Source organism: Methylobacterium oryzae (assembly GCF_036441375.1).
Lineage (GTDB): Bacteria > Pseudomonadota > Alphaproteobacteria > Rhizobiales > Beijerinckiaceae > Methylobacterium > Methylobacterium oryzae_A.
On sequence record NZ_MLCA01000007.1, the window covers coordinates 168,377 to 224,427 of the forward strand.

The window sequence follows — 56,051 nt, forward strand, 5'->3', positions numbered from 1 at the left end:
CCCGATTTCCTGCGCCGCGCCCCGCGGCGGGCCTGAGCCGGTGGCGGGAGGATTGACCGTGATCGTCTTCCCGGAGATCCGCAGCGCGGCGGGCCGCCGGAGCCGGGTGTGCTCCCGGGGCGCCGAGGCTACCGCTCTCGGGCGGGCGGCATCCCCGCGCGGTCGATCCCGAGGGCGGCCATCCCAGTCCCGTCCCCGATCCGGATGCTCCGCATGACCGACACCGCTCCCCGCGGCCTCGCCTTCGTGGGCTGCTTCACCACCGAGCGGCGCCGGGCGCGCGGCCGGGGCATCGACATCTACCGGACCGGCCACGGTCTCGGCGACTGGACGCATCTCGGCCGGGTCGAGAACCTGACGAACCCGTCCTTCCTGGTGACCGATCCGGGGCGCGCGATCCTCTACACGGTCCAGGGCGACGGCGAGGCGGCGAGCGCCTTCGCGGTCGAGCCCGACGGCACCCTCCGCGGCCTCGGCAGCGCAGCCACCGGCGGCACCAACAGCGTACACCAGGCCCTCGGGCCCGACGGCCGGTTCCTGATCGTCGCCAACTACGCCAGCGGCTCGGTCGCCCTCATGCCGGTGCGCGCCGATGGCGGCCTGGAGCCCGCTTGCCACGTCCTGCCGTTCCCGGGCGAGCCGGGCCCGCACCGGACCGAGCAGGCCTGCGCCCACCCGCACCACGTGGTCCTGTCGCCGGACGGTCGCCACGTCATCGTCCCCGACAAAGGTCTCGACCGCGTCTTCGTCCTCAGACGCGAGGGTGAGCAACTCGCCATCGTCTCGCAGACCGCGATGCGTCCCGGCGCCGGCCCGCGCCACATCGCGTTCCACCCGCACCTGCCCCTCGCCTTCCTGGTCAACGAGCTCGACTCGAGCGTCGCCACCTGCCGGTGGGACGCGGAGGCCGGGACGCTGACGCCCCTGCACCTCGCCTCGACCCTGCCGCCGGACTTCTTCGGGGCGAGCACCGCCGCGGCCATCGCGGTCACGCCCGACGGACAGTTCGTCTACGCGTCGAACCGCGGGCAAGACGGGATCGCGCGGTTCCGGGCGGACACGGCCGGGCGCCTCGAGCCGTCGGGCTGGACCCCCTCGGGCGGTCGCGACCCGCGCTTCATGGTGCTGGCGCCGGACGGAGACCACCTGCTCGTCGCCAACGAGCAGGGCGACAGCCTCGTCGCCCTCGCCATCGATCCCGAGACCGGAGACCTGACTCGGACGGGTTCGCGCCCGAGCCTCAGCCCCTGCACGATCGCGTTCCTGTAGGAGGCGCCTACACGCAGCGCGGCCGGCGCGAAGAGCAAGATGCGGAACCGGCAGCGGTCGAATCGTGACCCCTCGCATTGGGACCGCGACAAGCAATCAAGAAAATAAACACATCGATATTTTGGAGGAAACGCCATGTTCGCCAAGCGCTACAGGTTCCTTATCGCGTTCCTATTGTTCATTGCCGGTATCATCAACTACATGGACCGGGCGGCGCTCGGCGTCGCCGCGCCCTTCGTCAAGCAGGACCTGAACCTGTCGCCCTCGGAACTGGGCGTGATCTTCAGCACGTTCTTTTTCGGCTACGCGCTGTTCGCCTTCGTGGGCGGCCAGCTCGCCGACCGTTACGGGCCGCGCAGCGTCTACAGCTGGGCCGCCGCCTCGTGGTCGATCCTGTGCATGCTCACCGGCGCGGTGACCGGCTTCGCCCAGATGTTCGTGGTCCGCGCCCTGTTCGGCTTCGCCGAGGGCCCGATGAACTCGACCACGAACCGCACCATCACCACGTGGTTCCCACGCGAGGAGACCGCCCGGACCATCGGCTTCACCTTCTCGGGCCAGACCGTGGGCAGCGCCGTCGCGGCGCCGGTCGTCGGCCTGCTGGCGATCCAGTACGGCTGGCGGGTGGCGTTCGTGGCCATCGGCGCCCTCGGCCTGCTCTGGGTCGTGGCGTGGCGGCTGCTCATGACCGACCGGCCGCAGGACAATCCCCGGGTCGATCCGGAGGAGATCGCCCTCGTGGAGCGCAGCCGGGCGGTCACGCACCTCGCGCCCTCCGACCATGCCCGGTCGCTGAAGGAGTACCTGTTCCTGCCGAGCACCCTGTCGCTGGGGCTCGGCATGTTCGCGGTGAACTACACCCTCTACATCTTCCTCTCGTGGCTCCCGAGCTACCTCACCGACGCGCTGCACATGCCGGTGAAGGAGATGGCGCTGGTGGCGTCGATCCCCTGGGCCTGCGGCTTCGTCGGCTATGTCGGCGGGGGCGTGGTGGCCGACTTCGTCTACACGCGCATGGGCGACAAGCTGGCCGCGCGGAAGATCACCACGATCGTGCCGCTGGCCGTCGCGGGCGTCGCCCTGCTCGCCGTCAACGCCGCGACCAGCACCGCCATGGCGGTCTCGCTCATCGCGCTGGCCGTGCTGATGCTGACCAGCTCGGTGCAGTCCTGCTGGGCGACGATCCACGAGCTGGTACCCGAGGCGCGTGTCGGCGGCGTCAGCGGCTTCATCCACCTCCTGAGCAACATCTCGGGCATCATCGGGCCGACCGCCACGGGGCTGGCCGTGCAGTATCTCGGGGGCTACGCCAGCGCCTTCGTGATCGCCGCCCTGATCGCGGCGGCCGGCGTGGTCGCGATGGCGATCTTCGTGCGGCGGCCGCGCAACCCGGCGGAAGCCGGCCCCCTCACCGCGGCAAAGGCCGTCTGATCAAGGCCGCCGGAATCTGGAGCAGCGTCCCATGAGCGCCGAGACCGTCCCGCCCAAACCCGTCCTCCTGACCGGGGCCTCAGGCGCCCTCGGGCGCGTCCTGACCCGCGCGCTCGGCGCGCAGGGTTGGACGCTCCGGCTCACGGACCGCGTCCCCTTCCCCGACCCGCTGCCGGAAGGGGCGCGCTTTCAGATCGCCGACCTGGAGGACGGGCCGGCGATCCTGCGGCTCGCGGAGGGCTGCGGCACGATCCTCCATCTCGGGGGGATCTCGGTGGAGCACCCGTTCGAGACGGTGATCGGCCCGAACATCCGCGGTCTCTACCACGCCTACGAGGCGGCCCGGCGCGAGGGCGCCCGGATGATCTTCGCCTCGTCGAACCACGCGATCGGCTTCCACGCGCGCACGGAGGTGCTGGACGACGATTGCGGCCTCGCACCCGACGGGTACTACGGCCTGTCCAAGGCCTACGGCGAGTTGATGGGCGGGCTCTACCGCGACAAGCACGGGGTCGAGAGCGTCTTCCTGCGGATCGGCTCGTGCTTCCCGGAGCCCACGGACGCGCGGATGCTGGCGACGTGGCTGTCCTACGCCGACCTGACCCGGCTGGTCACCCGCGCCACGCTGGCGCCGGACCTCGGCCCGACGGGCTCGGTCGTGATCTGGGGCGCCTCGAACAACAGCCGCATGAGATGGTGGCGGAAAGACGGGCGCGCCGTCATCGGCTGGACGCCTCAGGACAGCGCCGATTCCTACGCCCCGTCGCTGGAGGGGAAGACCAGCGGCAACCCGGTGGTGGAGCGCTATCAGGGCGGCGGGTTCACGGTGATCGACTATTCCCGCGCCGAGCCGCCGCGGTGACGGTCCGGCTGTCGGGCGCACGGTCGCCCAACCGCTCCTCCTGAGGCGAGAGACTGGACATACCATGCCGAACGAGCGACCCGAGACACGCCTGAAATGCGCCCTGGTGGTGCGCGGCGCCTTCGACGCGCACGTGGTCCCGGCCTTCGAGGCCGCGGGCGGCCGGGCGGCGATCCACTGGGCGCCGACCACCGTGATCATGAAGACCCTCGCCGAGGGCGAGACCGCCGACGCGGTGCTCGTCCTGTCGGACGCCATGGACCGGCTCGTCGCCGAGGGACGCGTCGAGCCCGAGAGCCGGGTCGACATCGTGCGCTCGCGCTACGGCATCGCGGTCAAGGCGGGAGCTCCGCATCCGGACATCGCGAACGTGGAGGCGCTGAAGCGCACCCTCGTGGCGGCGCGGTCGGTGGCCTACTCGCGGACCGGCGCCAGCGGGATCTACTTCGCCGGGCTGCTGCCGCGGCTCGGCCTCGCCGAGGCGGTGAACGCCCGGGCGACGATCATCCCTCAGGGCTTCACGGCCGAGAAGCTGGTCTCCGGGGAGGCGGACATCGCCGTCCAGCAGATCAGCGAGCTGATGGTCGTGCCCGGCATCGAGGTGGTCGGCCCCCTCCCCGACCCGGTGCAGGAGATGACGACCTTCGCGGCGGCGATCCTGCGCGGCGCGACGGATCGGGACGGCGCGGCCCGGTTCCTCGCGGGGCTGACGACGCCGCAGGCGGCCGAGGCCTATCGGACCAGCGGGCTGGAGCCGGCCTACTGACGGCCCAGTCGTCTGGCCGTACCGTCGCGCTTGCAACGAGGCCGCCGATCTTTGACAATCTCTGCCAAAGTTCGTCATCCAGCGGGCGGAGGTGTCCCGTGGCCAGCATGAACGTCTCGCTGCCCGAAGCCATGAAGGCCTGGGTCGAGGCGCAGGCCGATACCGGCCGCTACGCCAATGCCAGCGACTACGTGCGCGACCTGATCCGGCGCGACCAGGAGCGCTTGGCCAAGCTCGGCGATCTGCAGCGGCTGATCGACGAGGGGCTGGCGAGCGGCGTCAGCGACCGGTCGGAGCAGGATATCCGCCAGCTCGGGCGGACCCGATTGGCGGCCCGTCCGGAACCATGACCTTCCGGACGACGCCTCGGGCCGATGAGGACATCGCCGAGGCCTATGTGACGGGGGCGCTGCGCTTCGGCGTGACCCAGGCCGAGCGTTACCAGGACGGCCTGTTCGACGCCTTCCGCATGCTGGCCGCAACGCCGCAGATGGCGCGCGAGCGGCGCGAATTCACGCCACCCGTGCGGCTACATCCCTCTCGAGCCCACGTGATCGTCTACGTCGTGGACGGATCCGCCATTCTCATCCTGCGCGTGCTGCACGGGCGACAGGACTGGGAGCGGGCGCTGACGTAGGAGTCGAGCTCGCCTCGATACTGGTGGCCGAAGGGCTCTGCGGCGGTCTTGTTGCCACCGCCTCCGCGAAACCGGGGTTCGCGACCGCAAAAAAGTCCTTATGCTCGTGCTGTCCGGACGCCCAATCCCGTCCGACCGGATCGCTCCATTCATGCTGAAGACAGCCTTCGTTGCCGCCCGCGACCGCCAGCGGCTGTCGGAGATCGCGACGATCCTCATCGGCTTCGGCGTCACCCGCGTCGTGGACCGGCTCGGCCTGCGCTACCTCCCGCTTCTGCCGCGCCGCCAGCCCCGGGTCGACGTCACGCGCCTGTCCGAGCCGGAGCGGCTGCGCCGGGCGATCGAGGCGCTCGGCCCGACCTTCATCAAGTTCGGGCAGGTGCTGGCGAGCCGGCCGGACCTCCTGTCGCCGGCCTGGACCGAGGAGTTGCAGAAGCTCCACAGCCAGGTCGTGCCGGTGACGTGGGAGCAGATCGGCCCGCAGCTCGAGCTCGATCTCGGCGCCTCGCCCATGGAGATCTTCGCCGAGTTCGACACCAACCCGATCGCCTCGGCGTCGATCGCCCAGGTCTACCGCGCCCGGCTGCACTCGGGCGAGGACGTCATCGTCAAGGTGCTGCGGCCGAACCTGCGCAAGATCATCGAGGCGGATCTGCGCCTGATGGCGCACGGCGCCCGCATCGTCGAGAACGAGTGGCCCGACATGGCCCGCTACCAGCCGCGGGAGCAGATGCGCCACCTCGCGGAGGGTCTCAACGGCGAGCTCGACCTGCTCAACGAGGCGCGCAACTGCGAGCTGCTGGCCCAGATCTTCGAGGACCGCGACGACATCGTCTTCCCGAAGATCCACTGGGAGTACTGCTCCGAGCGGGTGCTGGTGCAGGACTTCATCCACGGCATCCCGCCCAACGACGAGGCGGCCCTCCGCGCGGCGGGCATCGACAAGAAGCTGCTCGCCCAGAAGGGGACCGACGCGTTCCTGCAGATGGCGCTGATCGAGGGCGTGTTCCACGCCGACCCGCATCCCGGCAACATGCTGGCCCTGCCCGGCAACAAGATCGGCTTCATCGATTTCGGCATCATCGGCCGGCTGTCGCAGCGGCGGCGCTCGCAGCTGCTCGTGCTGATCGGCGCCATGCTCAAGCAGGATGCCGACGGCCTGATGGCCGTGCTCCTCGACTGGACCGGCACCAGCAACCCGGACCTCACCCGCCTCCAGGTCTCGGCCCAGTCCTTCGTGGAGAGCCACTCGTCGATCCCGCTGAATCTCGGGCTGGTGCTGACCGACTTCATGAACATGGCCCGCGAGAACGATCTTGCGATGCCGACCGACCTCGCCATCCTGTTCAAGGGTCTGGTCACCGCCGACGGCGTGATGCGCCACCTCGACCCGAATTTCGACCTGTTCGCCGCCGCCGGCCCCACGGTCCGGGCGAGCATGCAGACGCAGTTCTCGCTCTCCGCCCTCAAGCAGAAGGCCGAGGCCCTGGGTGTCGGCCTCTACGGCGCGGCCTCGGAGCTGCCCACCCTGATCCACCTGATGCTGGTGCGGCTGAAGCAGGGTCGCGTCACCGTCGAGATCGAGGTGAAGGGCCTCGACAAGGTCACCCGCGGCATCGAGCGTGCGGCCGCGCGGGTCGCCGTGGCCCTGGTGGTGGCGGCCTTCGCCACCCAGCTCGCGCCCCGCCTCATCGATCTCGGCACGCCCGTCTTCGTCTCGATCGGGTTGATAATTTTCATCCTCGGGATCGGCTGGCTCGTGCTGCTGATGCGAAACAAGTAGCCGTCTTCGCATCCGCACATGGCGCTAACATAAGTTCTCACCCAAGATCGAATACCGGACTGATTTGATTATCCCGCACGTCATGCTAGCGTGACACATCCAACGATTCGCTCGGCTGCGGGCGGGGAACCGGTACCAGAAGCGGTCTGAACCGCCGGTGCGGCCCTGCCTCCGACATCCGTCGCCGCACCGCGCGGTCGGGGGTCTCCGGCGGCGCGCCGCGCATGGCGCTTCGTCGCGACGTCGAGGGGGGCGGGCGATGGATGTGGACATCGTGCGGCCGCGGACTGACGGGGCGGAGCGCCGCGTCGAGACGCTGGAGACGGAGAACATCCGCCTGCGCAGTCTGCTGGCGCAAGTGACCGCGCAGGCCGACTGGGAGCGGCAGCGAAGCCGGCGGCTCGGCCGCATCATCGAAGCTGCGAGCCGCGCGGAGGCCGGGCGCATGGACGCCGAGCGGGTCGAGCCGCCCCGTGGACGGTCCGGGTCAGGTCCGGAGGCAAGGCCGAGGGCCCCCGGCCGGACTGGCCCGGCCAGCCCGCCGCAGGCCCCCAACGACTACCTGGAACTGCTGGACCGCGAAGGCTGCCTGATCACCGCCAGCGAGGATGGTCCGGCCCTGTCCGCCGCCGAGGACGAGGCGGAGGCGATCGGTCGGCCATGGATCGACGCCTGGACGCGTGCCGAGGACCGGGAGGCCGTGGCCGCGGCGCTCGATCGTGCGCGTCTCGGGCGGCCGAGCCGGTTCCAGGCCCAGTCGGAGGCCGGCGGCGCGGTCCGCTGGTGGGACGTGGCCATCACGCCAATCGGTGCGGCACCCGACCGGCCCGAGCGGATCCTGGCGGTGTCGCGCGACATCACCGAGCAGAAGCTGACCGAGGCGCGCCAGACGCTGTTGATGCAGGAACTCGCTCATCGGATGAAGAACACCATGGCCATGGTCCAGGCCGTCGCGGCGCAGACCATGCGCAACGCGCCGTCGCTGGAGGCGGCCGGGGCGGCCCTGGCCGCGCGGCTGCTGGCACTCGCCAAGGCCCACGATATCCTTCTGCAGGGCTCCTTCGCCCGGGCTTCCCTGAGCGGATTGGTCGAGGGGGCCGTGTCCCTCCACGGGGACGGCGTCGCCGGTCGCTTCCGCATCGACGGTCCCGACCTGACGCTGGGTCCGCGGCACGGCATGACCCTGGCGCTGATGCTGCACGAGCTCGGAACCAACGCGGCCAAGTACGGCGCGTTGTCGGTGGCCGCCGGCTGGGTTTGCATCACGTGGAACGTGGCCGAGGCGGAGGGCGGCCAGACACTCCGGTTCCGCTGGGAGGAGAGCGGCGGACCGCCCGTCTCGCCCCCGACCCGCACGGGTTTCGGCACCCGCCTGATCGCGCGCAGCCTCGCGCACAGCTTCGGCGGGACAGCCCACCTCAGCTATCCCCGCGAGGGCGCGGTGCTGACCTTCGAGGCGCCCCTCGACGTCGTGCTGGTGGCCTGATCCGGATGCCGATGCTCGGCGCTAGGCGCTCAGCCGGGTCTCCGCCCGCAGGTCCCGCAGGGCCGCGATCGTCCTGTCGCGCAGGGTCCTGAGGTCGACCAGCGATCCGGTCAGATCGTCGCCCGCCTTCGCCGATTCCTCGAGGCCGCGGCAGGCCCGGGACAGGTCGGCGCAGCCGAGCATGCCGGACATCGAGACCAGCGTATGCGCCTCGCGGCCGTAATCGTCGTTCGCCCGATCCGGCCCTTCGAAGGCCGTGGTGAGGCTGACGACGAACCGGTCGAGGATGCGGACGAGCTTCTCCGTGCCGATCACGGCCGTGAGTTCCTCAAGCGCGTCCCGGTTCACGAGGGAGTGCGACACCGTCGGTCTCCAAGTACGGATCCGCGACAGAGATCCGAGAGAGGCGCGCAACCGAGGCGCGGCCCACCGGCCAGGTTTGCATCGAAGTGTTTACACCGTCTTGCGTCAGCTTTTCAACAAAGCGCGACGGTCTCCCGATCCCCACAGGATTGACTCGGGCGCATGGATCGGCCGTCACGCCCAGGAAGACGGGCCAGGGCACATCGCATTCTGAAGGCTCGAAGCGTCGCACTGGACGTTGCGACCCAGTCCGGGCTTCCCCGCCTCGCATTTCCCTCGGCTCCGCATCAGGGAGGGAGCCGCGTGATCGTCTTATTCGCAACCCTCCGAGCAGGATCCTTCGGCAGCCGCGCGCGGATCGGCAAGCCGCTTCCCGCTCGCGCCCGGCCCTGCCGCCCGGCGCTTCTGAACCCAAGCCCGTCCGATCCTGCCGCCGCACGTCGGCGCAAGCTGATGCGCCGCTTCGGGGCCGCCCCGCGTGAGACCCGCCTCGTCTGCCTCGCCATCCCCGACGCGCTCGATGGCATGGCGCCGGCGCTGCTGAACGCGCGCCGGCCGCTTCCTGCCGCGCAGAGCCCGCCCCGCCGAGCCCCGTCGCGGCCGTCATGCGCCGCGGTCGACAGCCGTCCCGGCCCACGTTCCGGAACCCTGCTCCGCCGCCCGCGGCATTGCCGTTTTTTAATCCTTCGGTCATGCGACCAAATGGCGGCTGATTTATTATCTGAACACGGAATGAATGAGGCCAATGCAGATGAAGGCCTTATCTCCGGCATCAGAGGGAGATGTTAGAATGTCCTATCGCAAATCTATGGCTGCGGCCCTCGTGCTCACCACAATCCTCGGTGGAACTGCCTTCGCGGCCGAGCAGGCCGCCCAGCACAACGGCGCCCAGATCAGCGCGAGCCAGGCCGCGGTCGACAAGGATGTCGGCAAGCTCTCGAAGGACGGCGCGCAGGGCTTCCGGGATCTTCAGCTCACCCGCCTCGCGATCTTCGAGGCCAATCCCGGCCAGGCCAAGGACATGATCGCCAAGGCACAGGCGGCCTTCGCGAAGGCCAAGACCGACGACGCGGTGTTCACCAAGGCCGAGGCCGACCTCAAGTCGCCCGCCGACATGGCCACCCACAAGGCGACCGCGCCGAGCGACAAGGCCGACGCCAAGGCCGACGCCAAGGTCGACGCCAAGCCGGCCTCCAAGGAGCAGGTGGCCTGGGTTCCGGTCGACGCGCAGCTGACCCTCGGCGACGACTTCGTGGCCACGCCCGCCAAGGCCTCCGCGGTGACCGAGGCGAACAAGAACCTCGCTCAGGGCGACCAGAAGGGCGCCTTGGAGAAGCTCAAGCTCGCCCATGTCGACGTCAACTTCACCATGGCGGTCCTGCCCCTGAACAAGACCATCACCGATGTCGACCAAGCGGCGACGCTGATCAACCAGGGCAAGTATTACGAGGCCAACGCCGCCTTGAAGTCGGCCCAGGACAACATGCGCTTCGACGTCATCGACGCGGTCGCGGTGCCCCAGAAGGCGACCGCCTCCACGGCCGACAAGGGCGCACCGCAGGCCACCGGCACGACCGCGGGTGCCAAGACCAGCAAGTGACCGACCGCTGAGACCGGCCGCGCCTGACGGATCTCAGGCACGGTCCGGTCGCCCGGTCCGCACGTACACGGGAGGGTCACGTGGGGCATTTCTGGATCTCGACCGCCTTGGGACTTGAACTGCTCCTCGGCGGCAGCCTGGCGGCCTCCGCCCGGACGGCGGCAATCCCGAACCTCGATATCCGGGCGATATGCGCACCGGAGCACCGGGCGGGTTCCAACGCCGTCGATCGGGCGAGCTTCCGCGGTTGCCTGTCCGACGAAGCCGCCGCGCGGCGCAGTTTGATCAAGCGCTGGGCGACGTTCGACGCGGCGGAGCGCCGGACCTGCGCGGTGGAGAGCCAGATCGGTGGCGCCCCCTCCTACGTGGCGATGCTCACCTGCGTACAGCTCGGAAGCGGCGCGCTGCCGGTCAACCCGTCAGGCCCACCGTGAGACGACAGCATCCGCGCCTCGCGTTCACCTGCAGGCGCCGCGCGGATGCTGCAACGGATCGCACGTCCGTGATCCGCGCATGAGGAACCGGCGACATCTCCAAGACGTCTGGCAATGTCCATCGAGTGGAGAAGGCATCATGTTCAAGAATACGGCGCGCGCTGCTCTTTGCTTGGCCTGTCTCGGGTCGGTCACGCCCGCCCTGGCGGCACCGAAGGAGATGCCGCAGGGCAAGCGCGATGAGATGTCGATGAAGGACACCAAGCACGAGGTGGCGATGCAGCGGAAGGAGAACAAGGAAGCCAACAAGAACGTCGACAGCCTCATCACGAACCGCAAGTGAGCGCCTGCCTCAAGGCTGACGACTGACTTCCTGCCCGATCGGAACACCGGACGCGGCTCCCCTCTCCTGGCGGCCCCGGGCTACCCCTGGGACCGCGTGCGCGCGCAGCGCTTCGTCACCGTTCGTCACCTCGGCCCTCCGCGCGGTCTTCGAGTGGTCACGGGGCCGGGCTTTGGCTTAGGGACAGGGTCCGGGCGCGCACGACGCCGCAGGAGCCAGGGCCATGCCGGGTCGGACATCGCCGTGACGGCCTACAGCCTGCGCACCCGGCTGCTCGCGCTGTGGGTCCTGCTGCTCGCCTCCGCGGTCGCGACCGCCTACCTGATGCTGGGCGTCTACGACCAGTCGACGGGCGTCCAGGTGGCGCAGGCCGATCTCGCGGTCGGGCGGGCCTGTCGCGAGATCATCGACCGGTACTCTGCCCTGGTCCGCGCCCGCGGCCCGGGGATCGCGGAGGCGGACCTCGCCGGCACCGTGTCGACCGCGCTGGCGCGCTTCCCTGGTATCGAGGGTGGGATCTGGAGCGCGGCGCGCGAATCCCTGGCCTATGCCTACCCCACCTACGAAGGATCGGGACCGAAGACCGACTTTCCGGCGGCCGAGCGCGACGCCGTCGCGGCACTGAACGCTCAGGCGCTCCGGGTCGATCACGCGGTCTCGGAGCACCGGCCGCGCCGGACTCAGGTGCTGATGCTCCAGGCCTGCCCGCTGCACGGTCCGGAAGCCGGCCTGACCGCGTGGTCGATGACGCGCGCGCACGTCAACGACGGCCCGACCTACACGCGCTTCCTGGCGGGCCTCGGCTTCCTCGCCGCCACGGTACTGGGATCGGCCGCGTTCCTGAGCTGGTTCCTGTACGGGTTCTCGGGGCGGATCGCCCGGCTCGAGGCCGCGCTCGCGGCGCCGCGCCCGGACGGCCAGGACCTGCCCCATCTCGACCGCACCGGCGAGCGCGAACTCGACCGGCTGGTGGACGCCCTCAACGCCGCCGGCGGGCGGCTGAGGGAAGCCCAGGCCCGCATCGTGGCGACCGAGCGCCTGGCCGCGGTCGGCCGGCTGGCGGCGAGCATCGCCCACGAGATCCGCAATCCCATCGCGGCGATGCGGCTGAAGGCCGAGAATGCCCTGGTCAGCGGCGAACCGCACCGCGCCGCCGCCGCCCTCGAGGCCGTGCTCGGCCAGATCGCCCGGGTCGACACGCTGCTGCGCGACCTCCTCAACCTGACCCAGGCGCGGCCGCTCAACCGGATGCCCACGCCGGTGGCGCCGCTCCTGGCCGAGTGCGCGCGCCTGCACGAGGATCTGGCGAGCGCGCGGTCGGTCCGAATCGCGATCGCGGCCGACGGGCTTCCCGCCGCGGATCATCCGCATCTCGACCGGGCGCAGATCGCCCGGGCCCTCGACAACCTGCTGCTGAACGCCCTGCAGCACGCGCCGCCGGGCGGCCGGATCTGCCTCGGCGCCGAGCGGGTGACTGTCGACGGCGCGCTGCGACTTCGCCTCAGCGTCGCCGATACCGGCGCCGGGATCGACCCGGCGATCCGCGCCGCCCTGTTCGAGCCCTTCGTCACCGGCCGGCCCGACGGCACCGGCCTCGGGCTCGCGATCGTGCGCGAGATCGCCCTGGCGCATCGGGGCGAGGCCAGACTGGTCGAGGACGCGCCGGAGACCACCTTCGTCCTGGATCTGCCATGGCAACCATCCTGATCGTCGACGACGACAGAGCCCTGCGCGAAGGGCTCGCCGAGACGGTGACCGATCTCGGGCACACCGCGCTCCCGGTCGCCTCCGGCTCGGAGGCGCTGGCGCGGCTGGGCGAGGGCCCGGTGGCGGCGGTGCTCCTCGACCTGCGCATGCCCGGCGCCCTCGACGGCATGGCCACGCTGGAGCGGATCCGGGCCCTGCCGGAGCCGCCGCCCGTCACGGTCCTGACGGCCTTCGCGAGCCCGGCCAACACCATCGAGGCGATGCGCCTCGGGGCGCACGACCACCTGACCAAGCCGATCGGCCGGGCCGACCTCGCCGCCGTGCTCGAGGCGATGCTGCGCGAGGCCCGCGCCGATCCGGGCAGCGCAGCGCCGCCGCCCGGCCACCCGGTCCTGATCGGGTCGAGCGCGGGCATGCGCAAGGTCCAGAAGACCATCGGCCTCGTCGCCGACAGCGCGTCCACGATCCTGATCCAGGGCGAGACCGGCACCGGCAAGGAGGAGGTCGCCCGGGCCCTGCACGCCTTCTCGCGGCGCCGCGCGCGGCCATTCATTCCGGTGAACTGCGCGGCGATCCCCGCCGAGGCGCTGGAGAGCCTGCTCTTCGGCCATGTCCGGGGCGCCTTCGCCGGAGCGGCCTCGGACCGGGCCGGCGCCTTCCACGAGGCCGAGGGCGGCACCCTGTTCCTGGACGAGATCGGCGACATGCCCGCGGCGATGCAGGCCAAGATCCTGCGGGTGATCCAGGATTGCATCGTGACCCCGCTGGGGGGCCGGCCCGCGCGGGTCGATGTCCGCCTCGTGGCGGCGACGCATCGCGACCTGCCGGCGCTCGTCGCCGAGGGCCGGTTCCGCGCCGACTTGTACTATCGACTGAACGTCGTGCCGATCGCCCTGCCGCCCCTGCGCGAGCGCTTGGCCGACATCGTGCCGCTCGCCGAGCACTTCCTCATTCCCTCCGGCAAGCGCCTGAGCGGCGGGGCCGCCGCGCGCCTGCTCGCCCACGGGTGGCCCGGCAACGTTCGCGAGCTGCGCAACGTCGTGGAGCGAGCCGCCGTGCTGGTGCGCGGCGGCGTGATCGGGGCCGAGGCCGTCGATCTGCCGGCCGAGCGGCCCGAGCGGCGCGGCGATGACGCGGTGGACGACTGGCTCGCCGGCGACCTTCCCGAGGCCGTGGCCCGCCTGGAGCGGACCATGATCGCGGCCGCGCTGCGCGAGGCCGACGGCAACCGCGCCCGGGCCGCGCGCCGGCTCGGCATCCAGCGGCAGCTCCTCTACGCCAAGATCGAGCGCTACGGCCTCGGCCCGCCGAACCCAGATCTGTCGGAAGAGACGACAGAAACTGTCGGAAATCCCGACGCTTCGGCGGGCATCGACCCGGCCTGAAGAAGGCACCGGCCGGAGAATCGTTCACATCCCGCGTGAGGCCCCGGCCGAGCGGGAACCGATGGCGCGCGCGGGCGTCGAGCCCCGCGTGCGACGACGCGGCCCGGATCGGGGCCGCGCCGTCCGTCGGTCGGGGGATCGCGGCAGGATGAACAGGATCGAGACGGGCGCCGGCGGCCGGGCGCCCTCGGCCAAGGCCCTGCGCGGCCTCGACGCGCTCAACTTCTTCCTCGCCGACGTGCGCGACGGCCTCGGCCCCTACCTCGCCATCTACCTGATCGCCGTGCGCGGTCCGGACCAGGGCTGGAACGAGGCCACGACCGGCCTCGTGATGACCATCGCGGGCATCCTCGGCCTCGTGGCGCAGACGCCCGCCGGCGCGCTGATCGACGCCACCAACCACAAGCGCGCGGTGGTGATCGGCGGCGCCATCGCGGTGACGGCGAGCTGCCTCGTCCTGCCGTTCATCTCGAATTTCTACCTCGTCACCGCCACCCAATCGATTGCCCACGTCGCCGGGACGATCTTCCCGCCGGCGCTCGCCGCGATCACGCTGGGCCTCGTCGGGCCGAGGATGTTCGCCAAGCGGATCGGCCGCAACGAGGGCTTCAACCACGCCGGCAACGCGGTCTCCGCCGCCCTGGCGGGCGGGCTCGCCTACTTCTTCGGGCCGGTGGTGGTGTTCTGGCTCATGGGCGTCCTGGCGGCTTTGTCGATCGGCGCCATGCTGCTGGTGCCGGCCGACGCCATCGACAACGACCTCGCCCGGGGCATGACCGAGGGCGAGGAGCAGGCTCAGGAGAGGCCGTCCGGCCTCGCGACCCTGCTGCAGAACCGGCCGCTCCTCGTCTTCGCGGTGCTCTGCGCGATCTTCCACCTCGCCAACGCGGCGATGCTGACCTCGGTGGGCCAGCTCCTGACGCATATCTCGGGCAAGGACCACGCGACCTCGCTGATCGCGGTCTGCATCGTGGCGGCGCAGTGCGTGATGGTGCCGGTGGCGATCTTCGTCGGCGCGAAGGCCGACGTGATCGGCCGCAAGCCGATCTTCCTCACGGCCTTCGGCATCCTGGCGCTGCGCGGCGTCCTCTACACCCTGTCGGACAACCCGTTCTGGTTGGTGGGCGTCCAGCTCCTCGACGGGATCGGCGCCGGCGTCTACGGCGCGCTGTTCCCGATCGTGGTCGCCGACCTCACCCGCGGCGGCGGGCGGTTCAACGCGGCCCAGGGCGCCGTGGCGACGGCCCAGGGGATCGGCGCCTCCCTGAGCGCGACGCTGGCCGGCGTGATCATCGTGTCGGCGGGTTACTCCACCGCCTTCCTGGCGCTGGCGGCCATCGCGGCGCTCGGCTTCGTCCTCTACTTCGCGCTGATGCCCGAGACCCGCGACGCGGTGCGCGCGGGCAGCGAGCCCGAGAGCGGCGCCGGCATGCCGCCGGCCGTGCCGGCGAGCGCCTGAGCGCCGCGATCGGATCCGGAGGCCGGGCTCAGGACGCGGCGGCCAGCTCCGGCGCGGCCTGACTCGCCACAGATTCGCCCGGCCCGAGTTGGCCCGGCAGGGTCGCCTCCGGCGGGGCCTTCCGCGAGACGTAGTAGATGTCGACGGCGCGCCAGAACGCGCCCTGCTCCTCCGTCGAGCGGCGCGCGAGGGAGTTCTCGAGGATCGACATCGCGGCCCGCGCGGGCTCGCTCCGCTCGAGTTCCTCGAGCAGGCCGGCGAGATGCAGCATGGGATCTATCTCCGAGCGGACAGCAACCCCCATCAACGCCCGAGCTTGCGTAACGATCCGTCGCGCCCTGCGCGTCGGCGCCCTGCATGATCCTTGCCTCGGGCCGAGGTGCGGCTACCATCCCCGCGTCGAGTCCCACTCGCTCTCCCGTCAACCATCGAGGATCTCCGATGTTCTCCTGCCGAAGCGGCGCGGCTCTTCCCCTGCGCGGAGCGGTCTTCGCCCTGGCCCTGGCCAGCGGTTTCGGGGCCTCGCCCCTCAGCGCCCGCGAGATGCCCGAGGCCGGCACGGCCGCCGCGGCGAAGAAGCCGAACGTCGTGATCCTCGCCACCGGCGGGACGATCGCGGGCGCCGGGGCGGACGCCGCCAACAGCGCCACCTACACGGCCGCCAAGGTGCCGGTCGACAAGCTGATCGCCGCCGTGCCGCAGGTGAACACCATCGCCAATGTGCGCGGCGAGCAGGTCTTCCAGATCGCCTCCGAGAGCTTCACCGACGCCCAGCTCGTCCAGCTCGGCAAGCGCGTATCCCAGCTCCTGAAGCAGGACGACGTCGACGGCGTCGTCGTCACGCACGGGACCGACACGCTGGAGGAGACCGCGTTCTTCCTCGATCTCGTGGTGAAGAGCGACAAGCCGATAGTCGTGGTCGGCTCGATGCGGCCGGGCACGGCGATCTCGGCCGACGGCGCCCTCAACCTGCTCGACGCCGTCACGGTCGCTGCCAGCAAGGAGGCGATCGGCCAGGGCGTCACCGTGACGATGAACGACTACATCCAGTGCGGCCGCGACGTGAACAAGCGGACCAACATCGTGCCCAGCGCCTTCTACAGCCAGTGGGGGCCGCTCGGCATGGTGGTCGAGGGCAAGACCTACTTCTTCCGCTCCCTGACGAAGCGGCACAACATGAGCTCCGAGTTCGACATCGACCAGATCGACAGCCTGCCGCTGGTCGGCATCGTCTACGGCTCGGGCAACATGATCCCGGGCGTGTACGACGCCGAGCTCCAGGCCGGCGCCAAGGCGATCGTCAACGCCGGCACCGGCAACGGCTCGGTGCCCGGCTACCTCGTCGACAAGCTCAAGGACATCCGCTCCAAGGGTGCCATCGTGATCCGCTCGTCGCGCGTGCCGGACGGATTCGTGCTGCGCAACGCCGAGCAGCCCGACGACAAGTACGACTGGGTGGTCGCCCACGACCTGAACCCCGCCAAGGCCAAGATCCTGGCGGCCGTGGCGCTCACCAAGACCAACGACACCAAGGAGCTGCAGCGCATCTTCTGGGAGTATTGAGGCCAGGGACGTGCTGGGTCTCTAAGGTTCGCCCCCATCCTGCAGCATGCCTCGAACGAGCGCTTCGAGGCGTGGCGACGTCGGGCGTCCGGGCAAAGGCGGGCGGTCACCGTCTTTGCGGGCGCGGCGAAGCACTCCAGGGTCGTGCTGCCCTGGGTCACTTCGCTCCGCTCGTGATGACGATGCGGGCGGCATCGGTCGAACGCGACAGCGACCGCGGCCTCGGACTTGGGGTTTCCTGAGCCGGCGGGCAGACCTCATGTCAGCGCCGGCGCCCGCCCCGGGTTACATCCCGCGGCGCACCCCTTAGATACCGGCCACCGACGCGGCCGCGCGGCCGATCCCGAACTGCGGCACCGGCCGCGCGCCCGTCGGCACCGAGCCTGGAGGAACGAGCATGACCGAGCTTCATCCCGAGGTCGCGGCGGTCACCGAGCGCGTCGTTTCGCGCTCCCGCGAGACCCGGCGCGCCTATCTCGACCTGATCGCCCGCGAGCGCGAGGCCGGAGTCCGGCGCGGCAAGCTCGCCTGCGGCAACCTCGCCCACGGCTTCGCGGCCTCCGGCGAGGACAAGGCGGCGATCCGCGACGAGCGGACGGTGATGAACATCGGCATCGTCACCGCCTACAACGACATGCTCTCGGCCCATCAGCCGTACGGGCGCTACCCGGAGCAGATCAAGCTGTTCGCCCGGGAGCGCGGCGCCACCGCGCAGGTCGCGGGCGGCACGCCGGCCATGTGCGACGGCGTCACGCAGGGGCAGAGCGGCATGGAGCTGTCGCTGTTCTCCCGGGACACGATCGCGCTCTCCACCGCGGTCGCGCTGAGCCACGGCATGTTCGACGGCGCGGCGCTGCTCGGCATCTGCGACAAGATCGTGCCGGGCCTGCTGATCGGGGCGCTGCGCTTCGGCCACCTGCCGACGATCCTGATCCCGGCCGGGCCCATGCCGTCGGGTCTCGCCAACAAGGAGAAGCAGCGGATCCGCCAGCTCTACGCCGAGGGCAAGGTCGGCCGGGCGGAGCTGCTCGAATCCGAGTCTGCCTCCTACCACGCGGCCGGGACCTGCACGTTCTACGGCACGGCCAACTCCAACCAGATGATGATGGACATGATGGGCCTGCACATGCCGGGCGCGTCCTTCATCAACCCCGGCACCAAGCTGCGCCAGGCCGTGACCCGGGCGGCGATCCACCGGCTCACCGAGATCGGCGGCGCCGGCAACGACTACCGGCCGCTCGGCCTGTGCGTCGACGAGAAGGCGATCGTGAACGCCGCGGTCGGCCTGCTCGCCACGGGCGGATCGACCAACCACGCGATTCACCTGCCGGCCATCGCGCGCGCGGCCGGCATCGTCATCGACTGGGAGGATATCGACCGCCTCTCCAGCGCCGTACCGCTGATCGCCCGCGTCTACCCGAACGGCGCCGGCGACGTGAACCACTTCCACGCCGCGGGCGGCATGAGCTTCGTGATGGCGGCGCTGCTCGACGCGGGCCTCCTGCACGACGACATCCTGACCGTGGCGGGCCAGTCGCTGCGCGACCACGCCCGCGACCCGAAGCTCGACGGCGAGGAGCTGGTCTTCGAGGACGCGGTGCCCGAGAGCCTCGACGACACGATGCTCCGCCGGCCCGGGAACCCGTTCCAGCCGGACGGCGGCATGCGGCTCGTGAAGGGCAATCTCGGCCGGGCGACGTTCAAGACCAGCGCCGTGGAGGAGCACCGCCGCACCATCGAGGCCCCGGCCCGGGTCTTCTCCGATCAGGACGAGGTGCTGAAGGCCTTCAAGGCCGGCGAGCTGGAGCGCGACGTCGTGGTCGTGGTCCGGTTCCAGGGCCCGAAGGCAAACGGCATGCCCGAGCTGCACAAGCTCACCCCGCCGCTCGGCGTGCTGCAGGATCGCGGCCACAAGGTCGCCCTGGTGACGGACGGGCGGATGTCGGGGGCGTCCGGCAAGGTCCCGGCCGCCATCCACCTGAGCCCCGAGGCGCTCGGCGGCGGCCCGATCGGGCGAATCCGCGACGGCGACGTCGTCCGCCTCAGCGCGGCCGACGGGCTGCTGCAGGTTCTGGTCGACGAGGCGGAATTCGCCGCCCGCCCCGAGGCCGAGGCGCCGGAGCCGGCGCAGGGCACCGGGCGGGAGCTGTTCGCGTTCATGCGCCAGGGGGCCGACACGGCGGAGCGGGGCGCCTCGGCGATGCTCGCCGCCGCCGGCCTCTGACCCTCGTACAGGAGTTGCCGACCATGAACGATCTGACCAGCATCGACGCGCTGATGCGCTCCGTGCCCGTCATTCCGGTCCTGGTGATCGACGACGTGGCCCAGGCGCGGCCCATAGCCGAGGCCCTGGTGAAGGGCGGGCTGACCGCCCTGGAGGTCACCCTGCGCACCCCGGCCGCCCTCGACGTGATCCGGGAGATGACCCGGGTCGAGGGCGCGGTCGTCGGTGCCGGGACGGTGCTCAACCCGCGCGATCTCGACAACGCCCTCGCGGCGGGCGCCGAATTCATCGTCTCGCCCGGCCTCACGGAGCCGCTGACCGACGCCGCCAAGGCCAACGGCGTGCCCTACCTGCCCGGCGTCGCCACGGCCGCCGACATCATGCGCGGCCTGGATCACGGGCTTGACCGGTTCAAGTTCTTCCCGGCCGAGGCCGCGGGCGGGATCAAGGCGCTGAAGGCCCACGCGGCGGTGTTCGGCGCGGTGCGGTTCTGCCCGACGGGCGGGATCACCGAGGCGACGGCCCCGGACTGGCTGGCGATCCCGTCGGTGCTGTGCGTCGGCGGCAGCTGGGTGGTGAAGCCCGGCGCTCCGGATCCGGCGGCCATCGAGCAGGCGGCCCGGGCCGCCGCGGGGCTGCGGAAGGCATCGTAAACCGCGTCGGCCGAGCGGCGAGGTTACGGGTACTGCTCCTCGGGGAGGCGATTCCCCCCGCGGGGCTACGACAGTCACGCATCGCCGGCGGACACCGCCGCCGGCCGCAAGTCGGGACGGGTCCCCTCTCCCGCACGGGAGAGGGGACCCGCGCTGCCGAGTGTGCCAGCCTGGATGAGTGATACGGGTTCCGCTCGAACGCTTCGATTGGGGCGTCCACCAGCGTCATCACGAGTGAAGCGACGTGAGCCAGGGCGGCGCGACCGCTGAGATCGGGGCGCCGACGGGTTTGCTTCGCTGCGCTCGCAATGACGCCGGTGGCGAACACATCGACCGGAACCGATAGAGGTGTCGCCCGCACAGCGGGAATCGGGAGAGGCGCGGGAAGTGGCTTGCCCTACTCCGCCGGAAGCGGCTGCCTCTGCACCCGCGGGACGAACACGCCGCTCTCCGGCTCGAGCGTGATGCGCCGGTCGTGGAAGGCGTGCAGCGTCGAGCGGTGGCCGATCGACACGATCGTCGTGCCGGGAAGCTGCTCGCGCAGCATCCGGTAGAGCGCCGCCTCGGAGGGCTCGTCGAGCGAGGCCGTCGCCTCGTCGAGGAACAGCCATTCGGGCTTCGCCAGCAGCGCGCGGGCAATGGCGAGCCGCTGCTGCTCGCCCCCCGACAGCCGCCGCTCCCAGGTGTCGCTCTCGTCGAGATGGTCGACCAAGTGGGCGAGCTGGGCAGACGTCAGGGCGGCCTTGATCGCCGCGTCCGAGAACTGGTCGGTGGTGTTCGGGTACACCACGGCGCCGCGCAGCGTGCCCTGCGGGATGTAGGGCCGCTGCGGCAGCAGCAGGGCAGATTGTCCGGCGGGCACGTCGACCCGGCCCTTGCCGAAGGGCCAGATCCCCGCGATCGCCCGGAACAGGGTCGACTTGCCCGAGCCGGAGGGACCGGTGACCAGGGTGGCGCCGCCGCGCGGCAGGGTCAGCGCGTCGGCGGTGACGATCGGCCGCCCGTTCGGCAGGGCGAGGACCAGATCGCGCGCGGTGACGTCGCCGGTGCTCTCGTTGCCCTGGACCAGCCCGTAGCCCGCCGCCTCCAGCGCCTCGGCCTTGGTCATGGCCCGGCGGAAGGAGCCGAGACGGATGGTGTTAGCCTTGTAGGCCGCCAGCGTCGTGTAGGAGTCGACGAAGAACGACAGCGAGCTCTGCACCTGCCCGAAGGCCTGGGAAGTCTGCTGGAGCGCGCCCAGCGTGATCTTCTTGGCGAAGAAGGACGGGGCCGCCAGCACCATCGGGAAGATCACGCTCGCCTGCCGGTAGCTGAACGTGAAGGCGATCAGCTTGATGCGCCGGAAGATGATCCCGACGTAGTTGTCGATGACGCTGTGGAACAGCGTCGCGAGCCGCGAGGCCTCCGCCCGCTCGCCGCGCAGCAGGGCGATCTGCTCCGAGTAGATGCGGTTCCGGGCCAGCGCGAAGCGGAAATTCGCCTCGACCTGCTCCTGCCGGAAGTCGAGCCCGATCAGCGGCCGGCCGATGAGGTGGGTGAGCCACGTGCCGACCACCGCGTAGGCGATCACCAGCCAGACCAGGAAGCCCGGGATGACCGTGTCGGTGAACGGCACCACGAAGTCGCGCGACAGGGTCCAGAGGATGACCATGAACGACACGAGCTGCGCGGCCTGGCTGAGGAGCCGGATCGACAGCGTCGTGGTCTGCACGATGAAGCTGTTGACGTCGGCCTGGATGCGCTGATCCGGGTTGTCCGCCTCCTCGTCGGTGAACGGGATCCGGTAATGCGTGCCGTTGCCGAGCCAGCGCTCGTACAGGCTGTGGGTCAGCCACGTGCGCCAACGGATCAGCAGCGAGGAATCCACGAACAGGTCGAACATGCCGATGGCGATGTTCAGCGTGGCTAGGGGGACGAACACCCAGAGGAGCTGGTACCAGAAAGCGCTCGCGTTGTATTCCTGGAGCGAGTTGTAGATGTCGCGGTAGAAGAAATTGAACCGCAGCGTCAGCGCCACATCGGCGAAGTTCACGAAGATCGAGAGCGCCACGAGGTTGCGGCCGATCCGTCCTTCGGTGGTGCCGAACCAGCGGAACAGGCCGATCTCCTTCGTCGGCTTGTCGCGATTGGCGAAATACGGGTCGGCGATGTTGGTGATCGCGCGGATCGGCTCGAGATACGAGATGCCGAGCACGATGGCGGCGAAAACCACCGCGCCGGTGGCGGCGAAGGCGGGCGGGAGCAGCGCCGCGATCACGGGCGGCAGCAGCCCCATGGCGGCGATCGTCTTCGATCCGGCGAGCAGCAGGTAGCCGACGCCGTAGACCGAGACGAAGACCTTCAGGTAGGCCGAGATGCCGTTCGCGGCGATCAGGATGCCCGCCATGGCGAAGCCGGCGAGGGAGACGTAGAGCGGCGGGCTCGGGATTCCGGGAAACGCCAGCAGGATCAGCGCGGCCAGGGCCGTGAGCACGGCCTGGATGCCCAGTCCGGTCCTGAGTGCTGCCACCGTCGATCCCCCATCCGTGCGCGCCCGCCCAGGACGCCGCCGGCGGCCTTGGCCCCGGCAGATGGCCAGATAGTGGCACTGTGCCCGCGCTGTCGCGTGAAACTTTGGTCACGTTCCGGCGGTGCGGCGATTTACGCGGGCGGTGCGGCTACCAGTTCCACTCCTCGAAGCCGGGTTCGCGGCAATGGTAGCCGATCGGGCATTGCGGGTTGTCCCGCGTCGGTGCGAAGCGCAGCTCGGCGATCTCCGAGCCGCTGCACTGACCGGGATTGCTGACGAAGCGCTCCGGTGCCCCCCCCGCGGCGATGATGACGTCGCCCTCGTTCTTCACCAGAGCCATCGCCTCCGAGCAGGTCATGCGGGCCGTCATCGAGCCGCGCGGCGGCCGAGACTGCGCACGGGCCTCCAGCCCGGCCGCGACGGCAGCGAGGTGGGTGAACAGCAAAGCGAGGGCCAACGGCCTCATCGGGCACGGATTCCGGTACGCACCCGGGAAGAAAGCCCGCGGGTCTGGCACCATCCTGCACAAGCAGGCCGTCCGAGACTGTCACCGGAATGCGCCACCAGGCTGCTTTCGCCGTCGGACCGCCGCAATCGGCGGATTAGGAGATTCCGGGATTGCCGAAAGCAGCTGTAGATTTGTGATCGTGGACGCCTGCGCGGGCGGCCCCGGCACGACGGCGCGACCGGCCCTCCGGCACGCGTCTCCGGCGCCCCGCGTGCCGGCCGACCGGCGCCGGAGCCAAGGGACCCAGCGATGTCCGCTCTCTCGATCCTCGACATCTCCGCCGTGCGCGCCGCGCCGGTATCCCGCGAGCCCTACGCGTACACGCTCGGCAGCAACGTCCTGAATCCCGACGCGATCGACGACATCCGGCGCGACTTCCCGGACATCGCCAAGCCCGGCTACCTCACCGTGGATGAGGTCGCCCTGAAGGGACGTTTCAAGGCGCTGATCGACGAGCTGGAGAGCGACGCCTTCTCCGAGATCCTCGGAGAGAAGTTCGGCATCGACCTCGTGTCCTGCCCGCGGCTGACCACGATCATGCGCCGCAGCCAGCTGAAATACGGCTCGATCCACACGGACGGCCCATCGAAGGTGCTCACCCTGCTCGTCTATATGAACGATGCCTGGGATGCCCCGGCCGCCGGCCGACTGCGGGTGCTCTACGACGGCCGCAACTACGAGCCGTTCGCGGTGGAGGTCCCGCCGACCATGGGCACGATGTTCGCGTTCCTGCGGGCCGACAATTCCTGGCACGGCCACGAGCCCTTCGAGGGCGAGCGCCGCGTGGTGCAGGTCGCGTGGCTCAAGGACGCCTCGGAGCTGGAGCGCAAGCGCAAGCGCAACCGCACGGCGCAGTTCCTGAAGGGCATCTTCGGCCGCTGATCGGACGAGAGGGGGGCGGACCATGGGGGCGGTGGTGCTGGCGGATCCGGGCGACGGGGCGCGTTCCGGCTCCTGGCGTCGCCTCGCCTTGCCGACGCTCCTCATCCTCGGCTGGGTGGGCCTGTTCGCCTACAGCGCCGCCTACCTGACCGAGGATCTGCCGTTCCGCCCGTCGATGCCGGAAGCGAGCCCCTCCGCGGCGGGGTCCGCCGGCCCCCGCGCCGCGCGCCGCGTCGTGACGCTCGACGAGCCCGACCCACTCGCGCTCCCGGCGGAGCCGCCCGGCCAGACCGCCATGGCGGCCCCGACGGCCCCGTCGCTGCCGCAGACGGCCGCCGTCACGGCGAATGCCCGGCCGGCGCCCGTCGCCGCCGCAACCGCGGCCGAGTATGTGGGTGTCTGGGGCCCGACACCCGAGGCCTGCGGGGCCCGGTCGCGGCGCCGGGGCTACATCCCGGCCACGATCACGCAGGACCGCGCCCGCGCGGGCCGCACGCTCTGCCTCTTCCACGACGTGCGGCGGAGCGGCACCGCCTGGGTCACCGCCGCCGAGTGCAGCGATCGCGGCCGCCGCTGGTCGTCGCAGGTCCGCCTGCAGGTGGACGGCGAGCGTCTGACCTGGTCGAGCAGCCGCGGGACGTCGACCTATATCCGCTGCGGCCGCCGCGCCGGCTGAGCGGCGCCGTCACGCCGCCGGATCCGGCCCCGCTCCCTCGGCCGCGCGCAGGACGATCCGCGCCGCGGCCCGGCTCGGCGTGTCCTCCGCGGCGAGCCGCATCCGCCCGTCGATCCGTCCGAGGGCGGCGAGCTGGACGTCGCGGCCGGCCCCGCCGGCCAGGAGCGGCCGCAGGGCGCTCGCGAGGCGCTCCGGAGTGCAATCGGCCTGGACGAATTCCGGCATCGCGTTCTCGGCGAGGATCAGGTTCGGCAGCACGATGCTCGGGACCTGGATCAGCCGGCGGGCGATGAGCTCTTCCGCCCGCGAGACCTTGTAGGCGACGACCATCGGGACGCCCGCGAGCGCCAGCTCCAGCGTGACCGTGCCGGAGGCGGCGAGCGCCGCCCGGGCCTCGCGGAAGGCGGCGTATTTCGGCGCCTCGCCGGTCACGATGCGGGCGGGCACCGCCCAGCCTCCGGCGAGCCGCTCGATCAAGGCCCTGTGACGGGTCACGGCGGGCAGCACCGCCTCCACCGGAATGCTCTCCGCCACGCGTGCAAGCGCCGCACCGAAGACCGGCATCAGCCGCTCAATCTCGGAGCGGCGGGAGCCGGGCAGGACCACAAGGCTGTAGGGAACGGCGTCGCGTCGCCCCTGCTCGGCCTCGGTGGGCCGCAATTCCGGGAGCCGCTCGATCAGCGGGTGCCCGACATAGGTGCAGGGGGGGCCGCCGAGTCGGAGATGCGCGTCGGGCTCGAAGGGGAGCAGGGCCAGAACGTGGTCGATGAACGGTCGCATGCCCTTCGCGCGCCAGGGCCGCCACGCCCAGACGCTCGGGGACACGTAGTCGATGATCGGGATGCCGGGGGCCGCCTTGCGCACCCGCCGCGCCACCGCGTGGGTGAAGCCCGGGCTGTCGATGATCACCAGCACGTCGGGACGGGCGCGGATCGCCGCCGCCACGGTCTCGCGGATGCGCCGAAGCAGGGTCCGGGCGCGGGCGAGGACCGGCAGGTAGCCCATCACCGCGACGTCATCGAGGGGGAACAGGGACGCGAACCCCGCCTCCGCCATGGCCTCACCGCCGACGCCGCCGAAGACGGTGTCGGGCGCGGCCTCGCGCAGGGCGCGCATCAGCTTGGCGCCGAGCTGATCGCCGGAATCCTCGCCGGCCACGAGCCAGATGGTCCGGGGCCGGCCGGTCACGGCGCTCCTCCGTAGCCGACCACGAAGAGGCCGAGGCGGTCGGCCTCGGCGGCCGTGGCCGTGCGGTCGATGACCAGGGTCCCGCCGGCCTCGAGGGCGAGGCCGACGCAGCCCGCCCGGGCCGCGTTGCGCACGGTCCGCGGACCGATGGCCGGGAGGTCGATGCGACGGTCCTGGCCGACTTTCGGGGCCTTCACCAGCACGGTGGCGGGCATCGCCCGGCCGAACCCGAACGGGCGGCGTCCCAGGGCCCGCGCCCGGGCGAGCATGCGGTCCGTGCCCTCCGGTCCCTCGACCGCGAGGATCCTGTCCCCGGCCAGAACCACCGCCTGCCCCAGGTCGTAGGGCGAGAGGGCGTCCAGGACGCCGCGCCCGGTGCGGATCGCGGCGACCGCCTCGGAGTCCGGGGCCCGGCGCCCGAGGGGACCGTGCGGGCAGAGCAGGTCCGGCGCGGCCTCGTGGACGCCGACGACCCGGTGGCCCTCCTCCTCGACCAGCGTGACGGCGGCCCGCAGGAGGCGGTCGTCCCCCCCGCCGGCGATCGCCCGCAGGGCCTCGCGGTTGCGCAGGGCGGCCCCGGCATTCAGGATCGCGGCCGGGCTCGGGCGGGAGACGCCGCCGGCCGGCACCACGACCGCCGGACCCCAGCGCCGCAGCAGTTTTAGAGTGGCGGCGAGATCGAGGAGGTCGACCGTGGCGTCGGCCCCGGCTCGCAGGGCCGGCCCGGTGAAGCCGCGCAGCGCGATCACCCGGAACGGCCGGCGTGCCCGGCGGAGCGACTCGGCGACGAGTTCCGGAAGGCGCCCTGCCCCGGCGATCAGGACCAGGGCGCCCTCGGGTGCGGGATCGACCTCGGTCACGGTCCGGCCGCTCAGGCGGCGCTGATCGGAGTCGGGATCTCGCGCGGCGTGCAGATCGAGCGCTTGCCGCCGAGGCGGATGAAGTCGAGGATCTCGCGGACCGCCGTGTGGGATTCGAAGGTCGCGGCCACGTCCTCCACCCGCTCCATCAGCGTGCCCTCGGGGGCGAAGAGCAGGCGGTAGGCGCGCCGCAGCGCGTGGATGTCCTCGCGGGCGAAGCCGCGGCGCTGCAGCCCGATGATGTTGAGGCCCGACAGGTAGGCCCGGTTTCCGAGCACCATGCCGTAGGGGATGCAGTCGTTCTCGAGGCCGGACAGGCCGCCCACGAAGGCGTGCGCACCGACCCGCGCGAACTGGATCACGGCGGCGCCGCCGCCCAGGATCGCGTAGTCGCCGACGCTGCAATGGCCCGCCAGCATGACGTTGTTGGAGAAGATCACGTGGGCGCCGACCCGGCAATCGTGCCCGACATGCGAGTTGGCCAGGAAGGTGCAGTGATCGCCGACCACGGTCTCCAGGCCGCCGCCACTGGTGCCGGGATTCATGGTGACGCCCTCGCGGATCAGGCAGTCGGCGCCGATCGTCAGGGTCGAGGGCTCGCCCCGGTACTTCAGGTCCTGCGGCTGGTGACCGATCGACGCGAAGGGGAAGATCCGGGTGCGGGGGCCGATCGTGGTGCGGCCGGCCAGCACCACGTGGCTGACGAGTTCGCAGTCCGGGCCGAGCACGACCTCGGGCCCGACATGGCAGAACGGGCCGATCCGGGCCCCGTCGCCGATCCGGGCGCCCGACTCGATCACGGCGCTCGGGTGGATGAAGGGCGCGGTCACTCCGTCACCAGCATGGCGCTGATCTCGGCCTCGGCGACCAGCGTGCCGTCGACCCGGGCCTCGCCGCGGAACCACCACATGGTCCGGCGCTGGTTCAGCTTCGTCATGTGGAAGCGCACCTGATCGCCCGGCGTGACGGGCTTGCGGAACTTGCACTTGTCGATGGTCATGAAGAACACCTGCTTGGTGTTCCGCCCATCCGCCCGGATGTGGCGGCAGCAGATGGCGCCCGCCGTCTGCGCCATGCCCTCGATCAGGAGCACGCCCGGGAAGACCGGCATGTCCGGGAAGTGGCCCATGAATTGCGGCTCGTTCGCCGTGACGTTCTTGATGCCGACGCAGGACTCGTCCCGGTCGATCTCGACGATGCGGTCCACCATCAGGAACGGGTAGCGGTGCGGCAGCAGCTCCAGCAGCGTCTGGATATCGGCTGTACCCAGCTCGGTGCCTGTCTCGCGCGCCGCCTCACTCATCGAAATCCGCACCTCGACTTGCCGCATTCGGCGGCCCGCAATCCGGCCGCCCTCGGCGCACCGACCGCCCTCTTCGGAAGAAATCGCCGGAAGCGCAAGGCCTTCCCGGTCAGGCGTCGTCGTCGGCGGTGTCCTTGACCGAGCGCTCGGCGAGGCGCGCGAGCGTCGTCAGCTCGCGGAACCACGCCCGCACCGGCTTGGCCGGCGTCCCGCCCCAGCGGCTGCCCGGCGGCACGTCGCGGTTGACGTTGGACGACCCGGCGATCTGCGCGCCGCGGCCGATGCGCAGGTGGCCGACGACGCCGACCTGCCCGCCGAGGACGACGTAATCCTCCAGCGTGGTCGAGCCCGAGATGCCGACCCCCGACACGATGACGCAGTGGCGCCCGATCACGACGTTGTGGGCGATCTGCACGAGGTTGTCGATCTTGGTGCCCTCCCCGATCACCGTGTCGCGCGAGGCGCCCCGGTCGACCGTGGTGTTGGCGCCGATCTCGACATCGTCCTGAACGATGACCCGCCCGACCTGGGGTACCTTGAGGTGGGTGACCCCCATGGCGAAGCCGAACCCGTCCTGGCCGAGCCGGGCACCGGGATGGAGGATCACCCGGTTCCCGAGGAGCGCGTGGCTCAGCGTCGTGCCGGCACCGATGGCGCAGTCACGCCCGATGCGGACGCCCGGGCCGATCACGGCGTTCGGCCCGATTACCGTGCCGGCGCCGATCTCGGCCCCCGGCCCGATCACCGCGCCGGGATCGACCGTGACGCCGTCCTCGAGCCGGGCCTCGGGGTGGACGTGGGCGCCGGAGGCGACGCCGCGGACGGCGAACTGGGAGCCGGGACGCAGGGCGTCCGGATGGAGTCGGCCGAGCAGGGCCGCGTAGGCGCGGTAGGGATCGCGGCTGACGAGGGCGACGGTCCCGGCGGGGCAGCGCGCCGCGAAGCGGGGGGAGACGAGGCACACCCCCGCCCGCGTCGCCGCGAGGGCGTCGCCGTAGCGGGCGTTGTCCATGTAGGCGAGATGGTCCGGACCGGCGCTCTCCAGGGAGGCCGCGCCGCCGAACCGGCGATCCGGATCCGCCCCCTCGGGGAGGCCGGTGCCGGCGGCCGCCGCGATCTCGGCCAGGGTGAGGCCGGTGGCGGCGGCGAAGAAAATGGGATCTGACATGTTGGACAACGCGCCGGCCGGGACAATCCGGCCGGCGCGCGGGATTTTTATCAGAAGCGCGAGCCGCCGGAGAAGCGGAACGCCTGGACCTGATCCGCGCCGATATGGCCGTACTTGCCGAGGATCGGGACGAACACCTTCTGACCCTCGTCCTTGGACAGAGCGTAGGCGTAGTCGAACCGGATCGGGCCGAGCGGCGAGTTCCACAGGATGGACGCGCCGATCGAGGAGCGGATCGCCGCCGTGTCGCGGACGTTCACGCATTCCGGCTCCACGCCGATCGTGAAGGCGTTGAAGTTGCACTTCCCGGTCGTCGGCGAGATGCCGTTGATGAAGGCGTCGCCGTTCACGTTGAAGTTCCGCTGGCCGTGATAGCCGAACAGCGTGCCGGCATCGGCGAAGAGCGCGCCCTTCAGGCCCAGATCGCGCGGAACGAGGGGCAGCGGGAACTGAACTTCGAGGGTGCCGCCGACATAGGTCGAGCCGCCGATCGCGTTCGAGCGGGCGTCGGCGATACCGACGTCGCGCGGGCCGATGCCGTTCGGCGCGAAGCCGCGGACCAGCGACGGGCCGAGGAAGAACTGATCGGTCACCCGCAGCGGGTCGTTGTTGAGCGACGAGATGTGGCCGCCCTGGAAGCGGATGAAGCCGACCACGTCCTCGAAGATCTCCTTGTAGTACCGCGCGTCGGCGGTCACGCGGAAGAACTTCGAGTCGCCGCCCAGGCCCGCCACGTCGGGCTTCAGCTCGGCGTAGAGGCCGTTGCGGGGCGCACCGATAACGTCGAGGGTCGAGTAGGCGAGCGTCAGGCCGGCCAGCGAGGTCAGGGTGTTGCCCTGCGAGCCCTTGATGGCGATGGAGGCTTCGCCGTCATACGCGCAGTTCGGGTAGATCGACTGGCCGCCGATGTTCCGGCCCGTATTCGGGTCGATCGTTCCGGCCGCGTAGGTGGCGGTGTAGCCCGGGATCGGGATCGAGCAGTCGTTATACGGCCGCTTGAGGGTGTTCGGCACCTTCAGCTCGGTGTTGTACAGCGAGTAGCGCAGCGTGATGCCGAACTCCTCGGTGATCGGCAGGCCGAGGCGCAGCTGACCGCCGTAGACCGTGGTCTCGTAGCGCGAGTACCGGGTCAGGTCGGAGTACTTGTAGAAGGCATCGAAGCCCGCCGCGAGGCGGTAGCCGAGGAAGTACGGCTCGGTGAACGAGAAGTCGACGCCGCGCGAGTACTGGCCGCCCGTGCCGGCGAGGCGGACGTACTGGCCGCGGCCGAGGAAGTTCGACTCGGAGACCGAGACCTCGCCGATGATGCCGTCCTGGGTGGAGTAGCCGCCAGCCACCGAGAACGAGCCCGTGGGCTGATCCTCAACGTCGATGTTGATGACCACGCGGTCCGGGGCGGAGCCCGGCTCGTTGGAGAAGCGGACCTTCTTGAAGAAGCCCAGGCCGTTCAGGCGCCGCTCGGCGCGGTCCGTCAGCACGCGGTTGTAGGCATCGCCCTCCGCGATATCGAGCTCGCGGCGGATGACGTAGTCGCGCGTGCGGGTGTTGCCGCGGATGTTGATGCGCTCGACGTAGACGTGCGGGCCGTCCTCGACCACGAAGCCCAGGGAGACCTGGTGGCTGGCCGGGTCGCGCTGGCCGGTCGGGCGGACCTGCGCGAACGGGTAGCCGGCGCGGTTGACCTCGCGGGTGACGTTGTTGAGCGTCTTCTCGACGTCGTCGGCGTTGTAGATGTCGCCCACGGAGGTCGCGATGTCGGTGTCGAGCTTCGTGGTGTCGAGGCCCGGCAGGCGCGAATCCACCTGGACGGCGCCGACCTTGTACTGCTCGCCCTCGTTCACCGTGACGGTGATGACGTAGCCGGACTTCTCGCCCTCGACGTAGCGCGCGTCGGCGCTGACCACCTGGAAGTCGGCGTAGCCGTTCTTCAGGTAGTAGCGGCGGACCTGGTCGAGGTCGTTGGTGATGCGGTCGGGATCGTAGACGTCGGAGGTCTTGATGAACGACAGGAAGTTCATCTCCGAGGAGCTCATCAGCCCCTTCAGCGTCCGCTCCGAGTAGGCGTTGTTGCCGACGAAGTTGATCGAGAGGATGCCGGTCTTGTCGCCCTCGTCGATCTGGTAGATCACGTCGACGCGGCCGTTGGGCAGGTCGACGGTCCGGTAGGTCACCTTGGCGGTGCCGCGGCCGAAGCGCTTGTAGACGTCGCGGATGCGCGCGAGGTCGGCGTTGATGATCGCCTCGCTGTACGGCCCGCGGGCCTTGGCCTCGACGACGCCTTCCAGGGTAGCCTTCTCGATCTTCTTGTTGCCCTCGAAGACAACGCGGTTGATCAGGTTGTTCTCGCGGACGGTCACCACCGTGCGTCCGCCCGACTGGGCGACCTTCACGTCGGAGAACATCCCGCTGGCGAGCAGGTTGCGGCGGGCCTCCTCGGCGGAGCCGGACGCGGTCCCGGTCACGTAGGACCGGATCGTGTCGGCATCGACGCGCTGGTTGCCCTGGACGACGATCTGCTGCGCCTGGGCAGCCCCGCTCAGGACGACACCCAGACCGGCAGTGACTAGGACGATGGTTTTCCGCACCGACTTACGTCGGGGCTTCCCCGTCAACGACATCATGCAATCGCCCGTTTCTGTTCTGGTCGCGGGGGTTAGCCCGTCACAGGCGACCGTTGATCGGCCGTCCCGTCACCTGGTCCAAGCGTGGCTTCGGTCCAAGCGTAGCTCTTAGCGGGATTCCCCTGCCAAGCAAACGCGCGGGAGGCCATCGTCAGGGGATTTTGGGGGGTCGTGGCCTTCGCGCCACTTAACGCTGCGGTCAGCTTGTGGGCAAACCGCGGATCATGGTGAACGCCCCGTAAACGCCTGGCCCAGCGGGACTTTCCAGCCACGCTCCCGATCCCGTGAACGCGCTCTTAACCCCGTTTCGACGCGTCTCCGCGGCGGCATCCGGGCGGTGTCCGGGCGAGATCGCGGCGGGATTGGGGCGGCGTTTCCGGTGGAGATCCGGCGGGAGTCCCGGGATCCCCGCCGACCCCGGATCAGGTGTTCCGCCAGGAAGCGCCGAGGTTGAGGATGTCGTTCCAGGCGGCGAAGAGCATCAGCATCAGCACCAGGGCGAGGCCGATGCGGAAGCCGATCTCCTGGGCCCGCTCGCTGAGCGGACGGCCGCGCACCACCTCGAAGGCGTAGAACAGCAGGTGGCCGCCATCGAGCAGCGGCACCGGGAACAGGTTCAGCAGGCCGATCGAGACGGAGAGCAGGGCGATCAAGCCGACCAGCCCGCCGACGCCGCCGGTCTTGGCGACCTCTCCGGAGACGCGGGCGATGCCGATTGGGCCCGAGAGCTGGTCGGCGGATTCCCGGCCCGTGACGAGCTTCCCGAGATACGAGAAGGTCCGCTCGACGACGAAGTAGGTCTCCTTCACGCCGAGATTGAGCGAGTCGAGCGCCCCGTAATGGACGAGCCGCGCCTCCGAGCCCGCGGGCGATCGGATGCCGAGCCGGCCGATCCGGTGGCGACCGAACGGCGTCTTCTCCTCGAAGGTCGCGGGTGTCGCCTGGATCGTGATCGGCTGGTCGTTGCGCTCGACCGTGAAGGTCAGCGGCGTGCCGGCGCTGCCCGTCACCGTGCGGTACATGGCGTTGAAGTCGCCGATCTTCTCGCCGTCGATGGCGGTGATCACGTCGCCCGGCTGGAAGCCGGCCTGGGCGGCAACGCTGTTCGGCTCCACCGAGGAGACCCGGGCGGGCAGCTCGTAGCGACCGCCGAGCCAGATCGCCCCGGCGAAGAGCAGGATCGCGAGGATGAAGTTCGCCACCGGGCCGGCGGCGACGATCGCGGCGCGCTTGGACACGGGCTGGGTCGGGAAGCTGATCGCCCGCTCGTGCGGGCTCATCCGAGCGACCGCCTCGGGATCGGGCATGCTGGCGCCGTTCACGTCGCCGTGGAACTTCACGTAGCCGCCGAGCGGGATCGCGCAGACCTTCCAGCGGGTGCCGCGCCGGTCGTTGAACCCGAACAGCTCGGGGCCGAAGCCGAGCGAGAAGGCGTGCACGCCGACCCCGCACCAGCGCCCGACCAGGAAGTGGCCCATCTCGTGCACGAACACCACGACGGTGAGCACGAACAGGAACGGGATCACGGCGCCGAAGAAACCGCCGGCGGTCCCGCCCATCGCGTTGAGGAAGTCCATAAGCCGTATCCTGGCCGTCTCGGCGCCGGCTTCTCGGGCCGGCCATCCGCCCTGTCTAGCAGATCGGCGGTGCCGACCGCCAACGCAATCCTGCGGCCCGGCCGCGGAAGGTCGCACGCGCCGTCCGATTCCGCACCGGCCGATCGCGCGGGGTCGGTCCCGCCCGTCGGGGACCGCCCGTCAGTGGCCGCCGCCCCCGCCCGCGCCGGCCTTCGGCCGCCGGATCATGGGGACCGCGCAGGCCATCGCGAGGAACAGGACGGTGAGGGACAGGAACACGTCCTCGAAGGCCATGACGAGGCCCTGGATCCGCACCGTGTTGGTCATCGCCTTCAGCGCCATGTCGGAGGCGGCGCTGCCGTAGGCGTCGAAGCCGCGCTGCATCGCGTCGAGCCGCTCCAGCGCGGCCGTGTTCGCCCAGGTGAAGCGCTCGTGCAGCCGGGCGAGGTGCAGGTCCCAGCGGTCGTTGAGGATCGTGTTGATCAGCGCGAGCCCGACCGCGCCGCCGAGGTTGCGGGTCAGGTTGAACAGCCCCGAGGCGTTCTTCATCCGCGCCGGCGGCAGCGTGCCCAGCGCGATGTTGTTGATCGGGATCATGCAGAGCATCAGCGAGCAGCCGCGCAGGATCTGCGGCACGAGCAGCTCGTAGAAGTCCCAGTCCTTGGTGAGGCCCGTGACGATCCACGTGCCGCAGGCGAAGCCGACGAAGCCGATCCCCATCATGATGCGGGGATCGACCTTCCCGGAGAGCCGGCCGGCGATGGGAGCGGTGGCGAACATGCACAGGCCGGAGACGAACATCGTCTCGCCGATCATCAGCGCCGAGTAGCCGCGGACCCGGGCGAGATAGACCGGGTAGATGTAGGTCAGCCCGTAGAGGCCGATGCCCAGCACGAAACTCGCCACGCAGCCGCTGGCAAAGTTCCGGTCCGAGAAGGCCCTGAGATCGACGATCGGCTGCTTCGCCGTGAAGACCCGCCAGAAGAACAGCAGCGCCGACGTCCCGCAGACGACCGCGCAGGCGAAGACCGCCTCGTCCTGCAGCCAGTCGTGGTTGGGCCCCTCCTCCAGCACGTATTCGAGACAGCCGAGGAACCCGGCCATGAAGGCGAGGCCGGCCCAGTCGAACGATTTGATCAGGCCGTAATTGGGCTCGTCGAAATCGACCAGGATCCAGGTCGACACCGTCACGAAGATTCCCGGCACGACGTTGATGAGGAACAACCAGTGCCACGACATGAGGTCGGTGAGGTAGCCGCCCACCGTCGGCCCGATCGTCGGCGCCAGCGTCGCCACGAGGCCGATCATCGGGGAGACGATGGTCCGCTTCGAGGGCGGGAAGATCGTGAAGGCCGCGGCGAACACGGTGGGGATCATGCCGCCGCCGATGAAGCCCTGGAGCGCCCGCCAGACGATCATCTCGCCGATCGACGAGGAGGTGGCGCACATCAGGCTCATCAGGGTGAAGCCACCCGCCGAGATGGCGAACATCCAGCGCGTCGAGAGCACCCGCGACAGGGTGCCGGAGAGCGGGATCGAGATGACCTCGGCGATGAGATAGCTGGTCTGGACCCAGGGGATCTCGTCGCCGGAAGCCGAGAGGCCGGCCTGGATCTCGTTGAGGGAGGCCGAGACGATCTGGATGTCCAGGATCGCCATGAACATGCCGAAGACCATGCAGACGAACGCCACCATGCGGCGGCGGTCGAGGGGCGGATCGGCGGCGCGGATCGGCGCGCCGGGCGCGAGGGCGGCGCTGGCGGCCATCGCCGGTCTCAGCGGCTCGCGGTGCTGACCGGCCTCGCCGCGGAGGCGCGGTCGAGGACGGAGCGGTTCGCGCCGGTGCGGGTATCGACTCGCACCACCGCCGACAGGCCCGGCCGCAGCAGGCCCTCGCGGGCGACCTCCTCGGGCACGCGCACCCGCACCGGCAGGCGCTGGACGATCTTGGTGAAGTTGCCGGTGGCGTTGTCGGGCGGCAGCAGGCTGAACACCGAGCCGGAGGCCGGCGAGAACGATTCCACCACGGCGTGGATCTCGCGGTCCGGGTAGGCGTCGACCGTCACGGTGACCGGCTGGCCGGGACGCATGCGCTCGACCTGGGTCTCCTTGAAGTTCGCGTCGATCCGGACGCTCTGGAGCGGCACCAGCGCGGCGATCCGCGTGCCGGGCCCGACATAGGCGCCGGCCTCGACGGCCTTGTTGCCGACCACCCCGTCGAAGGGCGCGCGGATCACCGTGAAGTCGAGGTCGCGCCGGGCCCGGTCGACGGCGGTGCGGAGCTCCGCCGCGAGGCTCTCCGCCTCGTGCTTCTGCGCCTGGAGGACGTCGACGTTGGCGCGCGCCGCGACGAGGCCGGCCTCCATGGCCTTCACGGAGGCCTCGGTGCGGTCGCGGTCGGCGCGGGTCTGGTCGATGCGCGACTTGGCGACGTAATCCGCCTGCATCTGCGTCGCCCGGGTGAAGTCGGCCTGGGCGCGGACGGCGTCGGCGCGGGTGGCGTCAAGCTGCGCGGCGGCCTGGGCGACCTGCGCCTGCGCCGCCTCGGCCTGCCGGCCGATCCGCGCGATGGTGCTCTCCTGGGTAGCGAGCTTGTCCTGGGCCGCCTGCAGCGCGAGGCGGTAGTCGCCGCCGTCGAGCTCGGCGATGACGTCGCCCTTCTTCACCGCGAGGCCGTTCACCACCGGAACCGACTGGAGATAGCCTGGGATCTTGGCCGCGAGGACCGAGATGTCGGCCTGGACGTAGGCGTCGTCGGTGGAGACGAAGAACCGCCCGACGGTCCACCACTGCCAGCCCTCGTAGGCGCCGCCGCCCAGCGCGGCCATCAGCAGGCCGAGCAGGACGAGACGCTTGAGCGGACGCTTGCGCGCCGGAGCCGCTTCGACCGGCACGGGCTTCGGCCGAGACGCCGCGGCGGAGGCCGGTGCGGGCGGCGCGGAGTGTTCCGCGCGCTCCTCGTCCGCGGCCTCGATACGGGCGTCGGGACCGGAATTGAGCCGATCGGCGTCCTCGCGAAGGGACATGTAGCGCCTCGACATCAATGACCGAACGGTTCGGTCAATAACGAGGCACGACTTGACGCGCCTCCGAAGAAGCCGCAGGTTATTTTGACCGAACGGTTCGGTCAAGCGTGACGGTGTCACGGTGCGGAGCGGGATGATGGCTCAGGGTGCGGTGCTGGAGCGGGGTCAGGCCCAGCACGAGGGCGACAAGCGGCAGCAGATCCTCGAGGGCGCGCGGACGGTGTTCCTGTCGTCGGGGTTCGACGGCGCGAGCATGGGCGAGATCGCCCGCGCGGCCGGCGTCTCCAAGGGCACCCTCTACGTCTACTTCGAGAACAAGGAGGACCTGTTCGAGGCGCTGATCATCCAAGAGAAGGCCAGCCTCGCGGAGGCCCTGTTCACCCTCGACGCGGACGACCCGGACGTGCCCGCCGTGCTGAGGCGTCTCGGCACGAGCTTCCTCGCCGAGATGTGCCGGCCGCAGCACGTGTCGGTGGTGCGGATGGTGATCGGCGCCTGCGAGAAGTTTCCGCGCTTCGGGCAGGTCTTCTACGAGGCGGGGCCGGCCTGCGGGGTCGCGCGCCTCTCGACCTACCTCGACGCGCAGGTCCTGGCGGGGCGCCTGACGATCGCCGATACCGAACTCGCCGCCCGGCACTTCCTGCACCTCTGCCAGGCGGGCCTGCTGACGCGCCTGCTGTTCGCGGCAGGCGGCATCGCCGGCGAGTCCGAGATGCGCCATCAGGTCGACGAGGCGGTGCGGGTGTTCCTGGCCGGGTACGGCCCGGCGCGCTGAGGCGCAGCCCTGGCGGCGACCGTCCTCGCGAGCGCAGCGAAGACGAGGTTCAGCCGGCGGCGCGCAGCTCGGGCAGGGCCTCGGCGCTCCAGACCCGGACATGGGCGTCGATGGCGAGCGCCTCGTCGACGTCGGCGGGCGCGGTCCGGTACCGGCCGGCGAAGTGCGTGCAGGCGCGCTCGACCAGATCGCTGATCCCGTAGAAGCCGATCCGCCCGGCGATGAACGCCGCCACCGCGATCTCGTTGGCGGCGTTCATCACGGTCGGCGCCGCGCCGCCGGCGGCCAGCGCCGCGCGGGCAATCCGCAAGCAGGGGAAGCGCGCCTCGTCCGCCGCCTCGAAGGTCAGCGCACCGAGCTTCACGAGGTCGAGGGGCCGGCCCCGCTCGATGGTCAGGCGGTCGCCGAGGCCGAGGCAGTGCGAGATCGGCACGCGCATGTCGGGCAGCGCCAGCTCGGCGGTCACCGCGCCGTCGAGCCAGTAGACCATGCCGTGGATCACCGATTGCGGGTGCACGACCACGTCGAGGCGCTCGGGCTCGATGCCGAACAGGTGGTGGGCCTCGATCAGTTCGAGCCCCTTGTTCATCAGGCTCGCCGAATCGATGTTGATCTTCATCCCCATCGACCACGTCGGATGGGCCGCGGCCTCGGCCGCGGAGGCGGCGGCGATCCGCTCGCGCGTCCAGGTCCGGAACGGGCCGCCCGAGGCCGTGATCATCATGGTGCGGACGTCGGCGAGCGGCCGGCCGGCCAGGGCCTGGCTCAGCGCGTCGTGCTCGGAATCCATCGGCAGGATCGTGGCGCCGTAGCGGGCGGCGTCGCGCATGAAGGCGTCGCCGGCGCAGACGAGGCTCTCCTTGTTGGCGAGCGCGACCTTGCGGCCCAGCCGGAGGGCGGCGTGGGTGGATTTCAGCCCGGCCGCCCCGCTCACGGCGGCGACGACGATGTCGGCGTCGCGGGCGGCGGCCTCCATGACGGCCGCCTCCCCCGCCCCGCTCGGGATGCCGGAGCCCGACAGGGCCTCGGCCAGCGCCGGGCCGGCGGCCTCGTCGGCGAGCGCTGCGAAGGAGGCGTTGAGCTCGCGGGCGACCTTGGCCAGGGCGACGGGATCCTTGCCGCCCACCAGGGCACCGACGCGGAACCGGTCGGCGTGCTGGGCCAGGAGGTCGGCGGTGGAGCGGCCGATCGAGCCGGTGGCGCCGAAGACGGTGACGACCTGGGTCACGGGTTCAACTCCCTCATCGTCACGGGATCAGACCGCCGCCGCGCAGGGCGAGATAGACGGCCGCCAGCACGGCGACCGCGAAGAATCCGTCGAGCCGGTCCATGACGCCGCCATGGCCCGGGATGATCTTCCCGGAATCTTTGACGCCGTAGCGGCGCTTCAGACCGGATTCGATCAGGTCACCCGCCTGGCTCAGGACGGAAGCGAGCGCGCTCACGCCCGCCACCACCGGCAGGGAGGCGGCGCTGGGCAGGGCCATCCCGGCAAGGTCGGCGACGACCGGCACCAGCGTCCCGGCCGCAACCGCGCCGACGAGGCCGCCGAGGGCGCCCGACCACGTCTTGTTGGGCGAGACCCGGGGCATGAGCTTGGGGCCGCCGATCTTCCGGCCGGCGAAGTAGGCCGCGATGTCGGTGGACCAGACCACCGCGAACATCCAGGCCGGACCGACGAGGCCGATGGCGGGATCATCGCGCAGGGCCACCGGCACCGCAGCGATCGCCGCCGCGCCGAGCACCCCGACAAAGGCGCGGAGCCGGCCCCGGCCGGTCCGGGCCACCGTGGCGCAGGCCGCGGCGCCCAGGAGCAGCACCGCGAGGCAGGCCGGCGTCGGGGCGCCGCCGCGCTGGCAGAGCAGAAGGGCGGCGAGCGTCGCCGCGCCGAGCGCGATCAGCACCTCGCGCGGCTCGGTGCGACTCATCACCATCCACTCGGCGAAGCCGACGATGGCGGCGGCGAGCCAGATTCCCGCGAAGGGCCAGCCGCCATAGACCAGAGCGGCCAGCACGCCGGCGCCGAGCACGAGGCCCGAGGCGACGCGCAGCCACAGCTCGCGCCGTCCCGAGGGACGCGCGGCCGGTGCGGCGGCGGAGGTCACGCGCGTCCTGCCCTTCGCCTCAGACCTGCATGATCTCCTTCTCCTTGGACGCCAGCACGCCGTCGATCTCGGCGATGTACTGGTCGGTCGCCTTCTGCACGTCGGTGGCCTGACGCTTCTCGTCATCCTCCGAGATGGCGCTGTCCTTCAGGAGCTTCTTGAGATGGTCGAGGCCGTCCCGGCGCACGTGGCGCACGGCGACGCGGGCCTCCTCGGTGTACTTGTGGGCGACCTTGACCATCTCCTTGCGGCGCTGCTCGTTCATCTCGGGGATGCGGAGCCGGATGGTCTGCCCCTCGGTCTGAGGGTTGAGGCCGAGATCGGATTCGCGGATCGCCTTCTCGACGGCCGTGACCATGCTGCGGTCCCAGACCGAGATCGACAGGAGCCGCGGCTCCGGCACGCTGACAGTCGCGACCTGCGCCATCGGCATCATCGACCCGTAGGCGTCGACCTGGATCGGGTCGAGGAGCGACGGCGTGGCGCGCCCGGTGCGCAGCGAGCCGAGATCCTTCGAGAGCGAGGACACCGCGCCCTGCATCCGGCGCTTGATGTCGTTCAGATCGAATTCCGGTGTGGCCATGAGAATCGTCCCGAGACGTCTGACGTGGTCTTGAGCCCGGCGCGGGCAGTCGCGGCCTCAATGGACGAATTTTTTCAGGGCCGCAAACGGTTGCGGCGCCATTCGGGCGGCGTCAGGGCGCCACCAGGGTCGAGGGTGCCTCGCCCGACAGGATCCCGGCGATCGAGCTCGGCGGGTGGAGCGAGCCGACCACGATCGACAAGCGGCTCTCCCGGGCCAGCGCGAAGGCGGCGGTGTCCATCACCTTGAGGTCGCGGGCGATCGCCTCGTCGTGGGTGATGCGGTCGTAGCGCGTGGCGCTCGGATCCTTCTTCGGATCCGCCGAGTAGACCCCGTCAACCTGGGTCGCCTTGAGAACCGCGTCGCAGCGCAGCTCGGCGGCGCGCAGCACCGCGGCGGTGTCGGTGGTGAAGAACGGGTTGCCGGTGCCGCCGGCGAGGACAACCACCTGGCCCTTGTCCAGGTGGTGCAGAGCCGGCTGGCGGGCGTAGGTCTCGCAGATGGTCGGCATCGACACCGCCGACATGGTCCGCGCCTGCACGCCCGCGGCGTTGAGCGCCGTCTCGATCGCCAGCGAGTTCATCACCGTGGCCATCATGCCGAGCGAATCCCCGGTCGCCCGGTCGATCCAGCCGGCCGCGGAGATCCGCGCCCCGCGGATCATGTTGCCGCCGCCCACCACGATGGCGATCTCGGCGCCCGACTCGATCGTGCGGGCGATGTCCTCGGCGAGCGCCGCCAGCGTCGGTGGATGCAACCAGTAGCCGTCTGGAGCGGCGAGCGCCTCACCCGACAGCTTCACGAGGATACGGCGAAACGGCGTCGTCTCCGGCATCTGGACCCCCGGCTCCATCCCGCATCGCGTGAGCGGGGAGGCTTCTACGTCAACCGCCCGAGCGCCGTCGAGAGGCCCGGCCCGGATCCGGCGGGGATCGTGGGTACAATGCCTGCGCCGCGCGAACGGCGCGCGGCCGTGGAGGATGTCTGCGCCGCCTTCGCGGTCCGGGTCCGGAACGGCGGGATCCCGGTCGATGCGGCGCCGGCGTGACGGCGACCCGTCGCGCCGGCGCCCGTTCTCAACTGCCGGCCAGGACGCCGACGGCGCCGAAGACGGTCATGGCGAGGCCGGAGGCGAACACGCCGATCATGAGGTAGGAGAAGGGCTTCAGAGGCATGCCCGGAAGCTAGCGCGGCGCCGCATAGCGGGGTGTGCGGCGCAACACGACCCGGCGTGGATTGATCCGATGCCCCCGAAAACGGGAAGCCCCGCCCGGCGCTTGCCGGACGGGGCTGATCTCACGACGGCCCGGCAAACCGGGCGCTCGCGGTCGGTCTCAGGCGCGGCCGGCCTGCTGGGCGACTTCGGTGGCGAAGTCCGGACCCTCTTCCTTCTCGATGCCGTCGCCCAGCGCGTAGCGGACGAAGCCCGTGAGGGTCACGGGGCCGCCGACCTTGGAGCCGGCCTCCTTGAGGACCTGGCTCACTGTCTTGGAGCCGTCGTGCACGAAGGGCTGCTCCAGAAGGGTGACCTCCTTGTAGTAGCTCTTCAGGCCGCTCTCGACGATCTTGGCCATCACGTGGTCCGGCTTGCCGGCGTTCTTCTCGCGCAGGATGTTCGACTCGCGCTCCACCGTGGCGGCGTCGACGCCCGAGGCGTCCAGCGCCACCGGGTTGGTCGCCGCGATGTGCATGGCGATCTGGCGGCCCAGCGCCGAGAGCGCGTCGACGTCGCCCTCGGACTCGAGCGCCACGAGCACGCCGATCTTGCCGAGGCCCTCGGAGATCTGGTTGTGCACGTAGGAGGCGATGACGCCCTTCTTGACCTCGAGCTTGGTCACCCGGCGCAGGTTCATGTTCTCGCCGATGGTGGCGATCAGGGCCTGCAGCTTCTCCGAGACGGTCTCGGTGGCGCCCGGGAAATGGGCGGCCTGGAGGCCCTCGAGCGTGCCGTCGGTGTTGAGCGCGATCTTGGCGGCCTCGCGGGCGAAGGCCTGGAAGGCGTCGTTGCGGGCGACGAAGTCGGTCTCGGAGTTCACCTCGACCACGGCGGCGTGGCGGCCGGCGGACTCGACGGCGACGAGGCCCTCGGCGGCGACGCGGCCGGCCTTCTTGGCGGCCTTGGCGAGACCCTTCTTGCGCAGCCAGTCGACGGCGGCCTCGATGTCGCCCTGCGTCTCGTTGAGCGCGCCCTTGCAGTCCATCATGCCGGCGCCGGTCTTCTCCCGGAGCTCCTTCACCATCGCGGCGGTGATGTTGGCCATGGCGGTCCCTTTCGTGTGGTCTGGATGCGAGAGGCCCGGCGCGCGGGTGAGCGGCCGGGCCCGGTATGCCTGGATCCGCGACGGCCCGATGACGGTGCCGCCGCGAAGCCCCGTTGGATCAGGCCGCGGCGGCGGCCTCGACGAAGCCGCGGGCCTGCGAGACCCACGAGTCGCGGTCGATGCGGCCGTTGAGCTTCAGGTCGGCATCGACCTTGGCGACGTCCTCGGGGGTCATCGCGGCGAGCTGCCAGTAGTGGTAGATGCCGGCGTCGTTGAGCTTCTGCACGATCTGCGGGCCGGCGCCGTTGAGCTTGGTCAGGTCGTCCGGCGCGCCGCGCGGGGCAGCGAGCAGCTCGAAGTGCTCGGTCGACTCGGCGAGCATCGCCACGTCGGCCGGGTCGAGGGCATCGGACTCGACCGTGACGGCCGCGTCGTCGTTCGCCGGCAGCTCCTCGGCCATCGGCTCCTCGGAGGCGCCGATATCCATGCCCGACGAGCCCTGGGCGCGCGAGATGCCGTCGATGGCGGCCTTGGCGATCAGGTCGCAGTACAGCGCGATCGCGCGGCCGGCGTCGTCGTTGGCCGGGACGATGTAGCTGATGCCGTCCGGGTTGCAGTTGGTGTCGACGATGGCGGCGACCGGGATGCCGAGGCGGTTCGCCTCCTTGATCGCCAGCTGCTCCTTGTTGGTGTCGATCACGAACAGCAGATCCGGCACGCCGCCCATGTCCTTGATGCCGCCGAGCGCCTTCTCGAGCTTCTCCTTCTCACGGGAGAGCATCAGGCGCTCCTTCTTGGTCAGGCCCGGGCCGCCGGTCTCCAGCGTCTCGGTGACCTTGCGCAGGCGCGAGATCGAGCCCGAGATGGTCTTCCAGTTGGTGAGCATGCCGCCCAGCCAGCGGGAGTTGACGTAGTACTGGGCCGAGCGCTTGGCCGCCTCGGCGATCGTGTCGGCCGCCTGGCGCTTGGTGCCGACGAACAGCACGCGGCCGCCCTTGGCGACGGTGTCGCTCACCGCCTGCAGCGCCTGGTGCAGCGCCGGCACGGTCTGGGCGAGGTCGATGATGTGGATGTTGTTGCGGGTGCCGAAGATGTACGGCTGCATCTTCGGGTTCCAGCGGTGGGACTGGTGACCGAAATGGGCGCCCGCCTCGAGGAGCTGACGCATAGAGAAATCGACGGCCATGGCTCTTGTGCTCTCCGGTTATATCCGCCGCGGAGGGATGCGGTCGGCCGAGAGTTCGGACGACCACCGGAAACGCCTCATTCAGGCATGAGGCCGGCTCCGCGTGTGGGATGGGCGGGCGCTTAGCAGAGGGCGGGTCCGAAGGCAAGAAGCGGCGGGGCGGCGCGGGCCAGCCCTCTATCACAGCCTGTGTTCAGACCGCTTGCAACACGCGGGCTCGCCTCGCGAGAGTTCGGACCATGGCGGCGGTCGCCTTCGACACCCTGAAATTCGCCCGGACCCTCGGGAGAAGGCCAAGCTCTCCCCGGAACAGGCGGAAGGCTTGGCCGATGCCATGGCGGAAGCGTTGCAGGGCGATCTCGTCACGAAGGCGGATCTGCGCGCCGGGCTGGCGGATACGCGGTCCGAGATCGTGCGCTGGGTGGCGGGCCTGATCGGCTTCCAGACACTCGCTGTGATCGGCGCGGTCGTCGCCCTCGCCCGGGCGCCGCACTGACAGGCGCGCAGCCCGGATCACCCGCCCGCGAACACCGCCGCCACGTCGTCGGCCGTCATCACCCGGTACGCCCCCGCCGGCAGGTCCGCCGGCAGAGCGAGACCGCCGACCCGATCCCGGTGCAGCGCCGCGACGTGGTTGCCGACGGCGGCGAACATCCGGCGGACCTGGTGGTAGCGGCCCTCCGTCAGCGTCACCGCGCAGCGGGTCGCATCCTCGACGTCGAGCCGCACCGGCAGGAGCGGGCGCTCCTCGCCCTCCAGCACGAGCGTCCCCGCGGCGAACACCTCCGCCTCGCGGCCGGTCAGCGGCCGGTCGAGGGTCACGCGGTAGCGCTTCGCCACCTGGGCCTTCGGGCTGATGATCCGGTGCAGGAGCGCCCCGTCGTCGGTCAGCAGCAGCAGGCCCGAGGTCTCCTTGTCGAGGCGCCCCACCGTCGAGAGCGGCGGGTCGCGGCGGCGCCAGCGCTCGGGCAGCAGGCCGTAGACCAGCGGGCCGGCCTCCTTGTGGGAGCAGGTCACGCCCAGCGGCTTGTGCAGCATCAGGCACAGGCCGGGGAGCGGGTCGAGGGATTCGCCGTCGATCGTGAGGCGCTCCGGCAGGTCCGGCGCGAGGGCGATCCGGTCGCCGGCATCCGCGAGCTCCGCGCCGTCCAACTGGATCGCGCCGGCGCGGGCGAGGGCCTGGATCTCGCGGCGCGAGCCGTAGCCGAGATTGGCGAGGAGCTTGTCCAGGCGGACGGATCTCGCAGCGCTCATGGAAGCGGCGCGCTCACCGGCGGGCCTCGTAGACCCGGTAGCCGTTCGCCCGGACGGCCACCGCGACGTGCCGGAACGCCTCGCGCAGGCTCGCCTCGTAGGGCAGGTGCGCGTTGGCCACGAGCCACAGCGCCCCCCCGGGGCGCAGGGCCTCGGCGGCCCGCGCGATGAACGCCCGGCCGAGGGCCTGATCCTCGCTCCCGCCCTCGTGGAACGGTGGGTTCGTGACGACGAAATCGAGGTGATCCGGCACGGCGCCGGAGGCCCGGATATCCGCCCAGAGGATCGTCGCCCGCGGGTCGGCGACGTTGCGGCGCGCCATCTCGACGGCGCGCCGGTCGATCTCCAGCAGGGTCAGGGCGGTCACGGCCTCGGAGCCCAGGACGGCCCGCGAGAGGATCCCGAGCCCGCAGCCGAAATCAGCGCCGCGACCCTTGAGGGCCGGGAGGTTCGCGAGCAGCAGCGCCGTGCCCGGATCGAGCCGGTCCCACGAGAAGATGCCGGGCTGCGTGCACAGGGCGAGGTTGTCGACGTGGCGCGGGCCGCCCTCGTCGATCGCCTCGGCGAGGCCGGCCGGCGCCGTCGGCCGCTCCGCCGTGCAGATCCGGTGGTGCCGGCGCGGCTGGTCCGCGGCCGCGCAGCCGAAGGTCGTCAGCTCCTTGGCGAGGCGTGTGCCGCCGCGATCCTTGGGCGCCAGGGCGACCATGCGGCCGCCCGGCCCGAGGGCGCGCAGCACCTGGGCCAGCACGTAGCGCCGCTCGACCGTCCCGGGCGGCGCCAGCACGGTGGCCGCGTCGAGGCTGTTCTCGGACAGATCCTCCAGCCGCGCGGCGCCGGGAATCAACGGGGAGAGCTGGACGGCGTCGCCCGGGACCTCGGCGAGGTCCACCGGCGGCAGGCCGTAAACGGCATGGCGCATAGACAATTCGGGATTTGGAGTGCCGAATCCGGAACGCGAATCCGCGGCGGAGCGGGGTAAACCCGCGCCCGACTCGGTTCATCCGGGGGGAACACCGCGTTTATACCGGAACCGGCCCGGAAGCCCAGCCTCCCGAGCGCGGCCCTCGGCGTCAGCCCCGCGGGAATTCCAGGCCCATCTCGCGGTAGCGGGCCGGGTCGTCGGCCCAGTTCTCCCGCACCTTCACGTGCAGGAACAGGTGGACCTTGGCGTCGGCCGCCTCGGCGATCTCGATCCGGGCCGCCTGCCCAATCGACCGGATGGTCTGGCCGCCCTTGCCGAGCACGATCGAGCGCTGGCTCTCCCGCTCCACGAAGATAGTCTGCTCGATCCGCACCGAGCCGTCGGGCCGGATCTGCCACTGGTCGGTCTCGACCGTGGAGCGGTAGGGCAGCTCCTCGTGCAGCCGGTCGTAGATCTTCTCGCGGGTGATCTCGGCGGCGAGCATGCGCAGGGGCGCGTCCGAGACTTGGTCCTCCGGATAGAGCCAGGGGCCCGGCGGCATGCGGGCGGCCAGCGCCCGGCGCAGGTCGGCGACGCCGTCGCCGTTCAGCGCCGAGATCATGAAGGTCTCGGCGAAGGGCGCGGCGGCGTTGAGCTTGGCGGCGAGATCGAGCAGGCGCTCGCGCGGGATCAGGTCGATCTTGTTGAGGATCAGCAGCTTCTCGCGCCTCACCTCGCCGAGCCGGCCGAGCACCGCCTCCACCTCGGCGTCGACCCCCTTACGCGCGTCGACCAGCAGGCAGACGGCGTCGGCGTCGGCGGCGCCGCTCCAGGCCGAGTGGACCATCGCGCGGTCGAGGCGGCGCTTGGGCGCGAAGATGCCGGGGGTGTCGACCAGCACGACCTGGGCCGAACCCTCGATGAGGATGCCCCGCACCAGGGCCCGGGTCGTCTGCACCTTGCGGGAGACGATCGAGACCTTGGTGCCGACGAGGTTGTTGAGCAGGGTCGACTTGCCGGCATTCGGCACGCCGATCAGCGCGACGAAGCCGGCCCGGGCGTCGGCGGGCGTGCCGGGAAGGGTGGACGGGTCGCGCGCGGGCTCCGGGGGCGGCGCCGTGTCGGGCCCGCCCTGCTCGTCGTGATCGTCCTGCTCGTGCGCGCTCATGCTGTCTCCGTCGGCTCCGCATCCGCGGAGGCCCCGATTCCCTCCCGCTCCATCAGCGCCCGGGCGGCGGCCTGCTCGGCGATCCGCTTCGACGTGCCGTCACCGAGGCCGGGCTCGAGGCCCTCGACCTGCACGGCGATGCGGAACCGGGGCGCGTGGTCGGGACCGGTGCGCTCCACCACCTCATAGGTGGGGATCGGGAGGCTGCGGCCCATGGCCCATTCCTGCAGGGCGGATTTGGCGTCGCGGCCCCGGGCCGCCGCGGTCGGCTCGCCGGGGCGGAAATGCGTCTCGACCACCGCCCGGGCGGTGTCGAACCCGGCATCGAGGTAGATAGCACCCAGGATCGCCTCGCAGACGTCGGCCAGGATCGTCTGGTTGCGCCGGCCGCCGCCCATGACCTCGCCCTGGCCGAGGATCAGGTGCGGCCCGACCTCCCAGGAGGCGGCCACGGCCGCGCAGGTCTCGCGCCGGACGAGGGCGGCCAGGCGGCGGGAGAGGTCGCCCTCGTCGGCCTCCGGGAAGGCGCCGTAGAGGCGGTCGGCGACCGCGAGCCCGAGCACGCGGTCGCCGAGGAATTCCAGCCGCTGGTAGCTCCCGCCCCGGCCGCTCGCCTTGCTGGTGTGGGTCAGCGCGCGGGTGAGAAGGTCCGGGTCGCCGAAGCTGTGCCCGATCCGCTCCTCGAGCGCGGTCAGGGGGGGGCGCGGCTTGTGGGCCCGCCTGGATCGGGCGTTGGCCCGGGGCTGCGCGGCGTCGTCCAAGTCCGGGCCGGTCAATGGATCGTCGTGAACAGGCGCGACCAGCGCACGTGGGCCGGCCAGTTCCAGACCTGCCAGGCCGGCGTGCCCTCGTCGATCGAGAAGAAGATCATCTCGGCGCGCCCGACCAGGTTGGCGAAGGGCACGTAGCCGACATTGGCGAGATCGCGCGAATCGGTGGAGTTGTCGCGGTTGTCGCCCATCATGAAAAAGTGACCGGGCGGGACCGTGTACAGCTCGGTCTTGTCCCAGAAGCCGTTGTCGCCGTCGCGCTCGATCACCCGGTGGACCACGCCGTTGGGCAGGGTCTCCATGTACTGGGGCACCTTGGTCGGCTGGCCGTAGGGGTCGGTGGTCTCGTAGTCGGCGATCCGCTCGCGCTTGACCGCCTTGCCGTTGATGTTGAGCACGCCGTCGATCATCTGGATCTTGTCGCCCGGCAGGCCGATCACGCGCTTGATGTAGTCGGTCGAGTTGTCCTTGGGCAGCTTGAACACCGCGATGTCGCCGCGCTTCGGGTCGGCGCCCCAGATCCGGCCGTCGGCCTGGATCGGAATGTATTCCGACAGCGGCAGCGAGTACTTGGAATAGCCGTAGGAATATTTGGACACGAACAGGTAGTCGCCGATCAGCAGGGTCGGCACCAGCGAGCCCGAGGGGATATTGAACGGCTGGAACAGCAACGTCCGCACCACCAGGGCGATCAGCAGCGCCTGGATGCCGACCTTCAGCGTCTCGCGGATGCTGGCCCAGGTGCCGGTGTCGGCAGGTTTCCTGAGCGGCTTGCCGTCGTAATCCACGCGCGCGTTCCGTCTTCGGTTGAGGTGCATCGCCCGCGGTCCGCGGGGCGCGGCCCCGCCGCGCGCGGCCTGATGTGCGGTTGTCCCGAGGAATGCGCCGCAATCGTGTCCGCCGTGACCGGCGGTCTAGACCATGCGCGAGCCCCCCGCAACGCGCGACCGCCGCTGGCTAATCCGCGACGGCGGCCTCAACCGGCGACAGGGACCGGTAAGGCTTCAATGATCACGAAGGCTTGCGCCATCGGCGGATCGTCCGTGAGGCTCACGTGCAGGCGCGCCGCGTGCCCCGCCGGCAGGAGTTTCGCGAGCCGATCCGCCGCGCCGCCGGCGAGCCGCAGGGTCGGCTGCCCGGAGGGCAGGTTCACCACCTCCATGTCGCGCCAGAACACGCCGGCGCTGAGGCCGGTGCCGAGCGCCTTCGCGCAGGCCTCCTTGGCGGCGAAGCGGCGGGCGTAGCCCTCGGCGCGGGCGGCCCGCCGGTCGCAGCGGGCCCGCTCCCCGTCGGTGAAGACCCGGTGGGTGAAGCGCTCGCCGTGCCGCTCCAGGGTCCGGGCGATCCGGCGGATGTCGCAGAGATCCGAGCCGATCCCGACGATCATGGCTGCCGCGCCCGATCCATGGCGGCCCGCATGTCGCGCACCGCCCGGTCGAGACCCACGAAGATCGCGTCGGCGATCAGGGAGTGGCCGATGTTCAGCTCCCGGATCTGCGGCAGGGCCGCCACCGGGCCGACGCTGCCGAGGGTGAGCCCGTGGCCCGCGTGGATCTCCAGGCCGAGGCCGGCCCCGTGCTCCGCCGCACGCCGGATGCGGGCGAGCTCGTGGGCGGTCCGGGCGTCGTCGTCCTCCAGCGCCGCCTCGCAGTAGCTGCCGGTGTGCAGCTCGACCACCGGCGCTCCCAGGGCGCGGGCGGCGTCCATGACAGCGGGCTCCGGCTCGACGAACAGGGAGACGCGGATGCCGGCCTCCGCCAAGGACCGGATGCGCGGCGCCAGGTGCTCGCGGCCGCCGACGATGTCGAGTCCGCCCTCGGTGGTGCGCTCCTCGCGCTTCTCCGGCACGAGGCAGGCGGCGTGCGGGCGGGTGGCCAGCGCGATCGCCACCATCTCGTCGGTGGCTGCCATCTCGAAATTGAGCGGCACGGACAGGCCGCGCTTGAGCGCCGCGATGTCAGTGTCGCGGATGTGGCGCCGGTCCTCGCGCAGATGCGCGGTGATCCCGTCGGCGCCGGCCTCGACGGCGAGCAGAGCCGCCCGCACCGGGTCCGGGTAGTCGCCGCCGCGGGCGTTGCGGACGGTCGCGACGTGATCGATGTTGACGCCCAGGCGCAGCTTCTCGGAGGTCATCCGCTCGTTCGTCCCCGTGTCGGCGCGGTGCGACAGGCTTACCGGCAGGGTTCGGAAGGCGCGGCGCGCCCTCACCCCGTGCCGGCGATATGCGGAGGATCGCGCGCGCCGGCAAGACGGTCAGGGTCCGAGGGTGGCACGGTCCGTGTCGCGCAACCTCGCGGGAGGCGGCAACGCGGCGAAGGCGCGGCCGCGCCGACCCGGATCGGACGCCGCCCTGGTCGGCGGCGCCACTTTGCCGAGACGTGGGCGGCCTGCCACGGCAGGCGGGCGGCCCGGTCTATCGAAAGGCCGATACGGCCCCGATCAGGCGAGCCGCAGGCGCGACCGACTGTCCTTTCGCTCCGGCAGCGTGTCGAGGGCGGTCTTGACGATGGTCTTGGCGTCGAGACCGGCCTCGGCGTACATCTTCTCCGGGCTGTCGTGGTCCTGGTAGGCGTCCGGCAGCGTCAGCGTCCGGACCCGCACGCCGCCCGCGTCCAGCGCGCCGCGCTCGGCCAGAAGGTGCAGCACCATCGCGCCGAACCCGCCCCGCGAGCCCTCCTCGATCGTGATCAGCACCTCGTGCTCCCGCGCCAGATCCAGCACCAGCGCCTCGTCCAGCGGCTTGGCGAACCGCGCGTCCGCCACCGTCACCGCCACGCCCTGCTCCGAGAGCGTGTCGGCCGCCTTCAAGGCCTCCGACAGGCGCGTGCCGAGCGACAGGATCGCCACCCGCGCCTCCGCGTCCTGCCGCACCACCCGGCCCTTGCCCACGGCCAGGACCTCGCCCCGCCCCGGAAGCTCGACGCCCACACCCTCNGTCCGGCAGCGTCAGCGTCCGGACCCGCACGCCGCCCGCGTCCAGCGCGCCGCGCTCGGCCAGAAGGTGCAGCACCATCGCGCCGAACCCGCCCCGCGAGCCCTCCTCGATCGTGATCAGCACCTCGTGCTCCCGCGCCAGATCCAGCACCAGCGCCTCGTCCAGCGGCTTGGCGAACCGCGCGTCCGCCACCGTCACCGCCACGCCCTGCTCCGAGAGCGTGTCGGCCGCCTTCAAGGCCTCCGACAGGCGCGTGCCGAGCGACAGGATCGCCACCCGCGCCTCCGCGTCCTGCCGCACCACCCGGCCCTTGCCCACGGCCAGGACCTCGCCCCGCTCCGGAAGCTCGACGCCCACACCCTCGCCGCGCGGGTAGCGCAGCGCGATCGGGCCGCTGTCATGCGCGTGCGCGGTCGCCACCATGTGCACCAGCTCGGCCTCGTCGGAAGCCGCCATCACGGTCATGTTCGGCAGGCAGCACAGGTAGGCCAGGTCGAACGCGCCCGCATGCGTCGCCCCGTCGGCGCCGACCAGACCCGCCCGGTCCAGGCAGAACCGCACCGGCAGGTTCTGCAGCGCCACGTCGTGCACGACCTGGTCGTAGGCCCGCTGCAGGAAGGTCGAGTAGATCGCCACGAACGGCCGGTAGCCCTCGGTCGCCAGCCCGCCCGCGAACGTCACCGCGTGCTGCTCGGCGATGCCGACGTCGAAGGTCTTGTCCGGGTGCGCCTTGCCGAACAGGTCGATGCCGGTATCACGGTCATGTTCGGCAGGCAGCACAGGTAGGCCAGGTCGAACGCGCCCGCATGCGTCGCCCCGTCGGCGCCGACCAGACCCGCCCGGTCCAGGCAGAACCGCACCGGCAGGTTCTGCAGCGCCACGTCGTGCACGACCTGGTCGTAGGCCCGCTGCAGGAAGGTCGAGTAGATCGCCACGAACGGCCGGTAGCCCTCGGTCGCCAGCCCGCCCGCGAACGTCACCGCGTGCTGCTCGGCGATGCCGACGTCGAAGGTCTTGTCCGGGTGCGCCTTGCCGAACAGGTCGATGCCGGTCCCGCCCGGCATGGCGGCGGTGATCGCCACGACCTTGTCGTCGGCGTCGGCCGCCTTGATCAGGCTCTCGCCGAACACCCGCGTGTAGGCCGGCGCGTTCGGCTTGGCCTTGGCCTGGATCCCTGAGACCACGTCGAACTTGACCACGCCGTGGTAGCGGTCGGCCGAGGCTTCCGCCGGGGCGTAGCCCTTGCCCTTCTGTGTGACGACGTGGAGCAGGATCGGGCCGTGCTCGGCGTCGCGGACGTTCTTCAGGACCGGCAGCAGGTGGTCGAGGTTGTGCCCGTCCACGGGGCCGACGTAGTGGAAGCCCATCTCCTCGAACATGGTGCCGCCGCCGACCACGAGCGAGCGGGCGTATTCCTCGGCCGCGGCGGCGCGCTGGTAGAGCGCCTTGGGCAGGAGCTTGCCGAGCTGCTTGGCGGTCTCGCGCAGGGACTGGTAGGCGCCGCCCGAGGCGAGGCGGGCGAGGTAGGCCGACATGGCGCCGACGGGGGGCGCGATCGACATGTCGTTGTCGTTGAGGATGACGATCAGGCGCGAGTGCAGGGCGCCGGCGTTGTTGAGGGCCTCGTAGGCCATGCCGGCCGACATCGAGCCGTCGCCGATGACCGCGATGGCGTTGCGGCGCTTGAGCGGGCGGTTCTTGATCTTGGCGGCGGCGTTGTCGAGGTCGCGGGCGACCGCCATGCCGAGCGCGGCCGAGATCGAGGTGGAGGAGTGCGCCGCGCCGAACGGGTCGTAGACGCTCTCGCTCCTCTTGGTGAAGCCCGACAGGCCGCCGCCCTGGCGCAGCGTGCGGATGCGGTCGCGGCGCTCGGTGAGGATCTTGTGCGGGTAGCACTGGTGGCCGACGTCCCAGACGATGCGGTCGTCGGGGGTGTCGAACACGTGGTGCAGCGCCACCGTCAGCTCGACCACGCCCAGCCCCGAGCCGAGATGGCCGCCGGTGACCGAGACCGCGTCGATCATCTCGGCGCGCACCGCGTCCGCCACCGCCTGAAGCTCCGACTCCGGAAGACGCCGAAGCGCCGAAGGAGACGGAACGCGGTCCAGCAACGCCGATTGCTCAGGGGTGAGTGCCAATGCTCGCATCCGTTCGTTCGAGTATGGCGACGGCTCCGCCGCGGGCCCTCGGCAACCGCGACGCCAGCAGCCCGGGGACGCGCGTTCATGCTAGAACCCGCCCGTCCGTCGCTGTCATGATAGTGCCAGTTACGGACGAACGGCGGCGCGATCAATGTCGGGCCGGCGTTTTTTTCAATCACGTGCCCTCAACGCCACAAGAGGTCCGCCTTTGAATCCGGCTCGTCTGTGCACGATCCTGCTCATGTTCGCGATTACGGGCAACAGCCAAGCTTACGCCCAGCCGCGGCCGCCGGACGGCAATCTCGACTTCCTCTGCAACTTCCTCGGCGATTGCCCCGCACGGGTCGCTCCGGGCGGCCCGGACCGCGACGTCCGCCCGTTCAGCAACAGCGTCGGCCGGCCGTGCGCGTGGCGGGACCGTCCGACCCCAGAGGGCGTTCGCCGAGTCCGCGTATGCTGGTGATGCGCGCACCGGGGCTTGTCGCCGCGGCCCTGGCCCTGGGGCTCGGATCTGTCCCGGCCCGCGCCCAGGATTCCTGTCCCGGCCTGTTCGCCGATGGCCGGACGCCTGTCCTCACGAATCCGAAGCTCGCGGTCCGGGCGGTTCCGCTGTGTTTCGAGGCCTTCGCCGTCCTGCATTCCGGCGTGACGCGCACACCGCTCTACGCCATCGAGCACCTCACCCGCGCCAGCGTCGCGGCGGCCCGGGCGGTGGCCCGCGACGACGCCTTCCATGAGGAGGCGCGCCTTCCGGAGGACCAGCGCGCCTCACTGGAGGACTACGTCCGCAGCGGGTTCGACCGCGGCCATCTCGCCCCGGCCGGGGACATGCCGACGCTCGCTTCCCAGGCCGAGTCGTTCAGCCTCGCCAACATCGTGCCGCAGAACCGCGTCCTGAACCGCGGGCTCTGGGCGGATATCGAGGAGAGCACCCGGCGTCTGGCCACGCGCCGCGGCGCGCTGTTCGTCGTCACCGGGGTGATCTTCGCGGGCGACGCGGTGCAGCAGATCAAGGGCGGTGTGCTCGTCCCGACGCTGCTGTTCAAGGCCCTGTACGACCCGACGCGCGGCGAGGCGGGCGTCTATCTCGCCCGGAACGACGATTCGAAGGACTGGCGCACCCTGTCCATCGACGATCTCGTCCGGGAATCGGGCATCGACGTCTTCCCCGGCCTGCCGCCCGCGGCGCGGGCGACCGCGATGAGCCTTCCGGACCCCATGACGTCCACCCGCGCGGACGAGCGCCGGCCGCGGCACGAACAGACTTGGCAGGACTGGCTCGAGCGCGAACTCGCCCGCGCGCTGCGTAAGCTCGTTCGCGACTTCCTGCGCTCGTTCTTCTGAGAGGATCCGATGCCCGAGGACAAGCGCCGCGCCCGAACCGAGACCGAGCCTCCGGATCCCGAAAGCTTCGTGCCCTTCGCGGACAATGCCGGCGTGCGCTCCGTCGGAGCCCTGAGCTTCGAGAACGGAACGGACCGGGTCGTCCTTCACGGATCCCTCGACCTGACGCGGGACCGGACCGGCCTGGAACAGGCCAAACGGCTCCGCGCGACGCTGGACACGATCGTGAAGGCCCTGGAAGCGTCCGATCTGCCGGACGCGGTGACAGAGGCGCCGGACGCACAGCCGAAATCGGTCAAGAACCCCTTCGCCTGAGCGGCACGGCCCCCCGCCGACGGCCGGCCCGTCCTTGCCGCGTCCCGGCGGGCCTGATACTCCGAGAGGGTCATTCCTATATCGTAGGGACGCGCGTCCAGGACGGGTGCTGAGGCCCGGTGCCTGACCCGTGCCGCTGGCACGATCCGCGCGGTCCCGAACAACGCGCCGAGGACGATCCGCGATGGCTCGCGAATTCATCTACCACATGCGGGGCCTGACCAAGGCCTATACCGGCGGCAAGAAGGTCCTGGATAGCGTCAACCTGTCCTTCTACCCCGACGCCAAGATCGGCGTGCTCGGCATCAACGGCTCCGGCAAGTCGACGCTGCTCAAGATCATGGCGGGCATCGACAAGGAATTCACCGGCGACGGCTGGGTCGCGCAGGGCGCGCGCGTCGGCTACCTGCCGCAGGAACCCCAGCTCGATCCGAGCAAGTCCGTCCGCGAGAACGTGATGGAGGGCGTCGCCGAGAAGCAGGCCATGCTCGACCGCTACAACGAGCTCGCCATGAACTACTCGGAGGAGACCGCCGACGAGATGACCGAGCTCCAGGACCGGATCGAGTCGCTGGGCCTCTGGGAGCTCGACTCGAAGGTCGATCAGGCCATGGAGGCCCTGGGCTGCCCGAGCGACGAGCAGCCGGTCGCGACCCTCTCGGGCGGCGAGCGCCGCCGCATCGCGCTGTGCCGCCTGCTCCTGTGGGAGCCGGAGCTGCTGCTCCTCGACGAGCCCACCAACCACCTCGACGCCGAGACGGTGAACTGGCTGGAGGGTCACCTGCGCCAGTATCCGGGCGCGATCCTGATCGTGACCCACGACCGCTACTTCCTCGACAACGTGACGAGCTGGATCCTGGAGCTCGATCGCGGCAAGGGCATCCCGTACGAGGGCAACTACTCGGCCTGGCTCGTCCAGAAGCAGAAGCGCCTGGAGCAGGAGGGCCGCGAGGACATGGTCCGGCAGCGCTCCATCGCCCGCGAGCAGGAATGGATCGCCGCCTCGCCGAAGGCCCGCCAGTCGAAGTCGAAGGCGCGCATCACCCGCTACGAGGAGCTGGTCGCCAAGCAGGCGCAGAAGGTCGACGCGTCCGCGCAGATCGTCATCCCGATCGACGAGCGGCTCGGCAACAACGTCATCGAGTTCGAGCACCTCAGCAAGGCGTTCGGCGACCGGCTGCTGATCGAGGACCTGTCGTTCAAGCTGCCGCCCGGCGGCATCGTCGGTGTGATCGGCCCGAACGGGGCCGGCAAGACCACTTTGTTCAAGATGATCACCGGCCAGGAGAAGCCCGACAGCGGCAAGATCGAGGTCGGCGAGACGGTGAAGCTCGGCTACGTCGACCAGTCGCGCGACGCCCTCGACCCGAACGCCACGGTCTGGCAGGAGGTCTCCGGCGGCAACGACATCATCTATTTCAACAAGCGCGAGATTAATTCGCGCGCCTACTGCGCGGCCTTCGCGTTCAAGGGACCCGACCAGCAGAAGAAGGTCGGCACCCTCTCGGGCGGTGAGCGCAACCGCGTTCACCTCGCCCGGACCCTGAAGGGCGGCGCCAACGTGCTGCTCCTCGACGAGCCGACCAACGACCTCGACATGGAGACCCTGCGCGCCCTCGAGGACGCGCTGGAGGATTACGCCGGCTGCGCGGTCATCATCAGCCACGATCGCTGGTTCCTGAACCGCATCGCCACGCATATCCTGGCCTTCGAGGGCGACAGCCACGTCGAGTGGTTCGAGGGCAACTTCTCCGACTACGAGGCCGACAAGGTCCGGCGCCTCGGGGCGGATTCGATCATGCCGAAGAAGATCAAGTACAAGCGGTTCTCGCGCTGAGGGCGGCCACCGTTCCGGGACCCCGCAGGCGGTCCCGGAACCTCGATCCTGCCTGACCGGGGTGACGGCGTCGCTGTCGGCCCGCGGCGGACAATCACCCGAGGCGCGCCCGCGCCTCCGCCAGGATCGTCGACAGGCTCTGCTCGAGCGGGATGACCGGGGCCCATCCGGTGGCGGCCGCGAAGGCCGCAGG

53 protein-coding genes and 2 pseudogenes (2 of these 55 running past the window's edge) are annotated in these 56,051 nt (G+C 70.9%); 25 read left to right on the forward strand and 30 right to left on the reverse strand.

The window, feature by feature from the left end; translation table 11 throughout:
• The 9 genes from MOTC310_RS15025 to MOTC310_RS15065 all read left to right on the forward strand — a co-directional run.
• Positions 1 to 36 carry the end of an alpha-hydroxy acid oxidase gene (locus tag MOTC310_RS15025; RefSeq protein WP_331302349.1) on the forward strand. Its footprint begins 1,272 nt before the window's first position, so only the last 36 of its 1,308 coding nucleotides appear in the window; the start codon falls outside the window, past its left edge; its stop codon occupies positions 34 to 36.
• A gap of 177 nt (positions 37 to 213) precedes the next feature.
• Positions 214 to 1,269: a lactonase family protein gene (locus tag MOTC310_RS15030; RefSeq protein ID WP_331302350.1), complete on the forward strand. Its 1,056-nt coding sequence runs from the start codon at positions 214 to 216 to the stop codon at positions 1,267 to 1,269.
• 135 nt (positions 1,270 to 1,404) lie between these two features.
• On the forward strand, positions 1,405 to 2,700 hold the full coding sequence (locus MOTC310_RS15035) for an MFS transporter (protein WP_331302351.1): 1,296 nt from the start codon (positions 1,405 to 1,407) through the stop codon (positions 2,698 to 2,700).
• A gap of 31 nt (positions 2,701 to 2,731) precedes the next feature.
• On the forward strand, positions 2,732 to 3,562 hold the full coding sequence (locus MOTC310_RS15040; RefSeq protein ID WP_331302352.1) for an NAD-dependent epimerase/dehydratase family protein: 831 nt from the start codon (positions 2,732 to 2,734) through the stop codon (positions 3,560 to 3,562).
• 64 nt (positions 3,563 to 3,626) lie between these two features.
• Complete coding sequence (locus tag MOTC310_RS15045; RefSeq protein WP_331302353.1) at positions 3,627 to 4,328, forward strand: substrate-binding domain-containing protein; 702 nt, start codon at positions 3,627 to 3,629, stop codon at positions 4,326 to 4,328.
• Positions 4,329 to 4,426: 98 nt separating this feature from the next.
• Entirely contained in the window at positions 4,427 to 4,678 is a 252-nt protein-coding gene (locus tag MOTC310_RS15050; protein WP_210186920.1) for a type II toxin-antitoxin system ParD family antitoxin, read from the forward strand.
• Complete coding sequence (locus tag MOTC310_RS15055; RefSeq protein WP_331302354.1) at positions 4,675 to 4,965, forward strand: type II toxin-antitoxin system RelE/ParE family toxin; 291 nt, start codon at positions 4,675 to 4,677, stop codon at positions 4,963 to 4,965. Before MOTC310_RS15050 ends, MOTC310_RS15055 begins: the two co-directional genes overlap by 4 nt.
• A gap of 151 nt (positions 4,966 to 5,116) precedes the next feature.
• Complete coding sequence (locus MOTC310_RS15060) at positions 5,117 to 6,748, forward strand: ABC1 kinase family protein (RefSeq protein WP_331291121.1); 1,632 nt, start codon at positions 5,117 to 5,119, stop codon at positions 6,746 to 6,748.
• Between the two features lie 259 nt (positions 6,749 to 7,007).
• Positions 7,008 to 8,234, forward strand: coding sequence for a sensor histidine kinase (locus MOTC310_RS15065; RefSeq protein ID WP_331302355.1), 1,227 nt, complete (start codon positions 7,008 to 7,010; stop codon positions 8,232 to 8,234).
• A gap of 21 nt (positions 8,235 to 8,255) precedes the next feature.
• Here the strand turns inward: MOTC310_RS15065 and MOTC310_RS15070 are convergent, their stop codons facing one another.
• Positions 8,256 to 8,597, reverse strand: a complete 342-nt coding sequence (locus tag MOTC310_RS15070; protein WP_331302356.1) for an Hpt domain-containing protein — start codon at positions 8,595 to 8,597, stop codon at positions 8,256 to 8,258.
• Between the two features lie 790 nt (positions 8,598 to 9,387).
• On the opposite strand from MOTC310_RS15070, the gene MOTC310_RS15075 reads away from it, so the two are divergent.
• The 6 genes from MOTC310_RS15075 (at position 9,388) to MOTC310_RS15100 (ending at position 15,525) form a co-directional block, all read left to right on the forward strand.
• The gene (locus MOTC310_RS15075) at positions 9,388 to 10,197 is read left to right on the forward strand and encodes a YfdX family protein (RefSeq protein WP_331302357.1); all 810 of its coding nucleotides are present in this window, start codon (positions 9,388 to 9,390) and stop codon (positions 10,195 to 10,197) included.
• A gap of 80 nt (positions 10,198 to 10,277) precedes the next feature.
• Positions 10,278 to 10,631, forward strand: coding sequence for a hypothetical protein (locus MOTC310_RS15080; protein WP_331302358.1), 354 nt, complete (start codon positions 10,278 to 10,280; stop codon positions 10,629 to 10,631).
• A gap of 139 nt (positions 10,632 to 10,770) precedes the next feature.
• Positions 10,771 to 10,974 (forward strand): hypothetical protein, encoded by a 204-nt coding sequence (locus tag MOTC310_RS15085; RefSeq protein ID WP_331291115.1) that lies wholly within the window; start codon positions 10,771 to 10,773, stop codon positions 10,972 to 10,974.
• A gap of 243 nt (positions 10,975 to 11,217) precedes the next feature.
• Complete coding sequence (locus tag MOTC310_RS15090; protein WP_331302359.1) at positions 11,218 to 12,681, forward strand: sensor histidine kinase; 1,464 nt, start codon at positions 11,218 to 11,220, stop codon at positions 12,679 to 12,681.
• Positions 12,666 to 14,066: a sigma-54-dependent transcriptional regulator gene (locus MOTC310_RS15095; RefSeq protein ID WP_331302360.1), complete on the forward strand. Its 1,401-nt coding sequence runs from the start codon at positions 12,666 to 12,668 to the stop codon at positions 14,064 to 14,066. Before MOTC310_RS15090 ends, MOTC310_RS15095 begins: the two co-directional genes overlap by 16 nt.
• Before the next feature lie 148 nt (positions 14,067 to 14,214).
• Entirely contained in the window at positions 14,215 to 15,525 is a 1,311-nt protein-coding gene (locus MOTC310_RS15100) for an MFS transporter (protein WP_331302361.1), read from the forward strand.
• A 28-nt stretch (positions 15,526 to 15,553) separates the two neighbouring features.
• Here the strand turns inward: MOTC310_RS15100 and MOTC310_RS15105 are convergent, their stop codons facing one another.
• Positions 15,554 to 15,796, reverse strand: coding sequence for a hypothetical protein (locus tag MOTC310_RS15105; protein WP_331302362.1), 243 nt, complete (start codon positions 15,794 to 15,796; stop codon positions 15,554 to 15,556).
• A 170-nt stretch (positions 15,797 to 15,966) separates the two neighbouring features.
• Here MOTC310_RS15105 and MOTC310_RS15110 point away from each other — a divergent pair, with 170 nt between their 5' ends.
• The 3 genes from MOTC310_RS15110 to eda all read left to right on the forward strand — a co-directional run bounded on the left by MOTC310_RS15110 (position 15,967) and on the right by eda (position 19,965).
• A complete protein-coding gene (locus MOTC310_RS15110) occupies positions 15,967 to 17,088 on the forward strand; it encodes an asparaginase (RefSeq protein ID WP_331291109.1) in 1,122 nt (373 codons plus the stop codon).
• Positions 17,089 to 17,485: 397 nt separating this feature from the next.
• Positions 17,486 to 19,312, forward strand: a complete 1,827-nt coding sequence (edd, locus tag MOTC310_RS15115; RefSeq protein ID WP_331302363.1) for a phosphogluconate dehydratase — start codon at positions 17,486 to 17,488, stop codon at positions 19,310 to 19,312.
• 23 nt (positions 19,313 to 19,335) lie between these two features.
• Positions 19,336 to 19,965 carry a bifunctional 4-hydroxy-2-oxoglutarate aldolase/2-dehydro-3-deoxy-phosphogluconate aldolase gene (gene eda, locus MOTC310_RS15120; protein ID WP_331291107.1) on the forward strand — a complete coding sequence of 210 codons (630 nt, stop codon included), beginning with the start codon at positions 19,336 to 19,338 and terminating at the stop codon, positions 19,963 to 19,965.
• A 397-nt stretch (positions 19,966 to 20,362) separates the two neighbouring features.
• Here eda and MOTC310_RS15125 read toward each other — a convergent pair whose 3' ends face one another.
• Both MOTC310_RS15125 and MOTC310_RS15130 read right to left on the reverse strand, forming a co-directional pair.
• Positions 20,363 to 22,474 (reverse strand): ABC transporter ATP-binding protein/permease, encoded by a 2,112-nt coding sequence (locus MOTC310_RS15125; protein WP_331302364.1) that lies wholly within the window; start codon positions 22,472 to 22,474, stop codon positions 20,363 to 20,365.
• 148 nt (positions 22,475 to 22,622) lie between these two features.
• Positions 22,623 to 22,940 (reverse strand): hypothetical protein, encoded by a 318-nt coding sequence (locus tag MOTC310_RS15130; protein ID WP_331302365.1) that lies wholly within the window; start codon positions 22,938 to 22,940, stop codon positions 22,623 to 22,625.
• 291 nt (positions 22,941 to 23,231) lie between these two features.
• On the opposite strand from MOTC310_RS15130, the gene MOTC310_RS15135 reads away from it, so the two are divergent.
• Both MOTC310_RS15135 and MOTC310_RS15140 read left to right on the forward strand, forming a co-directional pair.
• Positions 23,232 to 23,864, forward strand: coding sequence for a 2OG-Fe(II) oxygenase (locus MOTC310_RS15135; RefSeq protein ID WP_331291104.1), 633 nt, complete (start codon positions 23,232 to 23,234; stop codon positions 23,862 to 23,864).
• Between the two features lie 22 nt (positions 23,865 to 23,886).
• Entirely contained in the window at positions 23,887 to 24,540 is a 654-nt protein-coding gene (locus MOTC310_RS15140) for a peptidase inhibitor family I36 protein (protein WP_331302366.1), read from the forward strand.
• A gap of 9 nt (positions 24,541 to 24,549) precedes the next feature.
• On the opposite strand, the gene lpxB is transcribed toward MOTC310_RS15140, so the two are convergent.
• The 9 genes from lpxB to MOTC310_RS15185 all read right to left on the reverse strand — a co-directional run bounded on the left by lpxB (position 24,550) and on the right by MOTC310_RS15185 (position 36,283).
• Positions 24,550 to 25,728 (reverse strand): lipid-A-disaccharide synthase, encoded by a 1,179-nt coding sequence (gene lpxB, locus MOTC310_RS15145; protein ID WP_331302367.1) that lies wholly within the window; start codon positions 25,726 to 25,728, stop codon positions 24,550 to 24,552.
• On the reverse strand, positions 25,725 to 26,588 hold the full coding sequence (locus tag MOTC310_RS15150) for an LpxI family protein (RefSeq protein ID WP_331302368.1): 864 nt from the start codon (positions 26,586 to 26,588) through the stop codon (positions 25,725 to 25,727). Before MOTC310_RS15150 ends, lpxB begins: the two co-directional genes overlap by 4 nt.
• An 11-nt stretch (positions 26,589 to 26,599) precedes the next feature.
• Positions 26,600 to 27,418, reverse strand: a complete 819-nt coding sequence (gene lpxA, locus MOTC310_RS15155) for an acyl-ACP--UDP-N-acetylglucosamine O-acyltransferase (protein ID WP_331302369.1) — start codon at positions 27,416 to 27,418, stop codon at positions 26,600 to 26,602.
• Complete coding sequence (fabZ, locus tag MOTC310_RS15160; protein WP_012320377.1) at positions 27,415 to 27,891, reverse strand: 3-hydroxyacyl-ACP dehydratase FabZ; 477 nt, start codon at positions 27,889 to 27,891, stop codon at positions 27,415 to 27,417. Before fabZ ends, lpxA begins: the two co-directional genes overlap by 4 nt.
• A gap of 109 nt (positions 27,892 to 28,000) precedes the next feature.
• Entirely contained in the window at positions 28,001 to 29,059 is a 1,059-nt protein-coding gene (gene lpxD, locus MOTC310_RS15165; RefSeq protein WP_331302370.1) for a UDP-3-O-(3-hydroxymyristoyl)glucosamine N-acyltransferase, read from the reverse strand.
• Positions 29,060 to 29,109: 50 nt separating this feature from the next.
• Positions 29,110 to 31,680, reverse strand: coding sequence for an outer membrane protein assembly factor BamA (gene bamA / locus MOTC310_RS15170; RefSeq protein WP_331302371.1), 2,571 nt, complete (start codon positions 31,678 to 31,680; stop codon positions 29,110 to 29,112).
• Positions 31,681 to 32,102: 422 nt separating this feature from the next.
• The gene (locus MOTC310_RS15175) at positions 32,103 to 33,257 is read right to left on the reverse strand and encodes a M50 family metallopeptidase (RefSeq protein WP_331302372.1); all 1,155 of its coding nucleotides are present in this window, start codon (positions 33,255 to 33,257) and stop codon (positions 32,103 to 32,105) included.
• 180 nt (positions 33,258 to 33,437) lie between these two features.
• Positions 33,438 to 35,024: a DHA2 family efflux MFS transporter permease subunit gene (locus tag MOTC310_RS15180; RefSeq protein WP_331291098.1), complete on the reverse strand. Its 1,587-nt coding sequence runs from the start codon at positions 35,022 to 35,024 to the stop codon at positions 33,438 to 33,440.
• 8 nt (positions 35,025 to 35,032) lie between these two features.
• The gene (locus MOTC310_RS15185; protein ID WP_331302373.1) at positions 35,033 to 36,283 is read right to left on the reverse strand and encodes an HlyD family secretion protein; all 1,251 of its coding nucleotides are present in this window, start codon (positions 36,281 to 36,283) and stop codon (positions 35,033 to 35,035) included.
• Positions 36,284 to 36,419: 136 nt separating this feature from the next.
• On the opposite strand from MOTC310_RS15185, the gene MOTC310_RS15190 reads away from it, so the two are divergent.
• The gene (locus tag MOTC310_RS15190; protein WP_331291144.1) at positions 36,420 to 37,058 is read left to right on the forward strand and encodes a TetR/AcrR family transcriptional regulator; all 639 of its coding nucleotides are present in this window, start codon (positions 36,420 to 36,422) and stop codon (positions 37,056 to 37,058) included.
• 49 nt (positions 37,059 to 37,107) lie between these two features.
• Here the strand turns inward: MOTC310_RS15190 and dxr are convergent, their stop codons facing one another.
• The 6 genes from dxr to MOTC310_RS15220 form a co-directional block, all read right to left on the reverse strand.
• The gene (gene dxr, locus MOTC310_RS15195; RefSeq protein ID WP_331302374.1) at positions 37,108 to 38,286 is read right to left on the reverse strand and encodes a 1-deoxy-D-xylulose-5-phosphate reductoisomerase; all 1,179 of its coding nucleotides are present in this window, start codon (positions 38,284 to 38,286) and stop codon (positions 37,108 to 37,110) included.
• Between the two features lie 19 nt (positions 38,287 to 38,305).
• Entirely contained in the window at positions 38,306 to 39,163 is an 858-nt protein-coding gene (locus MOTC310_RS15200; protein ID WP_331291095.1) for a phosphatidate cytidylyltransferase, read from the reverse strand.
• 19 nt (positions 39,164 to 39,182) lie between these two features.
• Positions 39,183 to 39,746, reverse strand: a complete 564-nt coding sequence (gene frr / locus MOTC310_RS15205) for a ribosome recycling factor (protein WP_020092978.1) — start codon at positions 39,744 to 39,746, stop codon at positions 39,183 to 39,185.
• 112 nt (positions 39,747 to 39,858) lie between these two features.
• Complete coding sequence (gene pyrH, locus MOTC310_RS15210) at positions 39,859 to 40,581, reverse strand: UMP kinase (RefSeq protein WP_331302375.1); 723 nt, start codon at positions 40,579 to 40,581, stop codon at positions 39,859 to 39,861.
• Positions 40,582 to 41,080: 499 nt separating this feature from the next.
• Positions 41,081 to 42,007 carry a translation elongation factor Ts gene (tsf, locus tag MOTC310_RS15215; RefSeq protein ID WP_042676079.1) on the reverse strand — a complete coding sequence of 309 codons (927 nt, stop codon included), beginning with the start codon at positions 42,005 to 42,007 and terminating at the stop codon, positions 41,081 to 41,083.
• A 118-nt stretch (positions 42,008 to 42,125) separates the two neighbouring features.
• A complete protein-coding gene (locus tag MOTC310_RS15220; protein ID WP_020092974.1) occupies positions 42,126 to 43,193 on the reverse strand; it encodes a 30S ribosomal protein S2 in 1,068 nt (355 codons plus the stop codon).
• A gap of 334 nt (positions 43,194 to 43,527) precedes the next feature.
• Here MOTC310_RS15220 and MOTC310_RS15225 point away from each other — a divergent pair, with 334 nt between their 5' ends.
• Positions 43,528 to 43,689 (forward strand): hypothetical protein, encoded by a 162-nt coding sequence (locus MOTC310_RS15225; protein ID WP_331302376.1) that lies wholly within the window; start codon positions 43,528 to 43,530, stop codon positions 43,687 to 43,689.
• A 17-nt stretch (positions 43,690 to 43,706) separates the two neighbouring features.
• Here the strand turns inward: MOTC310_RS15225 and MOTC310_RS15230 are convergent, their stop codons facing one another.
• The 10 genes and pseudogenes from MOTC310_RS15230 to dxs form a co-directional block, all read right to left on the reverse strand.
• Positions 43,707 to 44,447, reverse strand: coding sequence for a pseudouridine synthase (locus MOTC310_RS15230; RefSeq protein ID WP_331302377.1), 741 nt, complete (start codon positions 44,445 to 44,447; stop codon positions 43,707 to 43,709).
• Positions 44,448 to 44,460: 13 nt separating this feature from the next.
• Positions 44,461 to 45,366: a class I SAM-dependent methyltransferase gene (locus MOTC310_RS15235; protein ID WP_331302378.1), complete on the reverse strand. Its 906-nt coding sequence runs from the start codon at positions 45,364 to 45,366 to the stop codon at positions 44,461 to 44,463.
• 151 nt (positions 45,367 to 45,517) lie between these two features.
• Positions 45,518 to 46,516, reverse strand: a complete 999-nt coding sequence (gene era / locus MOTC310_RS15240; protein WP_331302379.1) for a GTPase Era — start codon at positions 46,514 to 46,516, stop codon at positions 45,518 to 45,520.
• A complete protein-coding gene (gene rnc / locus MOTC310_RS15245) occupies positions 46,513 to 47,292 on the reverse strand; it encodes a ribonuclease III (RefSeq protein ID WP_331291086.1) in 780 nt (259 codons plus the stop codon). The genes era and rnc overlap by 4 nt, the downstream gene beginning before the upstream one ends.
• Complete coding sequence (gene lepB, locus MOTC310_RS15250; protein WP_331302380.1) at positions 47,289 to 48,104, reverse strand: signal peptidase I; 816 nt, start codon at positions 48,102 to 48,104, stop codon at positions 47,289 to 47,291. The genes rnc and lepB overlap by 4 nt, the downstream gene beginning before the upstream one ends.
• A gap of 158 nt (positions 48,105 to 48,262) precedes the next feature.
• Positions 48,263 to 48,673, reverse strand: a complete 411-nt coding sequence (acpS, locus tag MOTC310_RS15255; RefSeq protein ID WP_331302381.1) for a holo-ACP synthase — start codon at positions 48,671 to 48,673, stop codon at positions 48,263 to 48,265.
• Positions 48,670 to 49,419: a pyridoxine 5'-phosphate synthase gene (locus MOTC310_RS15260; protein ID WP_331302382.1), complete on the reverse strand. Its 750-nt coding sequence runs from the start codon at positions 49,417 to 49,419 to the stop codon at positions 48,670 to 48,672. The genes acpS and MOTC310_RS15260 overlap by 4 nt, the downstream gene beginning before the upstream one ends.
• Before the next feature lie 306 nt (positions 49,420 to 49,725).
• Positions 49,726 to 50,214, reverse strand: a complete 489-nt coding sequence (locus MOTC310_RS32810) for a transketolase C-terminal domain-containing protein (protein WP_473753902.1) — start codon at positions 50,212 to 50,214, stop codon at positions 49,726 to 49,728.
• A 7-nt stretch (positions 50,215 to 50,221) separates the two neighbouring features.
• A pseudogene (locus MOTC310_RS32815) lies at positions 50,222 to 50,974 on the reverse strand (transketolase C-terminal domain-containing protein); the annotation flags it as partial.
• A gap of 20 nt (positions 50,975 to 50,994) precedes the next feature.
• A pseudogene (dxs, locus tag MOTC310_RS15270) lies at positions 50,995 to 52,368 on the reverse strand (1-deoxy-D-xylulose-5-phosphate synthase); the annotation flags it as partial.
• Positions 52,369 to 52,815: 447 nt separating this feature from the next.
• Between dxs and MOTC310_RS15275 the strand changes: the two are divergent.
• From MOTC310_RS15275 to ettA, 3 genes are all read left to right on the forward strand, one after another.
• Positions 52,816 to 53,706 (forward strand): DNA/RNA non-specific endonuclease, encoded by an 891-nt coding sequence (locus MOTC310_RS15275; protein WP_331302383.1) that lies wholly within the window; start codon positions 52,816 to 52,818, stop codon positions 53,704 to 53,706.
• 9 nt (positions 53,707 to 53,715) lie between these two features.
• Positions 53,716 to 54,021 (forward strand): hypothetical protein, encoded by a 306-nt coding sequence (locus MOTC310_RS15280; RefSeq protein ID WP_331302384.1) that lies wholly within the window; start codon positions 53,716 to 53,718, stop codon positions 54,019 to 54,021.
• 184 nt (positions 54,022 to 54,205) lie between these two features.
• Positions 54,206 to 55,858 (forward strand): energy-dependent translational throttle protein EttA, encoded by a 1,653-nt coding sequence (gene ettA / locus MOTC310_RS15285; RefSeq protein WP_331302385.1) that lies wholly within the window; start codon positions 54,206 to 54,208, stop codon positions 55,856 to 55,858.
• Positions 55,859 to 55,952: 94 nt separating this feature from the next.
• Here ettA and MOTC310_RS15290 read toward each other — a convergent pair whose 3' ends face one another.
• Positions 55,953 to 56,051, reverse strand: partial view of an NAD-dependent epimerase/dehydratase family protein gene (locus MOTC310_RS15290; protein WP_331302386.1) — the end only. 849 nt of this gene lie beyond the right edge of the window; only the last 99 of its 948 coding nucleotides appear in the window; the start codon falls outside the window, past its right edge — the gene reads right to left on this strand; the stop codon is at positions 55,953 to 55,955.

Coding starts and splice junctions, on each gene's coding strand:
- MOTC310_RS15085 (WP_331291115.1), top strand. CDS start 10,771: ATGTTCAAGAATACGGCGCGCGCTGCTCTTTGCTTGGCCTGTCTCGGG.
- MOTC310_RS15185 (WP_331302373.1), bottom strand. CDS start 36,283: ATGTCCCTTCGCGAGGACGCCGATCGGCTCAATTCCGGTCCCGACGCC.
- MOTC310_RS15275 (WP_331302383.1), top strand. CDS start 52,816: ATGCTGGTGATGCGCGCACCGGGGCTTGTCGCCGCGGCCCTGGCCCTG.
- ettA (WP_331302385.1), top strand. CDS start 54,206: ATGGCTCGCGAATTCATCTACCACATGCGGGGCCTGACCAAGGCCTAT.
- MOTC310_RS15140 (WP_331302366.1), top strand. CDS start 23,887: ATGGGGGCGGTGGTGCTGGCGGATCCGGGCGACGGGGCGCGTTCCGGC.
- MOTC310_RS15225 (WP_331302376.1), top strand. CDS start 43,528: ATGGCGGAAGCGTTGCAGGGCGATCTCGTCACGAAGGCGGATCTGCGC.
- MOTC310_RS15280 (WP_331302384.1), top strand. CDS start 53,716: ATGCCCGAGGACAAGCGCCGCGCCCGAACCGAGACCGAGCCTCCGGAT.
- era (WP_331302379.1), bottom strand. CDS start 46,516: ATGAGCGCGCACGAGCAGGACGATCACGACGAGCAGGGCGGGCCCGAC.
- MOTC310_RS15055 (WP_331302354.1), top strand. CDS start 4,675: ATGACCTTCCGGACGACGCCTCGGGCCGATGAGGACATCGCCGAGGCC.
- MOTC310_RS15095 (WP_331302360.1), top strand. CDS start 12,666: ATGGCAACCATCCTGATCGTCGACGACGACAGAGCCCTGCGCGAAGGG.
- MOTC310_RS15180 (WP_331291098.1), bottom strand. CDS start 35,024: ATGGCCGCCAGCGCCGCCCTCGCGCCCGGCGCGCCGATCCGCGCCGCC.
- MOTC310_RS15230 (WP_331302377.1), bottom strand. CDS start 44,447: ATGAGCGCTGCGAGATCCGTCCGCCTGGACAAGCTCCTCGCCAATCTC.
- lpxD (WP_331302370.1), bottom strand. CDS start 29,059: ATGTCAGATCCCATTTTCTTCGCCGCCGCCACCGGCCTCACCCTGGCC.
- MOTC310_RS15105 (WP_331302362.1), bottom strand. CDS start 15,796: ATGCTGCATCTCGCCGGCCTGCTCGAGGAACTCGAGCGGAGCGAGCCC.
- pyrH (WP_331302375.1), bottom strand. CDS start 40,581: ATGCCGGAGACGACGCCGTTTCGCCGTATCCTCGTGAAGCTGTCGGGT.
- MOTC310_RS15220 (WP_020092974.1), bottom strand. CDS start 43,193: ATGGCCGTCGATTTCTCTATGCGTCAGCTCCTCGAGGCGGGCGCCCAT.
- MOTC310_RS15110 (WP_331291109.1), top strand. CDS start 15,967: ATGTTCTCCTGCCGAAGCGGCGCGGCTCTTCCCCTGCGCGGAGCGGTC.
- edd (WP_331302363.1), top strand. CDS start 17,486: ATGACCGAGCTTCATCCCGAGGTCGCGGCGGTCACCGAGCGCGTCGTT.
- bamA (WP_331302371.1), bottom strand. CDS start 31,680: ATGATGTCGTTGACGGGGAAGCCCCGACGTAAGTCGGTGCGGAAAACC.
- eda (WP_331291107.1), top strand. CDS start 19,336: ATGAACGATCTGACCAGCATCGACGCGCTGATGCGCTCCGTGCCCGTC.
- MOTC310_RS15060 (WP_331291121.1), top strand. CDS start 5,117: ATGCTGAAGACAGCCTTCGTTGCCGCCCGCGACCGCCAGCGGCTGTCG.
- MOTC310_RS15175 (WP_331302372.1), bottom strand. CDS start 33,257: ATGGACTTCCTCAACGCGATGGGCGGGACCGCCGGCGGTTTCTTCGGC.
- frr (WP_020092978.1), bottom strand. CDS start 39,746: ATGGCCACACCGGAATTCGATCTGAACGACATCAAGCGCCGGATGCAG.
- MOTC310_RS15065 (WP_331302355.1), top strand. CDS start 7,008: ATGGATGTGGACATCGTGCGGCCGCGGACTGACGGGGCGGAGCGCCGC.
- MOTC310_RS15235 (WP_331302378.1), bottom strand. CDS start 45,366: ATGCGCCATGCCGTTTACGGCCTGCCGCCGGTGGACCTCGCCGAGGTC.
- MOTC310_RS15030 (WP_331302350.1), top strand. CDS start 214: ATGACCGACACCGCTCCCCGCGGCCTCGCCTTCGTGGGCTGCTTCACC.
- MOTC310_RS15190 (WP_331291144.1), top strand. CDS start 36,420: ATGGCTCAGGGTGCGGTGCTGGAGCGGGGTCAGGCCCAGCACGAGGGC.
- MOTC310_RS15100 (WP_331302361.1), top strand. CDS start 14,215: ATGAACAGGATCGAGACGGGCGCCGGCGGCCGGGCGCCCTCGGCCAAG.
- MOTC310_RS15135 (WP_331291104.1), top strand. CDS start 23,232: ATGTCCGCTCTCTCGATCCTCGACATCTCCGCCGTGCGCGCCGCGCCG.
- lepB (WP_331302380.1), bottom strand. CDS start 48,104: ATGCACCTCAACCGAAGACGGAACGCGCGCGTGGATTACGACGGCAAG.
- MOTC310_RS15045 (WP_331302353.1), top strand. CDS start 3,627: ATGCCGAACGAGCGACCCGAGACACGCCTGAAATGCGCCCTGGTGGTG.
- acpS (WP_331302381.1), bottom strand. CDS start 48,673: ATGATCGTCGGGATCGGCTCGGATCTCTGCGACATCCGCCGGATCGCC.
- MOTC310_RS15130 (WP_331302365.1), bottom strand. CDS start 22,940: ATGAGGCCGTTGGCCCTCGCTTTGCTGTTCACCCACCTCGCTGCCGTC.
- fabZ (WP_012320377.1), bottom strand. CDS start 27,891: ATGAGTGAGGCGGCGCGCGAGACAGGCACCGAGCTGGGTACAGCCGAT.
- tsf (WP_042676079.1), bottom strand. CDS start 42,007: ATGGCCAACATCACCGCCGCGATGGTGAAGGAGCTCCGGGAGAAGACC.
- MOTC310_RS15075 (WP_331302357.1), top strand. CDS start 9,388: ATGTCCTATCGCAAATCTATGGCTGCGGCCCTCGTGCTCACCACAATC.
- MOTC310_RS15040 (WP_331302352.1), top strand. CDS start 2,732: ATGAGCGCCGAGACCGTCCCGCCCAAACCCGTCCTCCTGACCGGGGCC.
- MOTC310_RS15260 (WP_331302382.1), bottom strand. CDS start 49,419: ATGACCTCCGAGAAGCTGCGCCTGGGCGTCAACATCGATCACGTCGCG.
- MOTC310_RS15035 (WP_331302351.1), top strand. CDS start 1,405: ATGTTCGCCAAGCGCTACAGGTTCCTTATCGCGTTCCTATTGTTCATT.